Raw genomic sequence first — 55,272 nt, 5'->3', positions numbered from 1 at the left:
CGCGGTGTATCGACACGGCCTGGGTTCGGGACGCTCGTCCCGATTGTGACGTCGTTGGAGGGATTTGCGCACGTCAGGGCGAGGTGAACGGTACGCACCGGACCGGCCCGCCGGCCGCGGCGGCACGGCCCCGGCCCGGCCGAAGAGATCCATGTCACTCGACCGGAGGACCCGGGACCGGCCGCCTCCCGGGCACCGGCCGGCCCTCCGGCCCCGCCCTCCGGTTCCTCCTCCGCTTCACCCCGCCCGCCCCCTCCCCGGCGGTTCCGCTGGCCGCGCCCGGCGGCGGCGCCGAGACTGGAACGGTGCGTACCGCCACAGCGACGGCAGCGGCCGTCACCACCACGCTCACCGTCGCCGGAGCCGCCGCGGTCGCGGCCGGCCGGTACGCCGCCGACGCCGCCCTGCGGCCCCGGCCCGGACGCCCGCTGCCCGGCGGCGCCCGGCTCAGCGTGCACGGCACCGCGGGCGACCGGATCGCCCTGACCCGCACCCTGGCCTCGCTCCGACCCGGCACCTACGGGCTCACCGCCCCCGGCACCCACGCCGTGGTCGGCCCGGTCCTGCCGGACGCCCCGCACACCCCCGACACCGTGGTCAGACGCCTGCTGAAGGTCACCCACGGCAGCCTGGAGCCCGGCACCCGGATCGAGCTCACCCCCCAGACGCACCTCGGCGACCCGCGCACCGCCCTCGGCCTGGACCACGCCGACGTGGACGTCCCCGGAGAGCTGGGCGCACTGCCCGCCTGGTTCGTGCCCGCCGCCCGCGACACCTGGGTGATCACCGTGCACGGGCTGGGCACCGGCCGGGAGCACCCGATGGTGGTCATGCCCTTCCTGCACCGCCACCAGCTCCCGGTCCTCGACCTCTCCTACCGCGGGGACCTGGGCGCCCCCGCCTCCCCGGACGGCCTCGGCCACCTCGGCGTGTCGGAATGGCGGGACCTGGACGCCGCCATCCGCTACGCCCTCCGCTTCGGCGCCCGCCGGGTGGTCCTGCACGGCTGGTCCACCGGCGCCGCCATGGCCCTGTACGCCGCCGAGCGCTCCGCCCTGCGGGACCGGATCTCCGGACTGGTGCTGGACTCCCCGGTCCTCGACTGGCACGCCACCCTGCGCGCCCTCGCCACCGGCCGGGGCACCCCCGGCCCCCTGCTGCCGTTCGCCGTCCGGGCCGCCGAGAGCCGCGCCGGACTCCGGGCCGGCCACCGGCCGCCCGGCGCCGACCCGGCCGCCCTGCGGATCCCGGTCCTGCTGTTCGCCGGGCCGGACGACACCGTCGCCCCCTGGGACCCGGCCCGCCGGCTCGCCGAGGACCGTCCCCACCTGGTCACCCTGCACACCGTCCGGGACGCCCCGCACGGCGCCATGTGGAACGCGGACCCCGCCCGGTACGAGGAGGCCCTCCGCCGCTTCCTGACCCCCCTCATGTGAGCCCGCCCGGGGCACACGGGTGTGATGTCCCGGTCTGTGCTCCGCCCACCAGCGGTAACCGACGGTTCCGTTTGGGCTTTCGGGCGGTGACGGGCGAGACTGATTCCGTGACGTCCCGAAAGCCTGATGAGCAGTTGGCTCGCGACTCCAGACTCCGCCTCGTCTCCCCGCGCTCGGTCGCCACCGCCCGCAAGGCGGTGACCGACCGCCGTACCCGGCCCGCCGCCCGGCCGCCGGCGGGCACCCCGGCCGCGCCCGAACTCGCCAACCGGGCCAGGGCCTCGCTCGCCGACGCGGTCCGGCTGGCCCGCTGGGCCGAGCGCAACCTCGGCACCGGCGACGGCTCCCGCCCCGCCCGGGCCGGCGCACTGCCCGCCCCGGACGTCGAACGGGCCGCCGGGGAACTGCACCTGACGCACGGCCAGGTCCAGGCCGGCTGGGACCGCGCCCGACTGGCCGGACTGGTCGAGGTGCACGGCGGCAGCGCCCGCCCCGGCTGGCGGCTGCGCGCCTGGGACCGCGACGACACCGCCGTGCTGCGCGGCTGGGTCGCGCTCTTCGACGCCTGGTCGCTGGTGCACCCCGCCCCCGCCGACATCGCCCCCGAACTGGTGGCGGAGGTCGTCGAGGCCATGCCGCAGGTGCTGTCCCTGCTCCAGCTGTCGGCCGGCCCGGTCACCGTGCCCGCCCTGCTGGACCTGCTCGGCCAGCGGGTCGCCGAACTCCGCGAGGAGCGCTGCGAGATCCCGGACCCGGACCGGCCGGACCCCGCCCCGTCGGGCCCGTCCCGCACCTGGGCCCCCGCCGTCCCCGCCGCGCGGGTGCCCGCCGAGACCGGCGCGGAGCCCGCGGGCCGGCCCGGGGCCGAGCCCCCGGCAGGGGCGGCGCGGGCGGTCCGCGGCACCGCGCAGACCGTGGCCGAGGCCCGCCGGACCGCGCCGCTGGCCCGGCTGCTGCGCTGGGCGCTCGGCGGGCTCGCGGCCGTGGACGCGGTGGCCCTCGGCCCCGCCCAGGCCGCCCTGACCCCGCTCGGCAGCTGGGCCGTCTGGGTCAAACTGGAACAGATCTGCGTGGCCGCGCAGAGCCCCGCCGGGAACATCGAGCAGTCCGCCGCCGCCATGCTGCACGGCTGCGCCCGGCTCACCCCCGGCCCGGCCCGCGCCGAGTACCGGGCCTGGCTCGCCGCCCGCCCGGTCGGACACGCCGTCGGCGAGCTGCTCAACGCCGCCCGGGGGGAGGACGCGCTGCTCCGCGGCCTGGCCTTCGAAGCCCTCCGGGTGGTCGGCGCGCCCGCCGAACCCGAGGTCCGGGCCGCCGCCCGCGAGGCCGCCCTGCGCCCCTACGCCCTGCTCTGGCTCGCCGAGCACGACGGAGCGGACCCGGAGGACGCCCAGGACGTGCTGACCCCCGAGGAGCAGACCTGGCTCTGGGTGGACACCGCGGCCGCCATCGCCGACCACGGCGAGGCCGACCTGCTCGCCCGCCATCTGGACTCGGCGGTCCGCACCACCGTGCCCCGGCTGCTCGACGAGGTGCGCGCGGTCGGCCATCCGCGCACCGTCCAGGTGCTGGTCGCGCTGGCCGCCGCGCACCCCGACCCGGCCCTGGCCAAGGCCGTCCGCCGGGCCGCCTTCCAGGTCCACACCGGCGGCTGAGCGGGGGAGGGCTCAGACGGTCGGGGCGTAGGTGCCGAAGCTCCAGATGTTGCCCTCCGGGTCCCGGGCCATGTAGTCCCGGGACCCGTAGTCCTGGTCGGTGGGCCCCATCAGGATCTCCACCCCGTGCTCCACGGCCCGCCGGTGGTGCCCGTCCACGTCCTCGACGACCACGTACACCCCCACCGGGCCCGGCTCCGCGCCCATCGCCCGGTCGAAGGGGCTGCCCGTGCCGCGGCTGCCGAGCATCACCACCCCGTTGCCGTATCCCAGCTCGGCGTGCGCCACCTGGCCGCCGTCCCCCTCGTACACCGCGATCCGGGTGAACCCGAAGGCCTCGGTCAGCAGCTTGATCGCCGCCGCCGCGTCCCGGTACGTCAGCGTCGGACTGATCGACGGTGTCCCAGCCATGAGGACCACTCCCTCTCGCGCGTGTGACTCACGCCACAGTCTGGCAGCAGGGTCCGACAGTCAGCGGAAGGTGTTGCACTGCGCCATGTCGCCGGTCCGGAAGCCCTGGTAGAACCACTGCTGCCGCTGCTCCGCCGACCCGTGCGTCCAGGACTCCGGAGTGACCCGGCCCTGGAACTTCTCCTGGATCCGGTCGTCGCCGACCGCCGCCGCCGCGTCCAGCCCGTCCCGGATGTCCTGCTCGGTCAGCGAGGTGATCAGCGGCCGCCCGGTGGCCTCGTCCGGGGTGGTGGTGGCGTTCTTCGCCCACACCCCCGCGTAGCAGTCGGCCTGCAGCTCCACCTTGACCGCGTTGCTGTTCGCGCCCTGCCGGCCGTCCTGGGCCCGCTGGAGGGTGCCGGTCAGGTTCTGGATGTGGTGCCCGTACTCGTGCGCCACCACATAGGCCTGGGCGAACGGTCCGCCGCTCGCCCCGAACTTGGTCCGCAGCTCGTTGAAGAACCCCAGGTCCAGATAGACCTGCCGGTCGGCCGGGCAGTAGAACGGCCCGACCGCCGAGGTGGCCGCCCCGCAGGCGGTGTTCACCCGGCCGGTGAAGAACACCGTGGAGGCCGGGGTGTACCGCCCGCCCCGCTTGGTGAACTCCTGCCGCCAGAAGTCCTGGGTGCTGTTCACCACCGCCACCAGCCGGCAGTCCTCCCGGGCGTTGGCGTCCGCCCCCGTCCGGCAGCTCTGCTGCACCTGGGCGGCCGAGGAGGAGGTGGCCACCGGCTCCGGGTCCCCGCCGGACAGCCCCAGCTGGTCGGGGCCCACACCGAACAGCAGACCCATGATCAGCGCGATGAAACCGATGATGCCGCCGCCGACGGTGGCCTTCCCGCCCGGGATGCGGCTGCCGCGCACATCCTTGACCTCGGAAGTGTCCAGATCGGCGTTGTCGTCGAACTGCATCCCGCACCGCCCTCGCTGTCCACGTGTCCGCTCCTGCGGCGAGTATCAACCAGTTCATCCTGATACGCCCCCTGATCGGGCGGGGGATCACCAGGGCCGAACGGGGGACCGGCCGCGCCCCGCCGTCCGCCGCGCACCCCGGCCCGGTTCCGCCCGGCTACGCTCGCCGCCGCAAGGCCACGGTCCGGGAGGAGCGGCCTCATGAGGACCCCCAGCACCCCGAGCACCCCCAGTTCCCCCGGCGCCCCCAGCAACCCGCCGGACGCCCCCGGCCCGCCGGGCCGCCGCCCCCGGCTCCCGGTGGTGCTCGGCGCGGCCGGCGGACTGCTGCTCGCGCTGCCGCTGGCCCTGGTGCTCGGTCCCGGGCTCGGCGACCGCGCGGACGGGACCGGCCGGCACGGCGACCGGCTCACCGTCCACCCCGCCGCCGGCCCGGCCCCCGGCCCCGCCGCCGGGCCCCTGCTCCGCTTCGACCGGCTGGCCGTCAGCGCCTACCCGCCCGGCGGCGGCCGCCCCCTGTGGACGTACGCCCGCGAGCACCGGCGCCCGCTCGACGTGCACGGCACCCCCGGCCGCGCCTTCGCCCTCTGGGACGACGGGATGCTCACCGCCACCGCCGGCACGGGCACCGCCCCGGCCGTCCGCTGGCGCCGCACCCTCCCCGGCGCCCTCCCCGGGGCCCAGACCGGCGGGGTCCTGGCCCCGCTGGACCGGGCCGGCCGCACCCTGCTCGTCCTGACCCCCGGCCACGCCGCGGGCTACGGGACCGGGGGCGGCGAGCTCCGCTGGATCCTCCGGCCCCGCCGCGGCTGCGCCTTCCGGCCCGCCGGACTGGTCGGTATCCCCTCGCCGGACCGGCCGGTCACCCTGGTCCCGCAGGACTGCGCCGACCCGGAGCTCCCCTGGACCGCCCGCCTCCTCGCCCTCGACGAGCGGGGAAGGATCACCCCGTAACAAGCCCCCGCAAACCAGTTGCGCTCCACCGGTAGAATGAACCGCATGGCAAATCTCCTCGCGGATTAGCGGCGTAGAAGCTCGCGTACCGCCCCCTTCCGCCGTCCCCACCGCCCTGGAGTATTTCCGTGATCACCGCCACCGGCATCGAGCTGCGCGCCGGCGCCCGCATCCTCATCGAGAACGCGTCCTTCCGAGTGGCCAAGGGCGACCGGATCGGTCTGGTCGGCCGCAACGGCGCCGGCAAGACCACCCTCACCAAGTGCCTGGCCGGCGAGGGCCAGCCCGCCGGCGGGTCCATCGCCCGCTCCGGTGAGGTCGGCTACCTGCCGCAGGACCCCCGCACCGGCGACCTCGACGTCCTCGCCCGCGACCGGATCCTGTCCGCCCGCGGCCTGGACACCCTGCTGAAGAAGATGCGCGCCAACGAGGAGCGGATCGCCAACGGCTCCGGCGCCACCCGGGACAAGGCCCTCAAGCAGTACGAGCGCCAGGAGACCGAGTTCCTCACCAAGGGCGGGTACGCCGCCGAGGCCGAGGCCGCGACCATCTCCGCCGCCCTGGGCCTGCCCGACCGGGTCCTCGGCCAGCCGCTGCACACCCTCTCCGGCGGTCAGCGCCGCCGGGTCGAGCTGTCCCGCATCCTCTTCTCGGACGCCGACACCCTGCTCCTCGACGAGCCCACCAACCACCTGGACGCCGACTCCATCGTCTGGCTGCGCGACTACCTGAAGACCTACCGCGGCGGGTTCATCGTGATCTCCCACGATGTCGACCTGGTCGAGACCGTGGTCAACAAGGTCTTCTACCTGGACGCCAACCGCTCCGTCATCGACGTCTACAACATGGGCTGGAAGCTCTACCAGCAGCAGCGCGAGGCCGACGAGAAGCGCCGCAAGCGGGAGCGCCAGAACGCCGAGAAGAAGGCCGCGGCGCTGAACTCGCAGGCCGACAAGATGCGCGCCAAGGCGACCAAGACGGTGGCCGCCCAGAACATGGCCAAGCGCGCCGACCGGCTGCTGGCCGGCCTGGACGCGGTCCGGGTCTCCGACAAGGTCGCCAAGCTCCGCTTCCCGGACCCGGCGCCCTGCGGCAAGACCCCGCTGACCGCAGAGGGCCTCTCCAAGTCCTACGGCTCCCTGGAGATCTTCACCGACGTCGACCTGGCCATCGACAAGGGCTCCCGGGTCGTCATCCTCGGCCTCAACGGCGCCGGCAAGACCACCCTGCTGCGGCTGCTGGCCGGAGCCGAGGAGCCGGACACCGGCCAGGTCACCCCGGGCCACGGACTCAAGCTCGGCTACTACGCCCAGGAGCACGAGACCCTCGATCCGGAACGCACCGTCCTGGAGAACATGCGGTCCTCCGCCCCCGACCTCGACCTGGTCGCGGTCCGCAAGACCCTGGGCTCCTTCCTGTTCTCCGGGGACGACGTGGACAAGCCCGCCGGGGTGCTCTCCGGCGGCGAGAAGACCCGGCTGGCCCTGGCCACCCTGGTCGTCTCCTCCGCCAACGTGCTGCTCCTCGACGAGCCCACCAACAACCTGGACCCGGCCAGCCGCGAGGAGATCCTCGGCGCCCTCCGCACGTACAAGGGCGCGGTCATCCTGGTCACCCACGACGAGGGCGCGGTGGAAGCCCTGGAACCGGAGCGGATCATCCTGCTCCCGGACGGGGTGGAGGACCTCTGGGGCCCGGACTACCGGGACCTCGTCGCCCTGGCCTGACCGGGGGCCCCGGAAGCCTCCGGGATGGTGATCCAACCGGTTCTGGATCATTCGGCCCAGCGCTGATCCATCATCTGAGTGAGTCGGTCTCGTACCGCCGCCCGCCGTTCCTCCGGCCCCGGTCGCGCACCACGCGGTGTGCGGCCGGGGCCGCGCCCGTTCCACGAGGGCGTTCTGACCTGGAGATTTATTCCCGGGGCGGTGGAATGTGACGGAGGTCATGCAGCGGAAGAGGAGGTTCCGTTCCGCTTCGGTGTCCACCCGCCGGGAAATGCGCACATGCGGACCTTGCTGAATGGGTGGCCAGGAAGCCCGGGAGGGGTGATCATGAGAAGTCCAGAGCGCACTTCCCATGAGGAGGCACGGGTGGCCGAGACTCTGAAGAAGGGCAGCCGGGTGACCGGCGCCGCGCGCGACAAGCTCGCGGCAGACCTGAAGAAGAGGTACGACTCCGGTGAGAGCATCCGGGCGCTGGCCGAGTCAACGGGCCGGTCCTACGGATTCGTCCACCGGATGCTGAGTGAATCCGGAGTCACACTGCGCGGCCGCGGTGGCGCGACGCGCGGCAAGAAGGCGGCTGCCGCCTGATCGGGGCTGTCGCCGAGGACCACACCCATCGGTGACCCCCGGTCGGCCCCAGGGCCGGCTGGGTGGTTACTGTGCAGTCACTTAGTGGACGCCGCACAGGAACCACCTATCCGGAGGCCCCGATGGATCTGCTCGACAAGGATGGCGTACGGCTCACCGTCGACGAGGCGATCGCCACGGTGAAGCTGACCAATCCGGCCAAGCGAAACGCTCAATCTCCCGCGCTCTGGCGGGCGTTGGCCGAGGCCGGTCGGCTGTTGCCGGGCACCGTCCGGGTCGTCGTGCTCAGCGGCGAGGGCAAGTCCTTCTCCGCCGGACTCGACCGGCAGGCCTTCACCCCCGAAGGCTTCGAGGGAGAGCCGTCCTTCCTCGATCTGGCGCGCGGCTCCGACCAGGAGCTGGACGCCACCATCGCCGAATACCAGGAGGCTTTCACCTGGTGGCGGCGCAACGACCTCATCACCATCGCGGCCGTGCAGGGCCATGCGATCGGCGCGGGCTTCCAGCTCGCGCTCGCCTGCGACCTGCGCGTGGTCGCCGAGGACGTGCAGTTCGCCATGCGCGAGACCAGCCTCGGCCTGGTACCGGACCTCGGCGGCACCCAGCCGCTGACCGCCCTGGTCGGCTATGCCCGCGCCCTGGAGATCTGTGCCACCGGCCGGTCCGTGCACGCGGCGGAGGCCGAGCGGATCGGCCTGGCCAACCTCGTGGTGCCCGCCGGCGAGCTCGACGACGCCGCACGGGACCTCTCCGCCGCCCTGCTGGCCGCACCCCGCGACGCCGTGATCGAGACCAAGGCCCTGCTGCGGGGCGCGGCCGGCCGCACGTACGAGGAGCAGCGCACCGCGGAGCGCGCCGCCCAGGGGCGGCGGCTGCGCGATATCGCCGGGCTCTCCGACTGACCGACCCGGTCCGGCGGGCGGTGTCAGAAGCCGTGGCGGGCGCCGCCGTCCACCGGCAGCATCACTCCGGTGAGGTAGGAGGCGGCGGGGGACAGCAGGAAGGCCGCGGTGCGGCCGAACTCCTCCGGGGTGCCGTAGCGGCGCAGCGGGATCCGGGACTCGTTGCCGGCCCGGGCCGCCTCCGCGTCGCCCGACAGGGCGTCCAGCTCCCGCACCCGGTCGGTGTCGATCCGGGCCGGCAGCAGCCCCACCACCCGGATCCCGCGCGGCCCCAGCTCGTCCGACAGGGACTTCGCGAACCCGGCCAGCCCCGGCCGCAGACCGTTGGAGATGGTCAGGCCGGGGATCGGTTCGTGGACCGATCCGGAGAGCACGAAGCCGATGACCCCGCCCTCGCCCAGCTCCGCGGCGGCCGCCCGGGCCAGCCGGACCGCCCCGAGGAACACCGACTGGAAGGCGGCCGCCCACTGCTCGTCGGTGGTGTCCGCGGTGAACCCCGGGGCGGGGCCGCCGACGCTCACCAGGACGCCGTCGAACCGGCCGAAGTGCTCCCGGGCCGCGCCGATCAGACGTGCGGCGGCGGCCGGGTCGGCGTTGTCGGCGGCCAGCCCGACCGCGTTCGGGCCGAGGGCGGCCGCGGCTTCCCGGGCCCGCTCCGGGTCCCGCCCGGTCAGTACCACCCTGGCGCCGTCCGCGGTCAGCTCCCGCGCGGCGGCGAGGCCCAGTCCGCGGGTGGCTCCGGTGACGACGTAGACACGGTCCTTCAGTCCAAGATCCATGGGCACACGCTACGCGGTGGCGGGCTCGGTTTCCGGCTCACCGGCGGGATCCCCGCCCGCCCCCGCGAGCGCCGCCGCGGCCGCGGCCGCCTCGCGGTCCTTCTTCTCCCGGCGGACCAGGACCAGCCAGCCCAGGGGCACCGCCGAGGCGAACATCCACCACTGCACGGCGTACGCCATGTGCGCGCCGATCGACTCGTGGTCCGGCTCGCCCACCGGCTCGGGGCTGCCGCCCGCCGGGACCGGCCCGGTCAGTTCCAGATAGCCGCCGAGCACCGGCTTCCCCAGGAGGGCCGCCTGCTGGGTGCTGTTGATGAGCATCACCTGGCGGTCCGGCAGGCCCTTGAGGTCCTTGATGCCGCTGCCGCCGCTGGTCTCGTCCGCCTTGAGGCGGCCGGTGACGGTGACCTGCCCGGCCGGCGGGGCCGGCACCGGGGGATGGGCCCGGGCGTCCGGACCGCCCGCCACCCAGCCCCGGTTGACCAGGACCACCCGGCCGTCCGTGAGGACCAGCGGGGTCAGCACGTGGAAGCCGACCTTGTCGTCGTTGGAGGTGCGTCTGCGGACCACCACCTCGTGCTCCCGGTCGTACGTGCCGGTGGCGGTCACCGCCCGCCACCAGTCCGCGCGCGGCACGGCGTGCCCGGCGGAGGTGAGCTCGGTGACCGGTTTCGGCGGGGCCGTCAGATTGGCCTCGATCAGGGAGTTCTGGGCGACCCGGCGCTCATGGCGGTGGTACTGCCAGAAGCCCAGCTGGTACATCGCGGGGATGAGGGCGAGGGCGACGAGGGTGAGGCACACCCACTGCCGGGTCAGCACAAAGCGGTACACACCCATGACGGTACCCGGCGCCCGCCCGGCCCCGGAGCCCGGGGGCCGGTCCGCGGGACCGGTCGCGGGACGGTCCGGGGGCACGCCCGGGGGAGGGCTACTCCCCGGCCGGGGCGACGTCCCGCAGCAGCTGGGTGAAGGCCGCCTCGTCGACGACCGGGGTCCCGAAGGACTTCGCCTTGACCGTCTTGGAGGTGGCGGAGTCCGGGTCGTTGGTGACCAGCAGGCTGGTGAGCCGCGACACACTGGTCGCCACGTGCAGGCCGGCCTCCACCGCCCGGTCCTCCAACAGCTCCCGGTCCACCGAGGTGTCCCCGGAGAAGGCGACCCGCATGCCCTGCCGGAGCGGTCGGCCGTCCTCGAACCGGCCGGGGTTCGGGTGCGGGCACGGGGGCCGCTTCCGCGAGGGCCGCCAGCTGGTGGAGTGCCCGTAGGAGGACTGGTAGCCGACCCGGGGGGCGGCCGGGGAGTCCGACCATTCGGTGAGCGGCCGGCATTCGAGGAGCGGCAGCCGCACCCCGTCCCGGGCGGCCGCGTGCAGCGAGGGGCGGAAGGCCTCCGCCAGCACCCGGGCGTCGTCCAGCGCGTGGTGGGCCCGCTGCTGGACCACCCCGAAGTGCGCGGCCAGGGACTCCAGCTTGTGGTTGGGCAGCGGCAGGTTCAGTTCCTTCGACAGGGCGATGGTGCAGAGCCGCTGACGGACCGGCGGGGCCGTCTCGGCCCGCGCGTACTCCCGGGCGATCATCTGCCAGTCGAAGATGGCGTTGTGCGCGACCAGCACCCGGTCCGCGAGCCGTCCGGCGAACTCCTCGGCGATCTCGCCGAAGAGCGGGGCGCCGTCGAGGACCTCGCTGGTCAGCCCGTGGATCCAGACCGGGCCCGGGTCCCGCTGCGGGTTGACCAGGGTGTACCAGTGGTCCTCCACATTGCCCTGGGCGTCGAGCCGGTAGACGGCGGCCGAGACGATCCGGTCGTCGCGCGCGAGCCCGGTGGTCTCCACGTCGACGACCGCGTACCCCTGCGGGTACGCGGTCGGCCAGGTCGGGTCTGCGGTCGTACGGTCGGCGAGCATGGTCACAGAGGATACGGGGCCGGACCGACACCGCGGGACTGAAGCCGGTCGGGACCGCCCGGCCCCGGGCACCGGCCCGGCCGGCCTAGCGGACCGGCGGCGGCGCCAGCAGGGCGCGCACCAGGGTGCGTACGGAGAGCAGGAACAGCCGTTCCGGGTCCGCCGGCCGGGCCAGCGCGCGGGAGAGGGCGGGGTCGTCCGGGGCGGCCGCCGGATCCCAGAGGGCCCCCTCGGCCGGGGACCGGGCGGGGGACCGCTCCCGGTTCCGTTCGACCAGCACGAAGCCGACGATCTGGAACTGGACGGCGCGGACGGCGTCCGCGGCCCGCGCCCCGCGCAGCCCGGCCGCGTGCACCTCGTGCACCAGGGCCTGCTGGGCGGGCAGGAACATCCGCTCGGTCAGCCCGCGTTCGTGCACCATCGCGATCAGATGGGGGCGGTCGCGCAGCTCGCGGCGCAGGCTCCGGGCCACCGAGACGATCCGGTCGGCCGGGGTGCGGCCGGTGGGCCGGATCGCGCCCATCTCGGTGACGGTCCGCTCGACCAGGGCGTCGAGCAGGGATTCGCGGTTGCCCACGTGCCAGTAGATGGAGGTGACGGCGGTGCCCAGCTCGGCGGCCAGTTTGCGCATGGTGAGGGCGGCCGGGCCGTGCTGTCGGACCAGCGCGGAGGCCGCCTCCAGCACCTCCGCGCGCGTCAGCGAGCTCCTCGTCATCGGTCTCCGCCCCTCCTCGAAAAAATCTGTCGGTCCGTCAGCTCTGTGGGTGCAGGGGTCTTTACCCTTCATCGCCGCCGGTGTAACTGTGTTACAGAACCGACCGCCTCCTAGACGAGGGATGGTGCGATACATGGCACGCGTACGGTACGGAGCGCGCACCGAGGCCGAGATCGCCGCGTCGCGCGAGAAGAGTTCCAAACTCCCCGACATCTGGTCCACCGGGGTGGTCGCCGTCTGGGAGACCGACCCCGACGTGGTGGCCGCCGTCCTGCCCCCACCGCTCAAGCCGGCCGAACGGCCCCTCGTCCGGGCCAACATCAGCAAGGTCGACCTGCCCGGCTATCCGCTCGGCGCCGGATCGGTGGCCGTCGCCGCCCGGCACGGGGGCGTCGAGGGCTGGTACCCCCTGGTCATGCCGATGACCCACGAGCGGGCCCTGATCGGCGGCCGCGAGGTCTTCGGCGAACCGAAGAAGCTCGGCGAGGTCACCGTCGGCCGCGACGGACTGGTCGTCAACGCCTCCCTCGCCCGGCACGGCATCGCCTTCGTCGAGGTCCGCGGCGCCGTGGACCGGCCGCTGCCGCTCCCCGAACCCACCCGCAAGACCGACTTCTACTTCAAGTTCCTTCCCGCGGTCGACGGCTCGGGCTTCGACGCCGACCCGGTGCTCGTCCACGTGGTCCGCAACGAGAAGGTCCGCAGGCTGGAGCACATCACCGGGGACATCGTCCTCCGCGAGTCCATGTACGACCCGGTGGCCGACCTGCCGGTCCGCCGGATCGTGGAGATCACCATCGGCGAGAAGACCACCGACCAGACCGGCCGGGTCGCCGAACGGGTCAGCGCCCAGGCCCTGGAGCCGTACATCCACCAGCGCTACGACGACCCCGCGCAGATCCTCGACGGACCGCCCGAGGGGAGTGCCTGATGGACCTGCAACCCGGACAGGTGGCCGTGGTCACCGGGGCCGCGAGCGGCATCGGACTCGCCATGGCCCGCCGCTTCGCCGCCGAAGGACTGAAGGTGGTCCTCGCCGACGTCGAGGAGGGCGCCCTCCACAAGGCCGCCGCCGACCTCACCGCCGAAGGGGCGGAGGTCCTCGCCCGCGTGGTCGACGTCAGCGACCGCGACTCCGTGACCGCCCTCGCCGACGCCGCCTACCAGGCCTTCGGCGCGGTCCACGTGCTCTGCAACAACGCGGGCGTCGGCTCGGGCGCCGAGGGCCGCATGTGGGAGCACGAACCCAACGACTGGAAATGGGCCTTCTCCGTCAACGTCTGGGGGGTCTTCCACGGCATCCAGGCCTTCGTCCCCCGCATGATCGCCGGCGGACAGCCCGGCCACGTGGTCAACACCTCCTCCGGGGACGGCGGGATCGCCCCGCTGCCCACCGCCTCCGTCTACGCGGTCACCAAGGCCGCCGTGGTCACCATGACCGAGTCCCTCTACGCCCACCTCCGGGCCGAGGGCACCGCCATCGGCGCCTCCGTCCTCTTCCCCGGCCCGCACATGCTGCGCACCGGGCTGTGGGAGTCGCACCGCAACCGGCCCGCGCGGTACGCCAAGGAGCGCCCGCGCAAGTCCCCGTACCGCAGCATCGACCAGTTCGAGGCCGCCATGCGGGAAGCCGGCCACGAGGTGGCCTTCACCCCGGTCGAGGAGGTCGCCGAGCACGTGGTGGACGGCCTGCGCGCGGACCGCTTCTGGATGCTGCCGGCCGGCGAGCACAGCGACCGCCAGATCAGGGCCCGGTCGCAGTCCATGCTCGACCGCTCCAACCCCGCCTATCTGGAAAGCTTCATCCTCGACTGAGGGGCCCGACGTGCCTGACGAGACGTACGAAGACCCGTACCTGATCATCTCCTCCGACTGCCACGCGGGCCTGCCCACCGAGCAGTACCGCCCCTACCTCGACTCCCGCTTCCACCGCGCCTTCGACGAGTTCCTCGGCCAGCGGGACGCCCGCCGCGAGGAGGCCACCCGGCTCGGCATCCGCAACGAGGCCTTCGCCGAGAAGTGGTTCCACGACCACGAGGAGGGCCTCCGGGGCGGCTGGGACACCGCCCAGCGGCTCAAGGAACTCGACGGGGACGGGGTGGCCGCCGAGGTGGTCTTCCCCGACGCGGACGCCGTGGACAGCCAGACCGCCGCCCCCTTCGGCGTGGGCCTGGGCCTCTCCGGCGACCAGGACCCGGAGCTCGGCATGGCCGGGGCACAGGCCCACAACCGCTGGCTGGCCGAGTTCGTCGGCCAGAACCCCGAACGGCACTGCGGGGTGGCCCTGCTGCCCGTCACCGCCGAGCCCGCCAAGGTGGTCGCCGAGATCCACCGGGCCAAGGAGTCCGGGCTGGGCGCGCTGATGATCCCCTCCATGTGGGTGGACAAGGCGCCCTACCACGACCGCCGCTACGACCCGGTCTGGGCGGCGGCGGCCGAGACGGCCATGCCGATCGTCACCCACTCCGGGGCGGCCCCCCGCCACGAGTACGGCGACCACCTCGGCATCTACGTCTCCGAGGTCACCTGGTGGCCGGCCCGCCCCCTCTGGTTCCTGCTCTGGTCCGGGGCCTTCGAGCGGCACCCCGGCCTGAAGTTCGGGGTCGCCGAGTCCGGCTGCTGGTGGCTGCCCAACCAGCTGTGGTTCATGGACCGCCTCTACCTCGGCGCGCACGGCGGCAAGAAGCTGTCGCCGTTCGCCGAGCTGAAGCGGCCGCCCAGCGAGTACCTGGACCGCCAGGTGTTCGTCTGCGCCACCAACACCAAGCGGCGCGAACTGGCCCAGCGGTACGAGATCGGCGTGGACAACATCCTGTGGGGATCGGACTTCCCGCACCCCGAGGGCACCTGGCCCGACACCCGCGGCTGGCTCGCCAGGACCTTCCACGACATCCCGGTGGCGGAGACCCGCCGGATGCTGGGACTGGCCGCCGCCGAGGTCTTCGGCTTCGACACCGCGAAACTCGCCCCGACCGCCCGCCGGATCGGCCCCACCCCCGCCGAACTCGGCCAGTCCCCGGACCAGGCCGCCGTCGAGGCCTCCTGGGCCCGCTCCCGGGAGGTCGGCCGGCACTGGCTCACCGACCACGAGTTCCCGGTCCTGGGGACGGAGCTCCCGTCATGACGGAGAACCGCACCGAGGACCGCTACACGGTGATCTCGGCGGACTGCCACGCGGGCGCCGACCTGCTGGACTACCGGCCCTACCTGGAGCGCAGGCACCACGAGGCCTTCGACGCCTGGGCCGCAGGCTACGTCAACCCGTACGAGGACCTGCTCGCCGACACCGCCGACCGGAACTGGAACTCCCAGCGCCGGCTGGCCGAACTCGAAGCGGACGGCATCGTCGCGGAGGTCCTCTTCCCCAACACCATCCCGCCGTTCTTCCCCAAGGCCTCGCTGATGGCACAGCCGCCCACCGCCGAGGAGTACGAGCTCCGGTGGGCCGGGCTCCAGGCCCACAACCGCTGGCTGGCCGACTTCTGCGCGGACGCCCCGGGCCGCCGGGCGGGCGTGGCACAGATCCTCCTCAACGACGTCGACGCCGCCGTCGCCGAGATCCGGCGCACCCGGGAGGCCGGACTCACCGGCGGGATCCTGCTCCCCGGGGTGCCGCCCGGCTCGCCCGTCCCCGAGCTGTACTCGGCCGCCTACGACCCGATCTGGGCCGTCTGCGCGGAACTCGACGTCCCGGTGAACCACCACGGGGGCTCCGCCTCCCCGCCGCTCGGTGACGAACCGGCGGCCCGCGCCGTGTTCATGGTGGAGACCACCTGGTTCTCCCACCGCGCCCTCTGGCACCTGGTCTTCGGCGGGGCCTTCCACCGGCACCCCGGCCTGAAACTGGTCCTCACCGAACAGGGCTCCGGCTGGATCCCGGGCGTCCTGGAGATGCTGGACTACTACCACGGCCGGCTGGTCGCGGCCTCGGCCACGGCGGAGGCCAAGTTCGGCGCGGGCCTGGCCGAGTCGATGGGGCGGGGCCCCAGCGAGGTGTGGCGGGACAACTGCTTCGTGGGCGCCAGCTTCATGCGCCCCCACGAGGTCCCGCTGCGGGACCGGATCGGCCTCGACAAGATCATGTGGGGCAGCGACTACCCGCACGACGAGGGCACCACCCCCTTCTCCCGGGAAGGCCTGCGGATCGCCTACGCGGGCCTGCCGCGCGAGGAGGTCGCGGCCATGGTCGGCGGCAACGCCGCCCGCGTCTACGGCTTCGACCTCCCCCTGCTGGACGCGCTCGCGGCCAAGCACGGGCCGCTGGTGTCGGAGATCGCGGAACCCCTGACCGAGGTCCCCCCGGCAGCCACCAGCCCGGCCTTCGCCCGGGGCGGCTCGGTCCGCGTCTGGTGACATCCGGCCGCGCCTGGCGGATCACGTGACGTACGTGATCCGCCCGGTCGGGAAGGCCTCGGCGCCATGCACCTCCGTGCCACCGAACACCCGGATGTCCAGCTCGGGCCGGTCGGCCAGCGGGGCGAGGTCTACGGGACCGCAGGCGCTGAGGGACAGCGCCTTCAGCTCCGGAAGCTCGGCCAGGGAGCCGCCGAAGTCGGCCGGAAGCGTGCAGCCGGAGAGATAGAGGCTTCTCAGCTCGGGGAATCGGAGGAACTCCCCGGAGGTGACAACGGTGTTGTCGATCACCTGAAGCACTGTGAGGTGCGGGACCTCTTCCATTGACCGCAGCCTGGCGGCTTGCCGGTCGCCGGTGATAGCGAGCGAGATCAGGTCAGGCCAGCGCTCCAGGCCGTCCAGGGACATACTCCGAGCATCGTCGTACAGCCACAGGGCGGTCAGCGGCGTATCCCCTGGTAGCGCGCCTACGGAGCGGAAGCCACCGGTGGAACTGAGCCCCAGCGCGGTCAGCTTCGTGAGCCGGGCCAGCACCTCCAGCCCGGCGGCGGGGCTGCCGTAGAGGAAAAGGCCCTTGAGCGGCAGGTCGCCGAGCGGAGCCAGATCCCGGATCCCGGGGCATCCGCTGAGACAGAGGGTCTCCAATCCGGTCATCGCGGCGACAGGGCCGATGTTCGTCAGGCCGGGGGACTCCGCCAGGTACAGCAACTGGAGGTCCGTGCGCGAGGACACCTCGGGAGGCACCCGCGCGAGGTCGAACAGCCTCAGTTGACGGAACCGGCGGAGCCGGTCCAGGCAGCCGAGCTGCTCGGGCGTGCGCACGGACAGGGTCACTCTCCCGTCGGAGACGTCCCGCAGGACCCGGTCGGCATAGTCCGCCGCGTCGAACCGGCCCCAGGACTCGTCGAGTTCCGTCCATGCCTCGGGCCGCGCGTCCGCACGGAACCGGCGGATCACCGCCATCCCCTGGTCGCCGCCCACCAGCGCGGCCGTGCGGATGGTGGCCGCGGCCTCGGTGGGGCTCAGGTCCTCGGCCCGCTCGGGGAGGAGTTCCAGGACCAGGGGGCCGGCCTTGGCCAGCTCCGCGGCCTGGGCCATGTCGCGCGGCGGCAGCAGGTCCGCGGTCCGGGAGCGGATCTCCGCGCGGAGGGCCGGGTCCAGTTCCGGGGCGTGTTCCAGGCAGGCGGCGGCCAGCAGGACCAGCCGGTTGCGGGCGCCCTTGACCCGGTCCGCGCGGCGCAGCAGTCCGCGCAGGATGCGGGTCCGCTCGTCGGGGCGGGCGTGGCCCACGGCCATCCGGACCACGTCGTCCCAGGTGTCGTCGTGCGCGTTCCTCACCAGCGCGCCGAAGTCCCGGGACTCCACCGCCGCCTTGGCGCCCAGGTAGTCCCGGAAGGTGCGGTGGACGAAGTCCACCGAGCCGGGGGCGGGTTCGCGGAGCAGGCCGCTGCGGATCAGCAGATGGCGGAACACCAGCTCGGCCCCGCCCTGCTCGCGCACCTGCGGCATCGCGTCGAGCCAGCCGTCCACCAGGGTGACCGCCTCCTCCCGGGGGGCCTCCACCTGGTCGTTGCGGATCAGCCAGTACGCGAACCGCTGGAGCAGCAGGATCTGTTCGTCCCGGGTGAGCCGGACCCCCTCCACCCCGTCGATCTCCCGTTCGGTGTCCCGCCGGACCAGCAGCATGTCCAGGGCGGCGTCGTAGAGCTCCTTGCGGGCCCGGGGGAGCCGCATCCGGCGGTCCCGGTTCAGGGCGCACAGCAGGGCGCACATCAGGGGGTTGGTCGCCAGCCGGCCCAGGTCCCGGCGGGCCGCGACGGCCTCGGTGAGGGAGGTCTCGTACGCGTCCAGGGACTCTCCGGCCGGTCCCGTCCCGGCGCGGGCCGCCCGGTGCCAGTGCGCGATGAACGCCCGGACGTCCTCGCGTTCCATCGGCAGCAGGGTGTGCGGGGCGAAGCCCTCGCGGGCGAGCCAGTCCTCGGGGACGGCCGAGGGCCGGGTGGTGACCACGTAGCGGGCCCGGGGGAACGCCGAGACCAGGGAGCGCAGCCAGGCCTCGGTGCGGGTGCGCAGCCGGGGCGGGACCTCGTCGACCCCGTCGACCAGGACCAGGGCCCGGCCCTCGTGCAGCAGGCCCTCCACCCAGCCGGGCGGGGCCGACAGCGGGACCCCGGCGGCCGCCAGGAACTCCTCGGGCAGCGGCAGCGCCTCCCGGGTGGTGAACGACCGCAGCCGCAGGACGAACGGCACGCCGGTGCTCCACGGGCCGGCCTCCTGCCGGGCGGAGTGCACCGCGAGCCACTGGAGCAGGGTGCTCTTGCCGGAGCCGGCCGGGCCGCGCAGCAGGACCCGGTCGGAGGCGGCCAGGGCCTGTTCGGCCTTCACCGTGGTGCGGCGGGCCACCGGTTCCTCGGGCAGCAGCGGGGCCCGTTCGCCGCTCACGGCCAGGCTGATGTAGGCGAGGTCCAGCGGCCATTCCTCGCGGGTCCGGCCGGTGGTCAGCCCGAACAGCTGCAGGCTGCCGTGGGCCTCGGCGACGTAGCGGGCGTAGCGCTCCTCGAAGGCGTACGCCGGGCCGTCCGCGCGGTCCGGGCGGTCCGCGAGGCGTGCCACCGTCCGGGTCAGCTCGCCGGTGCGGCGGACCAGTTCCACGTCCGTGCGGGCGGCGAACCCGGGGTGGGTGGTCAGGTACTCGACCAGGTGCCGGCAGCAGGCCCGGACCAGCTCCGCGCAGGCGGCCCCGGTCCGTTCGCCGAGGTCCGGCGGGCCGTGCCGGAGGACCTCGGCGGCCAGCCGGGCGGGGTCCAGGTCCCGGGCGAACAGGTCGTCGGCGTCCAGCGGGCCGAGGGCGGCGAAGGCCGCGTCGACCGCGTCCAGGGCCGCCAGCCGCTCGTGCTCCGGGAGGTCCGTGAGGAGCGGGCCCATCCGGTCCGCCAGGCCCTCCGACAGCCGGCGCACCTGGGCCGGGCCCAGCTCGGCCGGCCGCCGGAAGCGGGGCGCCGGGCGGACCGGGGAGGGGACCTCGCCCGCCCCGGGCCGCTTCGCCAGCAGGGCGCGGGCGGCCGTTCCCGCGACCGTTGCGGCCACCCGTAAGAGGACCGTCTCGAAGCCGGTCATGACCCTCCCCTTGTACCGCGGGTAACCCCGTCGGATACTGATCGGTAACAACCCCTAGCGGCACCCCGGACCCCGCCCCTAAGGTGCGCCCATGCCAAACCTGCCCGATGTCGTGCTGTGGTCCATACCTGCGTTCGTGCTGCTCACCGTCCTGGAGGTGGTGAGCTACCGGCTGCGCCCGGACGAGGACGCCACCGGATACGACACCAAGGACGCCGTCACCAGCGTCACCATGGGTCTGGGCAGCATCGGCTTCGATCTGCTCTGGAAGATCCCGGTCGTCGCCGTCTTCACGGCAGTCTACGAACTGACCCCGCTGCGCGTCCCGTTCACCTGGTGGACGGCCGTGCTGATGGTGTTCGTGCTGGACTTCTTCTACTACTGGCAGCACCGCGGCCACCATGTGATCCGGATCCTGTGGGCCTGCCACGTGGTCCACCACAGCAGCCGGCGGTTCAACTTCACCACCGCCCTGCGCCAGCCCTGGACCAGCGCCACCACCTGGTGGTTCTACCTCCCGATGATCGCCGTCGGAGTGCATCCCGCGGTCATCCCCTTCTGCTACGGGATCAACCTGCTGTACCAGTTCTGGGTGCACACCGAGCGGATCGGGAAGCTGCCCCGGGCCTACGAGTACCTGTTCAACACCCCGTCCCACCACCGGGTCCACCACGCCTCCCAGGGCGGCTACCTGGACCGGAACTTCGGCGGGATCCTGATCGTCTGGGACCGGATGTTCGGCACCTGGGTGGGGGAGACGGAACGGCCGGTCTACGGCCTCACCAAGAACATCGGCACCCACAACCCGCTCCGGGTGGCCACCCACGAGTACGCGGCCATCGCCCGGGACGTCCGGGCCGCCGGCAGCTGGAGGGAACGGGCCGGGCGGGTCTTCCGCGGCCCCGGCTGGCAACCGGCCCCGCCGGCGCCGGCCACGGTCCCGCCGGCCCCCGTCCCGCCGGTCGCGGACCGGTCGGAACCCGTTCGGCCGGAACCCGCCGCGCAGCCGGCCCCCGCCCGGTCCGCCGAGTCCGCCGAGGCCGGCGCGTGAGCGCCGTCGAGCGGCGTACGCCCTCCTGGGCGGCCGGCCGCACCCACCCCGCCGACGGGCGCCGGGAGCGGCTCGGCCGGCTGGCGCTCGGCGGGTTCGCGGCGGCCACCGCCGCCGACCTCGGCTCGCTGCTGGCCGGCTGGGACCCCGGACACTTCCTCTTCAAGCCGCTGCTGATGCCGCTGCTCATCGGCTACGTGCTGACCCGGGGCGCCCCCCGGCTGCTGGTGGCCGCCCTCCTCTTCGGCTGGGGCGGCGACGTCACCCTGCTCTCCGACGCCGAACCCGCCTTCCTGATCGGCATGTCCTCCTTCGCCGTCGGCCACGTCTGCTACCTGGTGCTGTTCGGCCGCCGCCGGACCAGCCCGCTGCTCGGCGCCGGATACCTGCTGGCGCTGACCGGGACGACCGTGCTGCTGTGGCCGGACCTCCCGGCCGACCTCCGGATCCCCGTGGTCGGCTACAGCCTGCTGCTGACCGCCATGGCGTACCGCTCCTCCGCCCTCGGCGGGCTCACCGGTCTGGGCGGGGCGCTGTTCCTGCTCTCCGACACGCTGATCGCCACCGGGGTGGCCGAGTGGCCCCAGCTGCCCCGCCCCGACTTCTGGATCATGGCCACCTATGTCGCGGCCCAGTTCCTGCTGGCCCGGGGCGTGACCGCCTCCGCACAGGCGTCCGCACAGACGTCCGCACAGGCGTACCGTGGGGAGGTCATACAGGACACCACCCCCTAGCCGGAGGACTGCACCACCATGCGCGCCACCGTCATCCACGCCCCGCACGACATCCGCGTGGAGGAGGTGCCCGACGCTGCGATCCAGCACCCCGAGGACGCCGTCGTCCGCGTGCTGCGCGCCTGCATCTGCGGCAGCGACCTCTGGGCCTACCGGGGCGAGGCCGAACGGCAGCCCGGCCAGCGGATCGGCCACGAGTTCCTCGGCATCGTCGAGGAGACCGGCTCCGCCGTCTCCGGGCTGCGCGCCGGGGACCTGGTCGTCGCCCCCTTCATGTGGTCGGACGGCACCTGCGACTACTGCTCCGAGGGCCTGTACACCTCCTGCGTGCACGGCGGTTTCTGGGGTTCGGTCGGCCACGACGGCGGCCAGGGCGAGGCCGTCCGCGTCCCGCACGCCGACGGCACCCTGGTGAAGCTGCCCGCCGAGGCGGTCTCCGACGACCACCTGCTGACCGGGCTGCTGGCGCTCTCCGACGTCATGGGCACCGGCCACCACGCGGCCCTCGGCGCCGGGGTCCGCGCGGGCTCCACGGTGGCCGTGGTCGGCGACGGCGCGGTCGGGCTCTGCGGGGTGCTGGCCGCCAGGCGGCTCGGGGCCGAGCGGATCATCGCCCTGGGCCGGCACTCCGCCCGTACCGACATCGCCAGGCTGTTCGGCGCCACCGACGTGGTCGCCGAGCGCGGGGAGGCCGCCGAGGCGGCCGTCCGCGAGCTCACCGGCGGGCAGGGCGCGCACTCCGTCATCGAGGCGGTCGGCACCGAGATGTCCATGCGGACCGCGGTGAACATCACCCGGGACGGCGGGGCCATCGGCTACGTGGGCGTGCCGCACGGCAGCGGCACCGGCCTCGACCTCGGGGTCATGTTCGACCGCAACATCACCCTGCGCGGCGGGGTGGCCCCGGTCCGCGCCTACATCCCGGAGCTCCTCGCCGACGTGCTGAGCGGGGCGATCGACCCGGCGCCGGTGTTCGACCGGACGGTTTCCCTGGAAGAGGTGCCGGACGGCTACCGGGCCATGGACGACCGCAGCGCCCTGAAGGTGCTCATCGCCCCGTGAGCCCCACCTGAGCCTCCGGTGAACGCGGTGCGGGGCCGGACGAGGAAGCCCCCCTCGTCCGGCCCCGCACGCATGAGCGCTAGCGCTTGACGGCCTTCAGCGCGTCGACCACGCCCGCGCCGTAGTAGCCGGTCCGGCCCCACTTGCTCGCGCAGGTGGTGGCGTCGATCAGCTGGCCCTTGCCGTCCGGGCCGGGGGCCGCGGCGTAGATCTTCTCCGGGCACACGGTCGGGGTGGCCTGGGCCTTCAGCATCCGCTGGAGCTCCGCCGGGCTCGCCCACGGGTGGGCGCTCTTGAGCAGCGCCGCGACGCCCGCCACGTGCGGGGCGGCCATTGAGGTGCCCTGCTTGTAGCCGTAGCCGCCGGGGACGGTGGACAGCACCCGGCCGTTGGCGTCCGGGGTGGCCGGCACCTGCCACTTGTCGCCGCCGGGGGCGGCCACGTCCACGACCCCGAGGCCGTAGCTGGAGTAGTAGGAGCGCAGGCCCTCGGTGCCGGTCGCCGAGACGGTGACCACACCCGGGAGCTGGGTGGGCAGGTCCAGGCAGACGCTCGGGTCGATGGTCCGCGGGACCGGGGTGCCGTCGTCCGGGCTGGTCTCGTCGAGGATCGAGTCCCCGGCCAGGTCGTGGTTGGAGTTGCCGGCCGAGGCCACGGACAGGGTGCCCTTGCGCTCGGCGTACTTGGTGGCCCGGGCGATGGCCTCCACCAGGGCCTTCTGGTCCTCGTCGGTCTTGCAGTTGTAGAGCCAGGGGTCGACGTAGTAGCTGTTGTTCGTCACCTCGATCCCCTTCTCGGCGGCGAACATGAACCCGCAGACCACGGCCTCGGTGAAGAACAGGCCGTTGCCGGGCTCGGCCACCTTGATGCCGGCGACCTTGACCCCCGGCGCGACCCCGCTGATGCCGATGCCGTTGCGGGCGGCCGCGATGGTGCCCGCCACATGGGTGCCGTGGTCGCTGCCGTCGGCGTACGGACGCCAGGCGCCCTCGGAGGTGTCCGCGACCCCGCCGACGCAGTTGGCGGACTGGGCGGCCGAGAAGTTCGGGGCGAGATCCGGGTGCGTGTCGTCCACACCCGTGTCGATGACGCCCACCGTGACGCTCCGGCTGCCATCGTTGATCTTGTGAGCCTTGTCGGCCTTGATCGTCCGCAGGTCCCACTGGTTGGGCTCCAGCGGCTCCTCGCCCGTCTTCGCGGCCGCGGCCGCCTTGGCGGCGTCCGCCGCGCTCAGCTTCTGGGTGGCGCCCTCGTCGGTGGTCTGCACCGGCGTCAGCGGGGTCGTCCGGGTGGCGCCCACCGACACGAACAGCTGCCGCTGGCCGCGCAGCTCCTGGGCGAACCCCGGGTTCTGGGAGTGCGCGACGACGACACCGATCCGCTCATAGGCGATCACCACCGTGCCGCCGGCCCGGGCGATCGCCTTCCTGGCCTGCTTGACCGAGCCGTAGGCGGTCAGGTTCGCCACGTACGACAGCTTCGGTCCGTCGGCCGGGGCGGCGCTGACGCCGCCGGCCACGGCGGCCGGGGCGGCCGAGGCCGTCACCGCGGGGAGCAGTGCGAGCGAGGCCGTCAGGGCCAGACCGACCGGTACGGCCAGGACGCGCCGGCGGCCGGATCCCAGATGAGCCATGGGTTCTCCACATCATCCGTAAAAAGCCGTCCGGACGCGGGTCGCGTCGGACGGGTTCATGACAGCAGAACCTAGTGCTCGTGTTCCCTTCTGCGCCATCAGTTCGAGAAATCAGACACCGAAGAATCCACGGGCGTTGAACCGTCGCGCCGCGAAATCCGTGCCGTTGACAGGGGGGATCAGCGCCACCAGCCCCTCCGGAGGTTGCTTTGTCCTTCGTCCCCACCGCACCCGCGCCACAAGGAGAGCCCCCCGTGACCACCGACGCAGCACCGCCGCCGGGCGGTCCGCAGACCGAACCGGCCCAGCCCTCCACGGAGGAGTTCCTCGCCGTCCAGGCGAGCCCCGAGTTCGGTGAACTGCGCAGCGCCTACCGCTCGTTCGCCTTCCCGCTGACCGTGGCCTTCATCGCCTGGTACCTGCTCTACGTGCTGCTGTCCAACTACGCGGGCGGCTTCATGGGGACCACCCTCTTCGGCAACGTCAACGTCGCCCTGGTGCTCGGCCTCGCCCAGTTCGCCACCACCTTCCTGATCGCCTGGTGGTACTCCCGGCATGCCGCGGCCCAGCTCGACCCCCGCTCCGAGGCCATCAAGTCCCGTATGGAGGCCGGAGAATGAGCACCCAGCACTTCGCCGGGATCCAGCTGGCGGCCACCGGGGCCTCCGAGCACCGCCCGCTGATCATCACCCTGTTCGGACTGTTCGTCCTCGCCACCCTGGGCATCACCGTCTGGGCCGGACGGCAGACCAAGGGCGCCGCCGACTTCTACGCCGGCGGCCGCCAGTTCACCGGCTTCCAGAACGGCCTGGCCATCTCCGGCGACTACATGTCCGCCGCGTCCTTCCTCGGCATCGCCGGAGCCATCGCCCTCTTCGGCTACGACGGCTTCCTCTACTCCATCGGCTTCCTGGTCGCCTGGCTGGTCGCCCTGCTGCTGGTCGCCGAACCGCTGCGCAACTCCGGCCGCTACACCATGGGCGACGTCCTGGCCTACCGGATGCGCCAGCGCCCGGTCCGGACCGCCGCCGGCACCTCCACCATCGTGGTCTCGATCTTCTACCTGCTCGCCCAGATGGCCGGCGCCGGAGTCCTGGTCTCCCTGCTGCTCGGCATCACCAGCGACGGCGGCAAGCTCGCGATCGTCGCCCTGGTCGGCGTCCTGATGATCGTCTACGTCTCCATCGGCGGGATGAAGGGCACCACCTGGGTCCAGATGGTCAAGGCGGTGCTGCTCATCGCGGGCGCCCTGCTGATCACCTTCATGGTGCTGTGGAAGTTCAACTTCAACATCTCCTCGCTGCTCGGCCAGGCCGCCGAGAACAGCGGCAAGGGCACCGCCTTCCTGGAGCCCGGCCAGAAGTACGGCGCCACCGGCACCTCCAAGCTGGACTTCATCTCCCTCGGCCTCGCCCTGGTCCTGGGCACCGCCGGGCTCCCGCACATCCTGATCCGCTTCTACACGGTTCCCACCGCCAAGGCCGCCCGCAAGTCGGTGAACTGGGCCATCGGCATCATCGGCGCCTTCTACCTGATGACCATCGCCCTCGGCTTCGGCGCCGCGGCCCTGCTGAACCGGGCCGACATCATCGCCTCCAACCCGGCCGGGAACACAGCCGCCCCGCTGCTCGCCCAGGAGGTCGGCGGCGGCGCCGGCTCCACCGGCGGCGCCATCCTGCTCGCGGTGATCTCCGCGGTGGCCTTCGCCACCATCCTCGCCGTGGTGGCCGGCCTCACCCTGGCCTCCTCCTCGTCCTTCGCGCACGACATCTACGTCAACGTGATCCGCAAGGGGAAGACCACCGACGCCGAGGAGGTCCGGGCCGCCCGCTGGTCCACCGTGGTCATCGGCGCGGTCGCCATCGGCCTCGGCGCCCTGGCCCGCGACATCAACGTGGCCGGACTGGTCGCCCTGGCCTTCGCCGTCGCCGCCTCCGCCAACCTGCCGACCATCCTCTACAGCCTCTTCTGGAAGCGGTTCACCACCCGCGGCGCCCTCTGGTCCATCTACGGCGGACTGATCTCCTCGGTGGTGCTGGTGCTGTTCTCCCCGGTGGTCTCCGGCAACCCCAAGACCTCGATGTTCAAGGGCATGGACTTCCACTGGTTCCCGCTGGAGAACCCCGGGATCATCTCCATCCCGCTGGGCTTCCTGCTGGGCTGGCTGGGAACCGTCCTGTCCAAGGAGAAGGCCGACACCGGCAAGTACGCGGAGCTGGAGGTCCGCTCCCTCACCGGAACCGGCGCTCACTGACATCCTCCGAACACCCAGCGTGGCCGCGTCGTACTTCCGTACGACGCGGCCACGCCGTGTCTCGTTCCTTCGGGGACATCTGTCCGACACAGCCGTCACGTAGGCTCGAATACAACGCACGCTTTCCACCCAAGGCGTCGCGCGTCTCTACGAACCGGACAGGGGAGGGGGCCCACAGTGCTTCTCGACACCTATGGCCGCGTGGCCACTGACCTGCGCGTCTCGCTCACCGACCGGTGCAACCTGCGCTGTACGTACTGCATGCCCGAGGAAGGGCTGCAGTGGCTGGCCAAGCCCGATCTGCTGACCGACGACGAGATCGTCCGGCTGATCCGGATCGCGGTCACCGAGCTCGGCGTCACCGAGGTCCGCTTCACCGGCGGCGAGCCGCTGCTCCGCCCCGGACTGGTCGGGATCGTCGAGCGCTGCGCCGCCCTGGAGCCGCGCCCCAAGATGTCCCTCACCACCAACGGCATCGGGCTCAAGCGCACCGCCGCCGCCCTGAAGGCCGCCGGCCTGGACCGGGTCAACGTCTCCCTGGACACCCTGCGCCCCGAGGTCTTCAAGACCCTCACCCGCCGGGACCGCCACAAGGACGTGGTCGAGGGCATGGCCGCGGCCCAGGAGGCCGGCCTCACCCCGGTGAAGATCAACGCCGTGCTGATGCCCGGACTCAACGACGACGAGGCCCCCGACCTGCTCGCCTGGGCGGTGGAGCGCGGGTACGAGCTCCGCTTCATCGAGCAGATGCCGCTGGACGCCCAGCACGGCTGGAAGCGGGACGGGATGATCACCGCCGGGGACATCCTGGAGTCCCTGCGGACCCGCTTCGAGCTGACCGAGGAGGGCCAGGAGGCCCGCGGAGCCGCTCCCGCCGAGCGCTGGCTGGTGGACGGCGGCCCGGCCACCGTCGGGGTCATCGCCTCGGTCACCCGCCCGTTCTGCCGGGCCTGCGACCGGACCCGGCTCACCGCCGACGGCCAGGTCCGCACCTGTCTGTTCGCCACCGAGGAGTCCGACCTGCGGGCCGCCCTCCGCTCGGGCGCCCCGGACGAGGAGGTCGCCCGGCTCTGGAAGGTCGCGATGTGGGGGAAGAAGGCCGGATCCGGTCTGGACGACCCGTCGTTCCTCCAGCCCGACCGCCCGATGTCCGCCATCGGAGGCTGACCACCCGCCCCGGACCGCTACCGGGTAGAACCGTCCCGATCCGCCCGAACCCGCCTCAACGGCGGGTTTCCGGTGTTCCGGGGTCTTCCGGCTCCACCCAGTCCGCCAGCGCCACCACGTCCTTGAGGAACCCGCGCACGCCCAGGAACTGGGAGAGGTGCTCCCGGTGGTCCGGGCAGGCCACCCAGGTCTTGCGCCGCTCCGGGGTGTGCAGCTTGGGATTGTTCCAGGCCAGCACCCATGCGGCGGGCTCGCGGCAGCCCTTGGCGGAGCAGACGGGGGCCGGTTCGGACGCGGGGTGCGCGGTGTCAGGGGAGTTCACGCCTCAACCCTAAAGGGCGACGCCGAGCAGCCACGGGGGGAGCTGCCCGGCGTCGGTCCGTCGCTCCGACGGGGGATGCGGAGCGCGTAGGCAGTATGTCACGCAGGACCCGGTGCGGTGCACCGGAACTTCATGATTGATCTGAGCTTTTATTGAGGTTCAGGGTCCCCGCTTCCAGCGCCGGACGCACCGGTGGCGGGATGAACTGCGACGGCAGCGCGGGGGTGTTCTCCCGCCCCGCGTTGGCGATCACCACGGCCACGTACGGGAGGAGCGCGCCGGCGATCAGCGTCACCACCGCCACGTGCCGTTCCACGTCCCACAGGACCACGGTGAGGATCACCGACACGGTCCTGACCGCCATCGAGATCACATAGCGGCGCTGCCGCCCCCGCACGTCTTCGTCGAGCCCCATCCGGGCCCCGGTGATCCGGAAGACCTGGGCTCCGTTCCGCTTCTTCACGGTCCTCACCGTACTCCCGGCCCCCGCGGCCGGGGAGAGGGGGTGTGCTCCGAATGCCGACCCCATGGCGACCCCGGGTGCACCCGCTCGAAATGCGCCTTTCGCCGGAGTGATCGACACTGGGCGCACATGCGCACCACGCGCCATGAGGAGGCGACATGAGTTGGTTGTGGGCGATCATCGTCGGTTTCGTGCTGGGCCTCATCGCCCGCGCCATCCTGCCCGGCAAGCAGCACCAGCCGCTCTGGCTGACCACGCTCTTCGGCATCGTCGGCGCCATCGTCGGCAACGCCGTCGCGGGCTGGATCGGGGTGGCCGACACCCGGGGCGTCGACTGGATCCGGCACCTGCTGCAACTGGTCGGAGCGGTCGTGATCGTCGGCCTCGGCGACATGGTCTACATGGCCCTGCGCGGCAACCGCCAGCGGACCTGACCCCCGGCGGGCCCCGGCAGGCCGAAGGGGCCGGCGCGGACCTCCCGGTCCGCACCGGCCCCTTCGCCGTGCCGTACTGCCCCGCGCCCGGTCAGGCGCCGGTGACCTCCACCGCGGCCAGGTTCTTCTTGCCGCGCCGCAGCACCAGCCAGCGCCCGTGCAGCAGGTCCGCCGCGACGGGCACCGCGTCCTCGGCGGTGACCTTCACGTTGTTCACGTAGGCCCCGCCCTCCTTCACGGTGCGCCGGGCCGCCGACTTGCTGGCGACCAGCCCGGTCTCCGCGAGCAGGTCCACCACCAGGCCCGGCTCGGCCACCTTCGCGTGCGGCAGCTCGGACAGGGCCGCGGCCAGCGTGGCCTCGTCCAGTTCCGTCAGGTCGCCCTGGCCGAACAGCGCCTTCGAGGCGGCGATCACGGCCGCGGCCTGTGCCGGGCCGTGCACCAGGGCGGTCAGTTCCTCCGCCAGCGCCCGCTGCGCGGCACGCGCCTGCGGCCGCTCGGCGGTCTGCGCCTCCAGCTCCTCCAGCTCCGCCATGGACCTGAAGGACAGGATCCGCATGTAGGTGGAGATATCGCGGTCGTCCACGTTCAGCCAGAACTGGTAGAACGCGTACGGGGTGGTCATCTCCGGGTCCAGCCAGACGGCCCCGCCCTCGGTCTTGCCGAACTTGGTGCCGTCCGCCTTGACCATCAGCGGGGTGGCCATCGCGTGCACGTGCGCGCCCGGCTCCACCCGGTGGATCAGGTCGAGACCGGCCGTCAGGTTGCCCCACTGGTCGGACCCGCCCTGCTGCAGGACGCAGCCGTGCCGGCGGTACAGCTCCAGGAAGTCCATGCCCTGGAGCAGCTGGTAGCTGAACTCGGTGTAGCTGATGCCCTGGTCGGACTCCAGCCGCTTGGCCACCGAGTCCTTGGTCAGCATCTTGTTGACCCGGAAGTGCTTGCCGATGTCCCGGAGGAACTCGATGGCGGACATGCCCGCCGTCCAGTCCAGGTTGTTCACCAGGGTCGCGGCGTGCTCCCCCTCGAAGGACAGGAACGGCTCGATCTGGGCCCGCAGCCGGTTCACCCACTCTGCGATCACGGCCGGGTCGTTCAGGGTGCGCTCGGCGGTCGGCCGGGGGTCCCCGATCTGGCCGGTGGCCCCGCCGACCAGCGCCAGCGGCCGGTTCCCGGCCTGCTGGAGCCGGCGCATGGTCAGCACCTGCACCAGGTGTCCGACGTGCAGGCTGGCCGCTGTGGGGTCGAATCCGCAATAGAAGGTGACCGGACCGTCCGCGAAGGCCTTGCGCAGCGCTTCTTCGTCGGTGGACTGGGCGAACAGCCCGCGCCACTTCAGTTCGTCGACGATGTCCGTCACGGTCGTGACTCTCCTTGGAGGATGCAGTAGATGGGATGCGGATGAGGGGGTCCGCACATTCTAGGTGGTCAGACGCCCTGGCTGACCGAACTCATGTTGAAGTCCGGGATCCGCAGGGCCGGCATCGCGGCCCGGGTGAACCAGTCGCTCCACTCGCGCGGCAGGGTCTGCTCGGTCCGCCCGGCCTCGGTGGCCCGGGACAGCAGGTCCACCGGGGACTCGTTGAACCGGAAGTTGTTCACCGCGCCGACCACCTCGCCCTTCTCCACCAGGTACACCCCGTCCCGGGTGAGACCGGTGAGCAGCAGGGTCGCCGGGTCCACCTCGCGGATGTACCAGAGGCAGGTGAGCAGCAGTCCCCGCTCGGTCCCGGCGATCATCTCGTCCAGGGTCTTCTCGCCGCCCGCGTCCAGGATCAGGTTCCCGAAGCCGGGGGAGAGCGGCTGGCCCGTGAGGGCGGCGCTGTGCCGGGTGGTGGTCAGCCGGGCCAGCTCCCCGTCGCGGATCCAGTCGGTGGCCGGGACCGGCAGCCCGTTGTCGAAGACCGAGGCGTCGTCCCCGGAGCTGTGCGCGATCACGAACGGGGCCGACTCCAGGCCCGGCGCCGCCGGGTCGCTGCGCAGGTTCAGCGGGAGCCCGGACAGCTTCTCGCCCAGCCGGGTGCCGCCGCCCGGCTTGGAGAACACCGTCCGGCCCTCCACCGCGTCCCGGGCGGCCGCCGACCACATCTGGTAGATCAGCAGGTCGGCCACCGCGGTCGGCGGCAGCAGGGTCTCGTACCGTCCGGCGGGCAGTTCGATCCGCCGCTCGGCCCAGCCGAGGCGGACCGCCAGCTCGGCGTCCATGGCCCGCGGGTCCACATCGGCGAAGTCGCGGGTGGAGCGGCCGGCCCAGGCGGAGCGCTGCATGTCCGGGGACTTGGCGTTGAGCTCCAGGGTGCCGTTGGGCTGGTCGTGCCGCAGCCGCAGCCCGGTGGAGGTGCCGATGTAGCTGGACACCAGCTCGTGGTTGGCGAAGCCGTACAGCTCCCGGCCGCCGGCCCGGGCGGCCGCGAAGGCCTCGCCCAGCGCCGGGGCGAACGCGGCGAACACCGCCGAGGAGGTCTCGGCGGGAGCCTCGGTGAACCCGGGGGAGACCGGGGTCCCGGTCACCAGCGGCTGGGCGTCCTCGGCCGGGCCGGCCCCGCGGGCGGCCGCCTCGGCGGCCCGCACCAGCGGCTCCAGGTCCTCGGCGGTCACGGCGGCCCGGGAGACCACCCCGGAGGCGGTGCCCTCCTTGCCGTCCACGGTCGCGATGACGGTGAGGGTGCGGCCGCGGGTGACCCCGTTGGTGGTGAGCGCGTTGCCGGCCCAGCGGAGGTTGGCGCTGGACTCCTCGTCGGCGATGACCACGCAGCCATCGGCCGTGGACAGCTCCAGGGCCCGTTCGACGATCTCGTGCGGCTTGCTGCGAAGAGTCGACATCAGCGACCGGCCTCCTGCGTGGTGTTCAAGATGTTGACGCCGCGGAACAGCGCGGACGGGCAGCCGTGCGAGACCGCCGCGACCTGGCCCGGCTGGGCCTTGCCGCAGTTGAAGGCACCGCCCAGGACATAGGTCTGCGGGCCGCCCACGGCCTCCATCGACCCCCAGAAGTCGGTGGTGGTGGCCTGGTACGCGACATCGCGCAGCTGGCCGGCCAGCCGGCCGTTCTCGATGCGGTAGAACCGCTGCCCGGTGAACTGGAAGTTGTAGCGCTGCATGTCGATGGACCAGGAGCGGTCCCCGACCACGTAGATCCCGCGCTCCACCCCGCCGATCAGGTCCTCGGTGGACAGCCCGCCCGGGTCCGGGGCCAGCGAGACGTTCGCCATCCGCTGCACCGGCACATGGCCGGGGGAGTCCGCGTACGCGCAGCCGTTGGAGCGGCCCAGCCCCGTCAGCTTCGCGATCCGCCGGTCCGTCTGGTAGCCGACCAGGGTGCCGTCCTTGACCAGGTCCCAGCTCTGCGCCTGCACGCCCTCGTCGTCGTAGCCGATGGTGGCCAGACCGTGCTCGGCGGTCCGGTCGCCGGTCACGTTCATGACCGAGGAGCCGTAGCGCAGCTTGCCCAGCTGGTCGAAGGTGGCGAACGAGGTGCCCGCGTACGCCGCCTCGTAGCCCAGCGCCCGGTCCAGCTCGGTGGCGTGGCCGATGGACTCGTGGATGGTGAGCCACAGGTTGGAGGGGTCCACGACCAGGTCGTAGCGGCCGGCCTCGACGGCCGGCGCCCGCATCTTCTCGGCCAGCAGCCCGGGGATCCGCTCCAGCTCGCCGTCCCAGTCCCAGCCGGTGCCGGTCAGGTACTCCCAGCCGCGGCCGGCCGGCGGGGCGATCGTCCGCATCGAGTCGAACTCGCCGGTCTGGCCGTCCACGGCCACCGCGGTGAGCTGCGGGTGCACCCGCACCCGCTGCTGGGTGGTGACGGTGCCCGCCGTGTCGGCGTAGAACTTGTTCTCGTGCACCGCGAGCAGCGAGGCGTCCACATGGGCCACCCCGTCTGCCCGCAGCAGCCGGGAGCTCCAGTCGGCGAGCAGGGCCGCCTTCTCGGCGTCCGGCACCTGGAACGGGTCCAGCTCGTACGCCGAGATCCAGGTGCGGTCGGCGTGCACCGGCTCGGCGGCCAGCTCCACCCGCTCGTCGGAACCCGCCGCCTTGATCACCTGGGCGGACAGCTTCGCCATGGCCACCGCCTGGGAGGCCACCTTGGCGGCCCCGTCCATGGTGAGGTCCACACCGGAGGCGAACCCCCAGCTGCCCCCGTGCACCACCCGGACCGCATAGCCGAGGTCGGTGGTGTCGGAGCCGCCCGAGGGCCGGGCGTCCCGCAGGCGCCAGGAGGCGCTGCGGATCCGCTCCAGCCGGAAGTCGGCGTGCTCGGCGCCGAGCGCGCGGGCCCGGGCGAGCGCCGCGTCGGCGAGCGCCCGCAGCGGCAGCGCGGTGAAGGCCGCGTCGATGGAATGGGGCACGGAAGTCCTCCCGTGGTCGTGACCGGTCGCTCCGATCATGTCGCGCCCGGAGCCGAAGTGCACACCTCTTTCTGTAGGGATTCGACAGCGCGGGTCCCGTGGCCCTGTCGGGGCCCGATTCCCCGTACGGGTCCGGGTACCGATAGGTTTTGCGGTATATACAGACCGCTAGCGAAAGGGTGATCCGTTGAGCCGCTCGGTTCTCGTCACCGGAGGAAACCGGGGCATCGGCCTCGCCATCGCCCGCGCCTTCGCCGACACCGGCGACAAGGTCGCGATCACGTACCGTTCGGGCGAGCCGCCGGCCGAGCTCGCGGAGCTGGGTGTGCTGGCGGTCCGCTGCGACATCACCGACTCCGAGCAGGTGGAGCAGGCCTACAAGGAGATCGAGGAGAAGCACGGCGCGGTCGAGGTGCTGGTGGCCAACGCCGGCATCACCAAGGACCAGCTGCTGATGCGCATGTCCGAGGACGACTTCACCACCGTCCTGGACACCAACCTCACCGGCACCTTCCGGGTCGTCAAGCGCGCCAACCGCGGCATGCTGCGGGCCAAGAAGGGCCGCGTGGTCCTGATCTCCTCCGTGGTCGGCCTGCTCGGCTCCGCGGGCCAGGCGAACTACGCCGCCTCCAAGGCCGGGCTGGTCGGGTTCGCCCGCTCCCTCGCCCGGGAGCTGGGCTCCCGCAACATCACCTTCAACGTCGTGGCGCCCGGTTTCGTGGACACCGACATGACGGCGGTGCTCACCGACGAGCAGCGCGCCGGCATCGTCTCCCAGGTCCCGCTCGGCCGCTACGCGCGGCCGGAGGAGATCGCCTCTGCGGTCCGCTTCCTCGCGTCGGACGAGGCCTCGTACATCACAGGAGCCGTCATTCCCGTTGACGGCGGATTGGGCATGGGTCACTGATCACATGAGCGGAATCCTCGAAGGCAAGCGGATCCTCATCACCGGTGTGCTGATGGAGTCCTCCATCGCCTTCCACACCGCGAAGCTGGCGCAGGAACAGGGCGCCGAGGTCATCCTCACCGCCTTCCCGCGGCCCACGCTGACCGAGCGCATCGCCAAGAAGCTGCCCAAGCCGGTCAAGGTGATCGAGCTCGACGTCACCAACCAGGAGCACCTGGACCGGCTGGAGGGCCTGGTCCGGGAGGAGCTCGGCGGTCTGGACGGAGTCGTCCACTCCATCGGCTTCGCCCCGCAGGACGCCCTCGGCGGCAACTTCCTGAACACCCCCTTCGAGTCGGTGGCCACGGCCATGCACGTCTCGGCGTTCTCCCTGAAGTCGCTGACCATGGCCTGCAAGCCGCTGTTCCCGGCGGAGGGTGCGGCCGTGGTCGGCCTCACCTTCGACGCGCAGTACGCCTGGCCGCAGTACGACTGGATGGGCCCGGCCAAGGCGGCCCTGGAGGCCACCAGCCGCTACCTCGCCCGTGACCTGGGCAAGGAGGGCATCCGCTGCAACCTGGTCTCGGCCGGCCCGATCGGCTCGATGGCCGCCAAGTCCATCCCCGGCTTCTCCGAGCTCGCCGACGTCTGGAACGGCCGCTCCCCGATGGCCTGGGACATGAGCGACCCGGAGCCGGCCGGCAAGGGCGTCGTCGCCCTGCTGTCGGACTGGTTCCCGCAGACCACCGGCGAGATCGTCCACGTGGACGGCGGTCTGCACGCGATGGGTGCCTGACCCCTCGCGGCCTCCCGCGCACGGCCGAGGGCCGCGCTCCCCTTGCGGGGGCGCGGCCCTCGTGCTGTCCGCCGCCGGGTGCGACCGGCCGGATCTTCCGAGTCGAGAAAAGGGGCAGATGCCTGCAAACTGACCGGGCCGGGATCTTCCCGGCCCATGGCGGGGAGGAGGCACCGGTTGCGCGCCAGGCGGAGCGGAGCGGTATCGCTGCTGGTCACCTCGGTCGTCCTGAGCGGACTGCTGATCCCCGGCGCGGCCGCACACCCCACCGGAGCACGCTCGGCGCCCGGCACCGGAGCGCGGCCCGCCCCCGCGGCCGCCCCGCCGGCCGCGGAGCCCTTCGGAGCGGACTGCCGGACCCGGATCGAGGGCTCCACCGTCACCGCCACCTGCCACAACCCCTACCCGGTCACCGACCGGGTGCGGCTGCACCTGGAGTGCGACCGCTGGTGGGACGTGGACGGGGACGGGGCCGCGGTGGCCGTGGAACCGGCCGGCCGGGTGCGGCTGACCGCCCGCTGCTGGAAGGAGGTCCGGGCCGCCTGGACCAGCCACCACCGGGGCTGACCGGCCGCGCACCCCGCCGGGTGGCGCGGCGGACCGCTCAGGCCCCGCGGAGGACCGCTCAGGCCCCGCGGAGGCAGACGAACGGGTACCCGGCCGCCTCCGACCCGGCGGTGTCGGCGTCGCCCCGCCGGATCGCCTCGATCAGCCGGGCGTGGTCCAGATGGGACTCCGGGGTGAGCTCGGTGCCCACGTCCGCCCGCAGCCAGTCCCGGATCAGATCGCCGAGGTCGGCGTACAGCTCGATCAGCACCTCGTTGTGCGAGGCGGTGACCACCGCCATGTGCAGGGCCACGTCGGCCGCGACGAACACCTCCGCGTCCCCGGACTCCCAGGCCCGCTCGCGCCGTGCCAGCAGGGCGTCCAGCTGGGCCAGGTCCCGCCCGGTGCGCCGCTCCGCCGCCAGCCGGGCGGCCGAGGCCTCCAGGGTGGAGCGCAGCTCGGCGATGTGCCGGGGATCCGCCCCGGCGAACCGCCGGTGCATCACCCCGGCCAGCTCGCTGGTCGCCAGTACGTAGGTGCCCGAGCCCTGCCGGATGTCCAGCAGGCCGTTGTGGGCCAGCGCCCGGACCGCCTCGCGGACCGTGTTGCGGGCCACGCCCAGCAGGTCCACCAGCTCCGGTTCGGTCGGGATCCTTGAGCCGACCGGCCATTCCCCCGAGGTGATCTGGTTCCGGATCTGGGTGATCACCTGGTCGACGAGCGCGGAGCGCCTGGGTGAGGTCAGTGGCATGGAGCAATCATCCCATGATTCTATGATGGTGTGATGCAGGACGAAGAGATACAGACCCTGAACCGGCCCGCCCCGCTCCGGCAGCAGCGCGCGGAACCGGGCGAGGCCGCCCCGCCCGGCTGGCTCGGCCCGGTGCTCGTCGTCGGCATCGTGCTGGCCGCCCTCAACCTGCGGCCCGCCATCACCAGCCTCGGCGCCCTCTTCGAGGAGGTCCGCACCGGCCTCGGGATGAGCGGCACCGTCGCCGGACTGATCACCTCGGTACCGGCCCTCTGCTTCGCCGTCTTCGGGGTCACCGCCCCCCGGCTCTCCCGCCGCTTCGGCCCGGCGGCCGTGGTCTGCGCGGGCATGGGCATGGTGGCCGCCGGACTGCTGATCCGCCCGTTCACCCACAACGCGGTCGGCTTCCTGGCCGCCAGCGGCCTCACCCTCGCCGGCATCGCCCTCACCAACGTGCTGCTGCCGGTGATCGTCAAGCGCTGGTTCCCGGACCGGGTCGGCACCATGACCGGCCTCTACTCCATGGCCCTGGCCGCCGGCACCTCCCTCGCGGCCGCCGCCACCGTCCCCATGACCGAGGCCCTCGGCGGCAGTTGGCGCACCGGCCTGCTGGTCTGGGCCGCCCTCGCGGTCATCGCCGTACTGCCCTGGCTGCCGATCGCCCGCCAGGTCCGTCGGGACCGCGCCGCCGCCCGCAGTTCCGAGGCGCGCACCGAACCGGCCGGCCCCAACGTGGTCCGCAGCCGCACCGCCTGGGCCCTGGCCTGCTACTTCGGTCTCCAGGCCACCGGCGCCTACATCACCATGGGCTGGCTCCCGCAGATCTTCCGCGACGCCGGGGTCTCGGCCGGCACCGCCGGCCTGCTGCTCGCCGTCACCATGGTGATGGGCGTCCCGCTGGCCTTCGTGATCCCGGGCCTGGCCGGCCGGATGCGCCACCAGGGCCCGATCGCCGTCACCCTCGGCCTCTTCGGGCTCGCCGGATACCTGGGGCTCTACTTCGCCCCGGCCGCCGGAGCCTGGGCCTGGGCCCTGCTGCTGGGCGTCTCCAACTGTGCGTTCCCGCTGGTCATCACCATGATCGGACTGCGCGCCAAGTCCCCGGCCGGAGTCGTCAAGCTCTCCGCCTTCGCCCAGTCCACCGGCTATCTGATCTCCATCCCGGGCCCGCTGCTGATCGGCACCCTCTACCAGCACAGCGGCGGCTGGGACCTCCCGCTGGCCCTGATGGCCGGACTGCTGGTGCCGCAGATCGCGCTGGGCGTGCTCGCCGGACGGGACCGCACGATCGAGGACGAGTGCGGCGTGCGAGACTGACCGCATGCCCGTCCTCGAACCGAACCCCCAGAACGGCCGCAAGAAGCTGGGCCTCGTGCTCGGCGCGATGCTCGGCGTGACCGTGATCATCGCCATCATCGCGACCTTCGCCTCCCCCTGACCCCGGCCCGGCCGGCCCCGGGGTGGGGATAACCCCACCACCCCTAGGGGGTCGGGCTCAGGGTCGAATGGGGTGCGCCCCCGATGGGAACCCGCCGCGCGGATCCGTAGCGTGACGAGGGAAGACGCGCCGTGCGCGTACGGCCCCAGCGGAACCCCCAGGAGACGGCGATGCCGGTACCCACCCAGCCCCGCGCCATCCGCGGACACGGCGCCCACGCCCGGCTGACCTGGTGGGCGCTGGCCCTGCCGGCGCTCGCCTTCGGCTGCCTCTTCGCGCTGCTCCTGGTGGCGGTGCCCGCCGAGGCCCCGGCCGGCACCGACGGCTCCGCCCTCGGCCATCTCGTCGAGCGGGTCCTGCACTCCCTCGGCTGACCGCCGGCCCGGCACGGGCCCCGTACCGCCCCGACGCGGCCCGGGTGCGGCCCCGGGGTGAGCTGCCCCAACACCCTGCGCTCCATGGCCGGTTTCATGCGAAGCTGGGACTCATGAGCGCCGATACACCCCGCAGGATCGTCCTCCTCCGGCACGCCAAGGCCGACTGGCCCCAGGTCTCGGACCACGAGCGCCCGCTGGCCGAACGCGGCCGCAAGGACGCCCCGGCCGTCGGACTGAAGCTGGCCGAGACCGGCATCGCCTTCGACCTGGCCCTCTGCTCCACCGCCGCCCGGACCCGGGAGACCTGGAAGCTCGCCGTCCAGGAACTGGGGCACCGGCCCAGGACGGTCTACGAGGAGCGGCTCTACGAGGCCTCGCTGGGCGAGCTCATCGCCCTGCTGAACGAGACCCCCGAGGAGGTGGCCGACCTCCTGGTGATCGGCCACAACCCGGGGATGCACGCCCTGGCCGACGCCCTGTCGGGCCGGGCCGAGGGGGACACCCTCCGGCGGATGGGCCGGACCGGCTTCCCGACCTCGGCGCTGGCCGTGGTCTCCTTCACCGGCACCTGGAAGTCGGTGGAGCACGGTGTCGGCACCCTGCTGGACTTCTGGACCCCCAAGGAGCACTGAGCCCCACGGGCACCGGTACGGCCGCTGCCTCAGCCGAGGTCGGCGGCCTCGACCTCTTCCCGGGTGATCCCCAGCAGGTACAGCACCGCGTCCAGGAACGGCACGTTCACCGCCGTGTGCGCGGCCTCCCGCACCACCGGCTTGGCGTTGAACGCCACCCCGAGCCCGGCCGCGTTCAGCATGTCCAGGTCGTTGGCGCCGTCCCCGATGGCCACCGTCTGGGCCAGCGGCACCCCGGCCTCGGAGGCGAACCGGCGCAGCAGCCGGGCCTTCCCGGCCCGGTCCACGATCTCGCCGGTGACCCGGCCGGTCAGCTTGCCGTCGACGATCTCCAGGGTGTTCGCCGAGGCGAAGTCCAGCCCCAGCCGCTCCTGGAGGTCGTCGGTGACCTGGGTGAACCCGCCGGAGACCACGCCGACCTGGTAGCCGAGCCGCTTCAGGGTCCGGATCAGGGTCCGGGCCCCCGGGGTCAGCCGCACCTCGGCCCGTACCTTGTCGACCACCGAGGCGTCCAGCCCGGCCAGCAGCTCCACCCGGGCATGCAGGGACTGCTCGAAGTCGAGCTCCCCGCGCATCGCCCGGGCGGTCACCTCGGCCACCTGCTCCTCGCAGCCGGCGTGCGCGGCGAACAGCTCGATGACCTCGTCCTGGATCAGGGTCGAGTCCACGTCCATCACCACCAGCCGCTGGGCCCGCCGGTGCAGCCCGGAGGAGACCACGGCCACGTCCACGCCGATCTCGGCGGCCGCGGTGGCCAGGGCCGTCCGCAGCGGCTCGGTCTCCACACCGGAGACGGCGAACTCCACGGCCGTCACCGGATACTTGGCGAGCCGGAAGATGCGGTCGATGTTGCCGCCGGTGCCGGTGATCCGGGCCGCGATCACCGCGGTGGACTCGGCGGTCAGCGGATGCCCGAGCACGGTCACATGGGAACGCCCGCTGCCGCGCGGACGGTTGTCACCGGTACCGGAGATGATCTCGGCCTGGAGCTTCATGGACTCGGCCCAGCTGTGCACCGTGGCCCGGAGGTCGCCCTCGCTCCCGGCGGTGGGCTTGGTGACCAGGGCGCACAGGACGATGCGGCCCCGGGTGACCACCTGCTCGATGTCGACCACGTCGACGGAGTAGGCGGCGAGGGTGTCGAACAGCCCGGCGGTGATCCCGGGTCGGTCCTTGCCGTAGATCTTGACGAGGAGGGTGGGGACGTCGGAGGTCTGCGAAGCACTCATGGTGGCCACACCGTATCCTCCCGGCCCCCGGTCCGGGCGCACCGTCTCACCGGTCGAACGGGGGCGAGAAGTCCTGAATCACACCGTCCGGGAGCCTTTCGGAACCGGTGGGAGAACCGGTGGGACGGCCTGGATTCCCCTTGTGGCCGCGAGCCTGGAATAGTTCCCCCGGATGTTCGCCATCCCTAGACTCCCTGACGTCAGGGGGATCCTCGGGGGACAACAAGTGGGGCTGGAGTGCCGGAACTCGTACTGGAATTGAACGGAAGGACCTGGACGCTCGATCCGTCCAGGTCGTACACGCTGGGGCGCGACCCCCAGGGCGACATGGTGATCGACGACGCCCGGGTCTCGTGGCGGCACGCCACCCTCAGCTGGAACGGCCGGGGCTGGGTGATCGAGGACCACGGCAGCACCAACGGCACGTACGTCCGGGGGGCCCGGGTCCAGCAGGCCGAACTGGCCCCCGGCACCCCGGTGCACCTGGGCAACGCCCAGGACGGTCCGCGGCTGAATCCCACCGCCGCCGCTCCGGCCGCCGCGGCCGCCGCGCCGGCCGGCCAGCAGCAGGGCGGGGCCTGGTCCCCGGAGCAACAGGCCTACGCCGCGCACCAGCAACAGCAACACCAGCAGCCGCAGCACCAGCAACAGCAGCACCAACACCAGCAGCCGCAGCACCAGCAGCCGCAGCAGCAGGGGCACTTCCCGCAGCAGCAGGGCGGGGCCCGTCCCGCCCAGGGCCAGGCCGCCGGCACCCCCGGCTACGCCGACCGCAGCCCGACCACCTTCCACCAGCTGGCCCTCGGCCATGTGATGCGGATCGGCCGTGCGCTCGACAACGAGCTGGTGGTCTCCGACCTCCAGGTCTCGCGCCACCACGCCGAGTTCCGGTCCATGCCGGGCGGCCGCTTCGAGATCCACGATCTCGGCAGCCACAACGGCACGTACGTCAACGGCCAGCCGCTCGCCAAGTCCGGCACCGCGCTGCTCGGCCCGCAGGACATCGTGGGCGTCGGCCACTCCACCTTCCGGATCGTGGGGGACCGGCTGGAGGAGTTCGTCGACACCGGCGAGGTCTCCTTCTCGGCCCGCCACCTCACGGTCACCGTGGACGGCGGCAAGCAGATCCTCAAGGACGTCTCCTTCGGCGTCCCGGAGAAGTCGCTGATCGCGGTCATCGGCCCGTCCGGGTCCGGCAAGTCCACCCTGCTCAAGGCGCTCACCGGCTACCGGCCCGCCAACCAGGGCGACGTGCTCTACGACAACCGCAACCTGTACAAGCAGTTCGCCGAGCTCCGCCAGCGCATCGGGCTGGTCCCGCAGGACGACATCCTGCACAAGGAGCTCACGGTCCGCACCGCGCTGAAGTACGCGGCCAAGCTCCGCTTCCCCGGCGACACCGCCGAGTCCGAGCGCGCCGCCCGCATCGACGAGGTGCTGCGCGAGCTCAAGCTCGACATCCACAAGGACAAGAAGATCACCTCGCTCTCGGGTGGTCAGCGCAAGCGCGTGTCCGTGGCCCTGGAGCTGCTCACCAAGCCCTCGCTGATCTTCCTGGACGAGCCGACCTCCGGCCTGGACCCGGGCATGGACCGCGACGTGATGCAGCTGCTGCGCGGCCTGGCCGACGACGGCCGCACCGTGCTGGTGGTCACCCACTCGGTGGCCGAGCTCGCCATCTGCGACAAGCTGCTGGTGATGGCCCCGGGCGGCTCCGTCGCGTACTTCGGTCCGCCGGACGAGGCGCTGAACTTCTTCGGCTACCAGACCTGGGCGGACGTGTTCTCGGCCTTCGAGAACTACCGCGACTACGACTGGGCCGGCCGCTGGAAGGGCTCGCAGCACTACCAGCTGTACGCCGCCGACATCGACGCGGTCGCCCCGCAGTCGGTCAGCATGCCGCCCGCCCAGCAGATGCGCCCGCCCAAGCCGCAGGGCTGGGGCTCGCAGCTGTTCACCCTGATGCGCCGCTATGTCTCGGTGATCGCCTCGGACAAGGGCTTCATGGGGCTGATGCTGATCCTGCCCGCCGTCCTCGGCGTGGTCTCGGTGGTCATCCCCGCCGACTTCGGCCTGGGCAAGCCCACCGGCAAGGCGATCTACAACGGGGACGCCGGAACGATCATGCTGATCCTCGCGGTCGGCATGTGCTTCTCCGGCGCCGCCAACTCGGTCCGCGAACTGATCAAGGAACGGGTCATCTACGAGCGGGAGCGCGCCACCGGCCTGTCCCGCTCGGCGTACCTGATGTCGAAGGTGATCGTCCTCGGCCTGATCACCGCCCTCCAGGGCGTGATCATCTGCGGGATCGGCTTCGCCCCCCGGGCGCTGCCCGAGGAGGGGCTGCTGATGCCCCCGGCCGTGGAGCTCTGCCTCTCGGTGATCGCCCTCGGCTTCACCTCGATGATGTTCGGGCTGGTGATCTCCTCGCTGGTGAAGACCGCCGAGAAGACCATGCCGCTGCTGGTGATGTTCGCGATCGTCCAGGTCGTGTTCACCGGCATCCTGTTCCAGGTGTACGACTCCCCGGGCCTGGAGCAGTTCGCCTGGCTGATGCCGTCCCGCTGGGCGATCGCCGCCGCCGGCACCACCCTGGACCTCGGTCACCTGATGCCGCCGTGGGACCGCGACGACCCCACCAACCTGGACCCGCTCTGGGAGGCCACGGTCGGCCAGTGGACGTTGGACATCACCGTCCTGCTGCTGCTCGGCATCGCCTGCGGCTTCGCGGTGGCGCGCCTGCTGCGCCGCCACGAGCCCGAGGTCATGCGCAAGTGAGGCGGGCGGCCGGCGGGACCGGTCGCGCACACGCCAGAACGCCGCGGGGCGGCACCCGGAATCCGGGTGCCGCCCCGCGGCGCATGGGGGAGCGGTGGCAACAGGCTCAGTAGGCGCTGTTGACGTTGTCCATCGAGCCGTAGCGGTCGGCCGCGTAGTTGCAGGCGGCGACGATGTTGGCGACCGGGTCGTACTGGTCGAACTTGGTGCCGGGCACGTGGTAGGCCTTGAAGGTCGGGTAGATCACCTGGAGCAGGCCCTTGCTGGGGATGCCGTTCCGGGCGTTGATGTCCCAGTTGTTGATCGCGAGCGGGTTGCCGCTGGACTCGCGCATCACATTGCGGTGGATACCGGCGTAGCTGCCCGGAATGCCCTCCTTCTTCATGATGAAGAGAGCTTCCTTGATCCAGCCGTCCAGGTTGTTGGCGAAGACCGGGGTGCGGGCGGCGGAGCGGCTGGCCGCGGCCTTCTGCGCGCGGGCCTTCTTCGCGGCGGCCTCGGCCTTGGCCTTGGCGTCGGCGTCCGCCTTGGCCTTGGCGGCCTTGGCCTTCGCCTTGGCGGCGGCCACCGCCTTGGCCTCGACCACGGCCTGCTGGCCGGCGACGATCTGCTGCGCGGCGACCTGGTCGGCGACCTGGGTGGTGTGGGCGACGGAGACGATCCGCTCCAGGGAGACCGGGGCCGCGCTGACCGGCTGGGCCTCGGCGGAACCGCCGGGCACCAGGGAGAAGGCGAGGGCGGCGGCACCGAGGGTGGCGACACCGGCGATCGACATCTTGTGGGTCTTGGTCAGACGGCTATGACCGGCAGAGCTGGGAGCAGACATGGAGGTCACCTTTACGAAGAGCGGGGGCCGCAGGAAAACGCCGCCGGGATCCCGGGGATCCAGCGGCGCCGTGCGACGGAGGCCATTCTTAGCGGCGGCAAAATCCCGTGGCAAAGGTGTGACGTACGAAGCCGGATAGTGGATCAGGGCGCCGCGTCGGGCCCCTGATTTCGCCGTCAGAGCCGCTCCCAGCAGCCCTGACGGCGCCTTTACTTCTCCACTACGCGACTTCGTAAGTGATGTGCGTCCTATGCCCGGGCTCACACCGGACCCCGCTCCCGCTCACCATCTGTTGCGATGGCAACGCAATCAGTGAGCCGTCTCCTCCTTGAGTAGCAGATGGACGTCCCCGAACTCGTGCCAAAGGCAGAGACGGGCCGCCGCCTCGGCATACCCGCGGCGTACGGCCTCCCGCCCGGCCACCGCCTCCAGCATCAGCAGGTGCGAGGCCGCCGGCTCGTGCAGCCCGGTCAGCAGCCCGTCCACCGCCCGCACCCCGCGCCGCGGGGTCACCACCAGATCCGTCCACCCGGCGGCCGGCCGGACCACCCCGCGCCCGTCGGCCGCCGACTCCAGGGCCCGGACCGCGGTGGTCCCCACCCCGATCACCCGCCCGCCCCCGGCCCGGGCCGCGTTCACCAGCCGGGCCGTAGCCTCCGGCACCTCGAACCGCTCCGGATACGGCGGCTCGTGCGCCTCGGCCGAGGCCACCCCGGTGTGCAGGGTCAGCGGAACCACCTGGACCCCCCGGCTCACCAGCCGCGCCACCAGCTCCCCGGTGAAGGGCCGGGCCGCGCTCGGCATCTCCGCCGAACCCGCCCCGTCCGGCCCCGGCCGCGCGAACACCGTCTGGTACGCGGCCAGCGGCTGGTCCCGCTCCGTGTACGCGTACCGGATGGGCCGCCCGTGCTCCCGCATCACCCCGTACACCACGGCGCCGTCCGCCTGGGCGCCCGCGCGCCCGGTCGGCCGCGCCCACCACAACCGGTCCGACCCGGCCGACAGGGGCTCCTCCCAGACCAGGCCCAGCCCGCCCGGCAGCTCCGCCACCGTCCCCGCCGGACCGCCGCCGCGCGGCCGGGTCGTCCCCCGCCCGTCCCGCTCGCGCAGCTCCACCGCCCAGCGCCCGTCGTCCCCCCGGGTGGAGAGGTGCACCACCACCGCCTCCCGGTCCGCCCCCAGCCGGGCGTCCACCGCCGCCGGCAGGGTCGCCGAGGTGTTCACCACCAGGACGTCCCCGGCCCGCAGCAGCTCCGGCAGCTCCCGGAACCCGTGCAGGGACACCTCCGTCCCCCGGGACACCAGCAGCCGCACCGCGTCGCGTCCCAGTCCCGGCCCCCGCTGCTCGGCCGGAACCCGAGCCGAAAGCCCCGGAGGAATGTCCGTTATATAGGGGGACGTAATGCTCTGTGCCGTGCCCGGCGTCCAACCCCGCCCCGATGAGCCGCTCATCGCACACCCTCCAGGGCCAGACCCTCCGCCGTGTACCGACCGCTCGGCAGCCGCTCCACCACCAGCCGCAGCAGCACCGGAGCCACCTCCCCTGGCCCCGGCAGCGAGGCCGTGTCCTCCGCCGGATCGGCCGCCGCCATCATCCGCGTCGCCATCGACCCCGGATCCGCCCACCACACCCGCAGCCCGGGCTCCTCCACCGCCAGCACCGCCGACAGCAGGTCCACCGCCGCCTTCGTGCCCCCGTACGCCCCCCACGTCCGGTACGGCACCACCGCCGCGTCCGAACTCAGATTGAGCACCGCACCCCGCCCCGAGGCCCGCAGCAGCCCCGCCGCCTCCTGCACCAGCCCCAGCGGCGCCACCACATTGGTCTCCAGCGCCGCCCGGAACGCCTCCAGCGGCTGCTCCGCCAGCGACACCAGCGGCTCGGCCGGCAGCACCGCCGCGTTGTTCACCAGCAGCTCCAGACCCCCCAGCCCGACCGCCGCCGCCACCAGCTCCGCCCGGTGCCCGGCATCGGCCACGTCCCCCACCACCGGCACCACCCGCACCCCGCCCCCGCCGAGCTCCGCCGCCAGCTCCGCCAGCGGCCCCGCGCTCCGCGCCCCCAGCACCAGGTCCCAGCCGCGCCCCGCCAGCTCCCCGGCCAGCGCCCGGCCCAACCCCCGCGAAGCCCCCGTCACCAATGCCACGGCCATGACCGCACCCCTTCCTCACCCGTTCCTCACGCACCGGAGTCCCCGGCCGTCCTGCGAACACCTTCAAGCTAGGAACCCGGGCCCCCGCCCCGCCTCGGCCGCCGGCCCCACCCGCACCCCTCCCTTGGAAGTAGGCCGACCCCACCTCGCCCCGGGCCCCCGCCCTAGGTCCCCGGCCTCGGTCCGATGGCCGATCCCGCAGGTCAGAGCCCCGGGTACGGTGATCCCATGCACAACGGACCGGAACGCACGGGCCTGGCCGCGGTGAGCACCGCGCTGCTCGCCATGAACCGGCAGCTGGAGGTCCACGACGTCCTCAAGACGATCGTCGTCTCGGCCCGCACCCTCCTCGACGCCGAATACGCCGCCCTCGGCGTCCCCGACGACCACGGAGGCTTCGCCCAGTTCGTGGTCGACGGCATCAGCGACGAGCAGTGGCGCCGCATCGGCCCGCTGCCCCGCCAGCACGGCATCCTCGCCGCGATGCTCCACTCCTCGGCCCCCGAACGGCTCGCCGACCTCCGCCAGGACCCCCGCTTCGGCGGCTGGCCCGCCGCGCACCCCGAGCTCTCCGACTTCCTCGGCCTGCCCATCCGCGACGGCGAGGAGGTCCTCGGCGCCCTCTTCCTCGCCAACAAGCGCTGCCCGCGCCCCGGCGGCGGCTGCGGGTTCACCGAGGCCGACGAGGACCTCCTCGGCCTCCTCGCCCAGCACGCCGCGATCGCCCTCACCAACGCCCGGCTCCACGAACGCAGCCGCGAACTGACCATCGCCGAGGAACGCTCCCGGCTGGCCCACGAACTCCACGACGCGGTGGCCCAGAAACTGTTCTCGCTGCGCCTCACCGCCCAGGCCGCCACCGCCCTCGTCGACCGGGACCCGGCCCGCGCCAAACAGGAACTCCACCAGGTCGCCCTGCTGGCCGCCGAGGCCGCCGACGAACTGCGCGCCGCCGTGGTCGAGCTCCGCCCGGCCGCCCTCGACGAGGACGGCCTGGTCGCCACCCTCCGCACCCAGGTCCAGGTCCTGGACCGGGCCCACACCGCCACCGTCACCTTCACCAGCGAAGGGGTGAAGGCCCTCCCGGCCGCCCACGAGGAGGCCCTGCTGCGGGTCGCCCAGGAGGCCCTGCACAACGCCCTGCGGCACTCCGGCGCCGAACGGGTCACCGTCACCCTCACCCGGGACCCCCAGGGGGTCACCCTCCGGGTCGGCGACGACGGCTCCGGCTTCGACCCCAGAACGGTCCGGCGGGCCGGCCGCCACCTCGGCCTGGTCTCCATGCGGGACCGGGCGAGCGGCGCCGGCGGCCGCCTCACCGTTCAATCGGTGCCCGGCGAGGGCACCACGATCGAGATGGAGATCCCCGGTGGCTGACCCGCTGGCCGACCCCCTGGCCGACCCCCGCATCCAGGTCCTGCTCGTCGACGACCACCAGGTGGTCCGCCGCGGCCTGCGCACCTTCCTGGAGATCCAGGAGGACATCGAGGTCGTCGGGGAGGCCGCCGACGGCGGGACCGGCTGCGCCCTCGCCGAGGAACTCCGCCCCGACGTCATCCTGATGGACGTCAAGATGCCCGGCATGGACGGGATCGAGGCCCTGAAACGGCTCAGGGAGCTCGCCAACCCGGCCCGGGTCCTGATCGTCACCAGCTTCACCGAACAGCGCACGGTGCTCCCCGCACTCCGCGCGGGCGCCGCCGGATACCTCTACAAGGACATCGACCCCGAGGCGCTCGCCGCCGCCATCCGCTCCGTGCACGCCGGCCACGTCCTGCTCCAGCCGGAGCTGGCGCTGCTCCTCCTCACCCCCGAGGACCAGCCGCCCGCCCCGACCCGCGGCTCCACCCTCACCGACCGCGAGGGCGAGGTCCTCACCCTGATCGCGGACGGCCGCTCCAACCGGGAGATCGCCCGCGCCCTGGTCCTCTCCGAGAAGACGGTCAAGACCCACGTCTCCAACATCCTGATGAAGCTGGACCTGGCCGACCGCACCCAGGCGGCCCTGTGGGCGGTGCGCACCGGACACGCACCGGACTGAGATTCATAGATTCATACCGTCGTGTGTATGTAGCCCACATGGCGTATCCCCGGGGAGCGCCGCCCGTTCTCCATGACGTGCCGCGGCGACCTGCCGCGGCGAACGCTCATGGAGGCTGTGAAAGTGAAGAAGCTCAACAAGGCCGCTGCCGTCACCGCGATCGCCGGCGGCCTGGTCGCCGCCGCGGCGGGTGTATCCGCGGCCCACGGCGGATCCCACGCCGAGGGCGAGGCCATCGGCTCGCCCGGCGTCGCCGCCGGCAACCTCGCCCAGCTCCCCGTGCACGTCCCGGTCAACTCGGTCGGCAACACCGTGAACGTCATCGGCCTCCTCAACGGAGCCTTCGGCAACACCGGTCTCAACAACTGACCCACCGCGGCCCCGCCTCCCCCCACCTCCCCCGGGAAGCGGGGCCACCCCGAGCCGGCCCGGCGCCCAAGCCCCGGCCCCGGGTCGCACCCGGGCCGTCTTCGCGCCGGGCCGCGCCCGGCCGTGGTTCAGCCGCGGCCGTGGCCCCGTTCGCGTTCGCGTTCCTCCACGTACGCGTTGTACGCCGCCACCTGCGCCCGCCGGGCCACCCGCTCCACCGGCCGGAGCGCCACCGTGCGCGCCTCGATCTCGCCGGCCGTGACCGCCCCGCCGGGCCCGTGCTCGTACGCCATGCCCACCAGCAGCCCGACCCGCTGCGCCAGCTCCAGCACCCGCACCGCCCGCGGCGGATATCCCGGGGCCAGCACCTCCCGGCCGGCCTCGGCCCTGGCCCGGTACGCCGAGACCACGGCCTCGGAGGCCGGGCCCGAACCGGCCACGTCCAGCCGGGTCAGCACCACCGTCGCCTCCCGCAGCGCCTCCGCCAGTTCCCGCTCCGCCTCGCCGAGCGACGGCACGTCGGCCGGCGGGGCCTCCCGTACCGGCAGGCAGTGCCAGAGCACCGACACGTGCAGATCGCCGGCCGGCCCGGCCTCGGTCACCTCCGGCACCAGACCCAGTGCCGCCCCCGTGCACACCACGGCCTCCGCCGCCTCCAGCGCCCGCGCGTTGAACTCCGCGGGACCGCTCAGCCCCAGCGGATGCCCCGGGGCCGGCAGGGCCACCCGCAACCCCGTGACCCCCAGTGCCCGCAGCCGCCCCAACGCGAGCGTCAGCCCCACCGGCCCCGTCTCTCCCGGCAACCCCGTCACCCGGTGCACGTGGTCCTCGCCCACCGCCGAGGACACCGCCTCGTCGGGCGACACCAGACCGGCCAGCAGCGCGTTCCCCCAGGCGGCCAGCCGCCCTGAACGTGGTTCGATCAGCATCCCCCCACCTTACGGACCCGCCGAGTGGCGTAGGTTTTCCCTGGGGCTGCGCCCACCGGCGCACTACGGACCGACATGCAAGGGGAGACAACCGCTGATGAGCGACGTTCTGGATCTGGTGGACGTATCCGTGGTCCGCGAGGGCCGGGCTCTGGTGGACCAGGTCTCCTGGTCGGTCAAGGAGGGGGAGCGCTGGGTGATCCTCGGCCCCAACGGCGCCGGGAAGACCACCCTGCTCAACCTCGCCTCCAGCTACCTCTTCCCCACCAAGGGCCAGGCCACCATCCTCGGTTCCACCCTCGGCCGGGTCGACGTCTTCGAGCTCCGCCCGCGGATCGGCATGGCCGGCATCGCGATGGCCGACAAGCTCCCCAAGCGGCAGACCGTCCTGCAGACCGTCCTCACCGCCGCCTACGGCATGACGGCCAGCTGGCATGAGGAGTACGAGGAGATCGACGAGCAGCGCGCCCGCGCCTTCCTCGACCGCCTCGGCATGACCGCCTACCTCGACCGGAAGTTCGGCACCCTCTCCGAGGGCGAGCGCAAGCGCACCCTGATCGCCCGCGCCCTGATGACCGACCCGGAGCTGCTGCTCCTCGACGAGCCGGCCGCCGGACTCGACCTCGGTGGCCGCGAGGACCTGGTCCGCCGCCTCGGCCGACTGGCCCGCGACCCGCTCGCCCCCTCCATGGTGATGGTCACCCACCACGTCGAGGAGATCGCTCCCGGATTCACCCACGTCCTGATGATCCGTCAGGGCAAGGTGGTCGCCGCCGGCCCCATCGACCTCGAACTCACCTCCCGCAACCTGTCGTTGTGCTTCGGCCTGCCGCTGGTGGTCCAGCGCAACGAGAGCGACCGCTGGACGGCCCAGGGCCTCCCGCTCCGCTAGGGACGCTCCCGGGCACCTCCTCGCCCGTACCCTGTCCCGACCGCGCCCGGCCCACCTACCATGACCACGTGGACATCGACGCGTGGGTGTGGTGGCTCATCGGCGCGGTCGGACTGGGCATACCCCTGGTCCTGACCGCGATGCCGGAATTCGGCATGTTCGCCGCCGGAGCGGTCGCGGCCGCGATCACGGCGGCCCTCGGCGGCGGTGTCGTCGCCCAAGTCCTGGTCTTCGTGGTGGTCTCGGTCGCGCTGCTCGCCGTGGTCCGGCCGATCGCCAACCGGCACCGCGACCAGCGCCCCCAACACCGCAGCGGCATCGAGGCGTTGAAGGGCAGATCCGCGGTCGTCACCGAACGCGTGGACGGCAGCGGCGGCCGGATCAAACTCGCCGGCGAGATCTGGTCCGCGCGTACCCTCGACGCGGGCATCAGCTTCGAAGTGGGCCAGCAGGTCGACGTGGTCGAGATCGACGGCGCCACCGCCGTCGTCATGTGAGCCGGCCCGCCGGGTGAGCCGCCACCTCCTGTGAACCGGCCCGCCAGGTCGGCCGGAACGCCATCTGAGTCGACGAACCCGACTCCGCACAGACAGACAGCCAGAAGGGCACGGGGAACCGCATGCAACCGATCATCATCGTCCTGATCATTCTGGTGGTGCTGGTCTTCATCGCGCTGGTCAAGACGATCCAGGTGATCCCGCAGGCCAGCGCCGCCATCGTCGAACGGTTCGGGCGCTACACCCGCACCCTCAACGCGGGCCTCAACATCGTCGTCCCGTTCATCGACTCGATCCGCAACCGGATCGACCTCCGTGAGCAGGTCGTCCCGTTCCCGCCGCAGCCGGTCATCACCCAGGACAACCTGGTCGTCAACATCGACACCGTCATCTACTACCAGGTGACCGACGCCCGGGCCGCGACCTACGAGGTGGCCAGCTACATCCAGGCCATCGAGCAGCTCACCGTCACCACCCTCCGCAACATCATCGGCGGAATGGACCTGGAGCGGACCCTCACCTCCCGCGAGGAGATCAACGCCGCCCTCCGCGGGGTCCTCGACGAGGCCACCGGCAAGTGGGGCATCCGCGTCAACCGCGTCGAGCTCAAGGCCATCGAGCCGCCGACCTCCATCCAGGACTCGATGGAGAAGCAGATGCGCGCCGACCGCGACAAGCGCGCCGCCATCCTCCAGGCCGAGGGTGTCCGGCAGTCCGAGATCCTGCGCGCCGAGGGCGAGAAGCAGTCCTCGATCCTGCGCGCCGAGGGTGACGCCAAGGCGGCCGCCCTGCGCGCCGAGGGCGAGGCCCAGGCCATCCGTACCGTCTTCGAGTCCATCCACGCCGGCGACGCCGACCAGAAGCTGCTCGCCTACCAGTACCTCCAGATGCTCCCCAAGATCGCCGAGGGTGACGCCAACAAGCTCTGGATCGTGCCCAGCGAGATCGGCGACGCCCTCAAGGGCCTCTCCGGTGCCATGGGCAACTTCGGCCCCATGGGCGGCGGTTCGGTGCCCCGACAGGCACCTCCGGCCGACGAGCCGACGGCCCGTCGGGAGAAGCCCCCCATCGACTGAACCGGCCAGGCCGTCCGGCATGATCAGTGAGGCCCCTCGACCCTCACGGCGGGGAGGCGACTCACTGATCCGAAGGAGATGGCCTTGTCCATCCACGACTCCCTCTGGGAATCGCTCGCGGTCTTCGCTGCCGGCATCGGAGCCGGCACCATCAACACCATCGTCGGCTCCGGGACGCTGATCACGTTCCCGGTGCTGCTGGCCACCGGCCTGCCCCCGGTCACCGCCAACGTCTCCAACACCCTCGGCCTGGTCCCCGGCTCCATCAGCGGGGCCATCGGCTACCGCAAGGAACTCCGCGGACAGGGCCCCCGGGTGCTCCGTCTCGGCGCCGTCAGCCTGGTCGGCGGCCTGGCGGGCGCCATCCTGCTCCTCACGCTGCCCTCCGACTCCTTCGACACCATCGTGCCGATCCTCATCGGGCTCGCCCTGGTCCTGGTCGTCCTCCAGCCCCGGCTGGCGGCCGCCCTCAGGGCCCGGCAGGAGAAGGCCGGCGGCGAACCGAACCCCGGCGGGGGCCCGGCCCTGCACACCGGCATATTGCTCTCCAGCGCCTACGGAGGCTACTTCGGCGCCGCCCAGGGAGTCCTCTACCTCGGGCTGATGGGCCTCTTCCTCAACGAGGACCTCCAGCGCGTCAACGCCGTCAAGAACGTCATCGCGGCGATGGTCAACGGCATCGCCGCGCTCTTCTTCCTGTTCGTCGCCGACTTCGACTGGACGGCCGTGCTGCTGATCGCCGTCGGCTCCACCATCGGCGGCCAGCTCGGCGCCAAGGTGGGCCGCCGCCTCCCGCCGACCGCGCTCCGCGCGGTCATCGTGCTGGTCGGCACCGTGGCGATCATCCAGCTGCTCCTCCGCTAGCCACCGGCCACGCGCCACCGGCCACCGGCGTCAGCCGCGAGCCGGGGCGCCCGGCCCGGAGGCCAGGGGGCGTCCGGCTAGGCGCTCCGCTCCAGCCACTCCGGCAGCGCCCCCCGCCCGCCCGACCCCAGGGCCAGCAGCATGGCGTCCGCCGGGGACGGCACGAACGGCCGCCGCAGCAGCGGCATCCCGGCCTCCTCCGGAGTCCGCGCCGCCTTGCGGTGGTTGTCCTCCGCGCAGGAGGCCACCGTGTTCAGCCAGGTGTCCCCGCCGCCCTGCGCCCTCGGCAGCACGTGGTCCACCGTGGTGGCGCGCTTCCCGCAGTACGCGCACCTGTGCTGGTCCCGGGCCAGCACCCCCCGCCGCGACCACGGGGCGTGTCTTCGGAAGGGCACCCGTACATAGCGGCACAGCCGGATCACCCGGGGCATCGGAAGGTCCACCGCCGCCGCCCGCACCCGGAGTTCGGGGTGCGAGGCCTCCACGACGGCCTTGTCCTGGAGCACCAGGACCACCGCACGGTTCAGAGTCACCGTCGACAGCGGCTCGAAGCTCGCATTCAGCACCAGCGTGTCCCGCATCTCGCCCACCTCCCGTGTGCAGGCCCGCACCCCTGTGGCGGCAAGGCCCGGCACCACTCTGGACGCGCGGACCAACGCGGGACAACGCAATAAAAATGCCCGGTCCTGGTCGTCTTTAGACCAGGACCGGGCAAACGCTCGGCGAACGATCAGTCCGAGGCCTCCGCCTGGTACTCACCGATCAGCTGCGCACGTCCCAGGGCGTGGAACCGCAGATGGAACCCGACCACCGCCGGCGAGGCCTCCGCGTCGGGCCCCAGCTTCGCCCGGTCCACCGCGTACACGGTGAACACGTACCGGTGACGCTCCCCGGCGGGCGGCGCGGCCCCACCGAAGTCCCGGGTCCCGTAGTCGTTGCGGACCTGCACCGCCCCGGCCGGCAGCCCCTCGAACTTCCCGCTGCCCGCCCCGGCCGGCAGCTCCGTCACGGAGACCGGCAGGTCGAACAGCACCCAGTGCCAGAACCCGCTGCCGGTGGGAGCGTCCGGGTCGAAACAGGTCACCGCGAAACTCTCGGTGCCCTCCGGGAAACCCTCCCACCGCAGCTGCGGCGACAGGTTCCCACCCGCCAGCACCTGCGCCTCGCCCAGCTCCGCACCCGGTGCCAGATCGGCACTGGTCACGGTGAAAGCGTGCACCGGCGGATGGAAATCGTGCGGGAGCGGCGCCCTGCCCTGCTCAGTCACAACCGAACCTCCAGATCGCGGACCTGTCCGGCAGGAGCCTAGATCCCTAGAACCAGTTGCGCTGGGAACCGACCGAAGCGATCCACTGGTTCAGGTACGCAGCCCAGTCCGTGCTCTGGTACGACTGCAGCCCCACCTGGAAGCAGCGGTAGGTGTCGCTGCCCTCGGTGAACAGACCCGGCTTCTTGTCCATCTCCAGGACCACGTCCATCTCACGGCCGTCCGAGACGAAGGTGAGCTCGACCTGGTTCAGCCCCCGGTACTGCTGCGGCGGCACGAACTCGATCTCCTGGTAGAACGGCAGCGTCTGCCGGGTGCCCCGGATGTGCCCGCGCTCCATGTCCGCGCTGCGGAACTGGAAGCCCAGCTGGGCGAAGGCGTCCAGGATGGCCTGCTGAGCCGGCACCGGGTGCACGTTGATCGGGTCGAGGTCACCGGCGTCCACCGCGCGGGCGATCTCCAGCTCGGTGCTCACACCGATGTTCATCCCGTGCAGGTGCCGGCCCGCGAAGTGGGTGACCGGGGTCTCCCACGGGATCTCCAGACCGAACGGCACCACGTGCACCGCCCCGGCCTGGACGGTGAACGCCCCGCCGAGCCGCTGCTTGGTGAAGACGATGTCCTGCTTGACCTCCTGGTCACCGCTCTCCACCTCCACCCGGGCCTGGAGACCGACGGACAGCCCCTCGATCTGCTGGTCCACCGATCCGCCCTGGATCCGCACCTCACCCTGGACGATCCCGCCCGGCACCACGTTCGGCTCGGTGATGACCGTGTCCACCGAGGCCCCGCCCGCACCCAGACTCGCCAGCAGCTTCCTGAAGCCCATCGTCTACTCCCCTTGCTTCTCCGTACGACTACCTCTTGATAACGCGGAACCTTAGAGCCCGGTTGCAGCTCCATCGACTCCACTACGCTCGACCGGATGAGCGCGCGTCCCGACCGTACGCCCCTGCCCCGGGCCTTCTTCGACCGCCCGGTCCTCACGGTGGCCCCCGACCTGCTCGGCCGCACCCTGGTCCGCCGCACCGCGGACGGCCCGATCGAGCTGCGCATCACGGAGGTGGAGGCCTACGAGGGCCGGGCCGACCCGGGCTCGCACGCCTACCGGGGGCGCACTCCCCGCAACGCATCGATGTTCGGACCGCCCGGACACGCGTACGTCTACTTCATCTACGGCATGTGGTTCAGCCTCAACCTGGTGTGCGGACCGCCGGGGGAGGCCTCGGGGGTGCTGCTCCGGGCCGGCGAGATCACAGTGGGTGCGGATCTCGCGGCCAAACGTCGACTTTCCGCCAAGAACCCCAGAGAACTGGCCAAAGGCCCGGCCCGTCTGGCGACGGCCCTGGACGTGGACCGGAGCCTGGACGGTGCGGACCTCTGCTCGGGTTCGGAGGCCCCCCTGTATGTAAGGACGGGCACCCCCACCACACCCGACCTGGTGAGCAACGGACCCCGCACCGGGGTGGGCGGGCACGGAGCCCACCACCCCTACCGCTTCTGGATCACCGGCGACCCCACCGTGAGCCCCTACCGGGCCCACGCGCCACGCCGCCGCTCAACTTGACTCGCCCCTGGCCGCCGCCTAACGTAGCCCGAGCCGCTTGAAACGGGGCACTGCTGTCAGCAGCCCGGAGCGGCCAACCACTACCTACGATTCACCCTGGCGGGGATGAATTCGGCATGCCCGAATTCCGAACCGGCGGCCCGATTATGAGCCGCAAGGGAAATCCGCTAACGTAGTGACCACGCCGAAAGGGAAACGCGAAAGCGAGAACCTGGAAAGCACCGAGGAAATCGGGTCCGAAAAGATCTGATAGAGTCGGAAACGCAAGAACGAAGGAAGCGCCCGGAGGAAAGCCCGCGAGGGTCAGTACAAAGGAAGCGTCCGCACCTTGAGAACTCAACAGCGTGCCAAAAATCAACGCCAGAAGTTGATACCCCGTCCACCTCGGTGGATGAGGTTCC

General features: G+C 72.6%; 55 protein-coding genes. 33 read left to right on the top strand and 22 right to left on the bottom strand.

Annotation, left to right across the window (positions count from 1 at the left end; genetic code table 11):
- The first annotated feature begins 305 nt into the window (after window positions 1-305).
- Both ACZ50K_RS00275 and ACZ50K_RS00270 read left to right on the top strand, forming a co-directional pair.
- Entirely contained in the window at window positions 306-1,436 is a 1,131-nt protein-coding gene (locus ACZ50K_RS00275) for an alpha/beta hydrolase family protein (RefSeq protein WP_468895355.1), read from the top strand.
- Window positions 1,437-1,543: 107 nt separating this feature from the next.
- Window positions 1,544-3,091 carry a hypothetical protein gene (locus ACZ50K_RS00270; protein WP_468895353.1) on the top strand — a complete coding sequence of 516 codons (1,548 nt, stop codon included), beginning with the start codon at window positions 1,544-1,546 and terminating at the stop codon, window positions 3,089-3,091.
- Between the two features lie 12 nt (window positions 3,092-3,103).
- Here ACZ50K_RS00270 and ACZ50K_RS00265 read toward each other — a convergent pair whose 3' ends face one another.
- Together ACZ50K_RS00265 and ypfJ are read right to left on the bottom strand one after the other, a co-directional pair.
- A complete protein-coding gene (locus tag ACZ50K_RS00265; protein ID WP_468895350.1) occupies window positions 3,104-3,502 on the bottom strand; it encodes a VOC family protein in 399 nt (132 codons plus the stop codon).
- 60 nt (window positions 3,503-3,562) lie between these two features.
- Window positions 3,563-4,453: a KPN_02809 family neutral zinc metallopeptidase gene (gene ypfJ / locus ACZ50K_RS00260; protein WP_468895347.1), complete on the bottom strand. Its 891-nt coding sequence runs from the start codon at window positions 4,451-4,453 to the stop codon at window positions 3,563-3,565.
- A 201-nt stretch (window positions 4,454-4,654) separates the two neighbouring features.
- Between ypfJ and ACZ50K_RS00255 the strand changes: the two genes are divergently transcribed.
- The 4 genes from ACZ50K_RS00255 (at window position 4,655) to ACZ50K_RS00240 (ending at window position 8,624) form a co-directional block, all read left to right on the top strand.
- Entirely contained in the window at window positions 4,655-5,407 is a 753-nt protein-coding gene (locus ACZ50K_RS00255) for a hypothetical protein (RefSeq protein ID WP_468895344.1), read from the top strand.
- Window positions 5,408-5,535: 128 nt separating this feature from the next.
- Window positions 5,536-7,134: an ABC-F family ATP-binding cassette domain-containing protein gene (locus ACZ50K_RS00250; protein ID WP_468895341.1), complete on the top strand. Its 1,599-nt coding sequence runs from the start codon at window positions 5,536-5,538 to the stop codon at window positions 7,132-7,134.
- A gap of 366 nt (window positions 7,135-7,500) precedes the next feature.
- Window positions 7,501-7,722, top strand: a complete 222-nt coding sequence (locus ACZ50K_RS00245; RefSeq protein ID WP_468895338.1) for a helix-turn-helix domain-containing protein — start codon at window positions 7,501-7,503, stop codon at window positions 7,720-7,722.
- A 122-nt stretch (window positions 7,723-7,844) separates the two neighbouring features.
- Window positions 7,845-8,624: an enoyl-CoA hydratase/isomerase family protein gene (locus ACZ50K_RS00240; protein ID WP_468895335.1), complete on the top strand. Its 780-nt coding sequence runs from the start codon at window positions 7,845-7,847 to the stop codon at window positions 8,622-8,624.
- 23 nt (window positions 8,625-8,647) lie between these two features.
- On the opposite strand, the gene ACZ50K_RS00235 is transcribed toward ACZ50K_RS00240, so the two are convergent.
- From ACZ50K_RS00235 to ACZ50K_RS00220, 4 genes are all read right to left on the bottom strand, one after another.
- A complete protein-coding gene (locus tag ACZ50K_RS00235; RefSeq protein ID WP_468895332.1) occupies window positions 8,648-9,403 on the bottom strand; it encodes an SDR family oxidoreductase in 756 nt (251 codons plus the stop codon).
- A gap of 9 nt (window positions 9,404-9,412) precedes the next feature.
- Window positions 9,413-10,234 carry an SURF1 family cytochrome oxidase biogenesis protein gene (locus ACZ50K_RS00230; protein ID WP_468895329.1) on the bottom strand — a complete coding sequence of 274 codons (822 nt, stop codon included), beginning with the start codon at window positions 10,232-10,234 and terminating at the stop codon, window positions 9,413-9,415.
- A 97-nt stretch (window positions 10,235-10,331) separates the two neighbouring features.
- Window positions 10,332-11,312, bottom strand: a complete 981-nt coding sequence (locus ACZ50K_RS00225) for a DEDDh family exonuclease (protein WP_468895326.1) — start codon at window positions 11,310-11,312, stop codon at window positions 10,332-10,334.
- A 79-nt stretch (window positions 11,313-11,391) separates the two neighbouring features.
- Window positions 11,392-12,021, bottom strand: coding sequence for a TetR/AcrR family transcriptional regulator (locus ACZ50K_RS00220; protein ID WP_468895323.1), 630 nt, complete (start codon window positions 12,019-12,021; stop codon window positions 11,392-11,394).
- 133 nt (window positions 12,022-12,154) lie between these two features.
- On the opposite strand from ACZ50K_RS00220, the gene ACZ50K_RS00215 reads away from it, so the two are divergent.
- Genes ACZ50K_RS00215 through ACZ50K_RS00200 form a run of 4 tightly spaced genes read left to right on the top strand, consistent with a single transcriptional unit; the run spans window position 12,155 to window position 16,374 of the window.
- Window positions 12,155-12,952 (top strand): acetoacetate decarboxylase family protein, encoded by a 798-nt coding sequence (locus ACZ50K_RS00215; protein WP_468895320.1) that lies wholly within the window; start codon window positions 12,155-12,157, stop codon window positions 12,950-12,952.
- Window positions 12,952-13,836 (top strand): SDR family NAD(P)-dependent oxidoreductase, encoded by an 885-nt coding sequence (locus ACZ50K_RS00210; protein WP_468895317.1) that lies wholly within the window; start codon window positions 12,952-12,954, stop codon window positions 13,834-13,836. Before ACZ50K_RS00215 ends, ACZ50K_RS00210 begins: the two co-directional genes overlap by 1 nt.
- A 10-nt stretch (window positions 13,837-13,846) precedes the next feature.
- Entirely contained in the window at window positions 13,847-15,145 is a 1,299-nt protein-coding gene (locus ACZ50K_RS00205; RefSeq protein WP_468895315.1) for an amidohydrolase family protein, read from the top strand.
- Window positions 15,142-16,374 carry an amidohydrolase family protein gene (locus tag ACZ50K_RS00200; protein WP_468895313.1) on the top strand — a complete coding sequence of 411 codons (1,233 nt, stop codon included), beginning with the start codon at window positions 15,142-15,144 and terminating at the stop codon, window positions 16,372-16,374. The genes ACZ50K_RS00205 and ACZ50K_RS00200 overlap by 4 nt, the downstream gene beginning before the upstream one ends.
- Before the next feature lie 21 nt (window positions 16,375-16,395).
- On the opposite strand, the gene ACZ50K_RS00195 is transcribed toward ACZ50K_RS00200, so the two are convergent.
- On the bottom strand, window positions 16,396-19,491 hold the full coding sequence (locus ACZ50K_RS00195) for an NACHT domain-containing protein (protein ID WP_468895310.1): 3,096 nt from the start codon (window positions 19,489-19,491) through the stop codon (window positions 16,396-16,398).
- 91 nt (window positions 19,492-19,582) lie between these two features.
- Between ACZ50K_RS00195 and ACZ50K_RS00190 the strand changes: the two genes are divergently transcribed.
- The 3 genes from ACZ50K_RS00190 to ACZ50K_RS00180 are packed head-to-tail and all read left to right on the top strand — an operon-like array spanning window position 19,583 to window position 22,338.
- Window positions 19,583-20,542 carry a sterol desaturase family protein gene (locus ACZ50K_RS00190; protein ID WP_468895307.1) on the top strand — a complete coding sequence of 320 codons (960 nt, stop codon included), beginning with the start codon at window positions 19,583-19,585 and terminating at the stop codon, window positions 20,540-20,542.
- Entirely contained in the window at window positions 20,539-21,276 is a 738-nt protein-coding gene (locus ACZ50K_RS00185; RefSeq protein WP_468895304.1) for a lysoplasmalogenase, read from the top strand. The genes ACZ50K_RS00190 and ACZ50K_RS00185 overlap by 4 nt, the downstream gene beginning before the upstream one ends.
- A gap of 18 nt (window positions 21,277-21,294) precedes the next feature.
- Window positions 21,295-22,338, top strand: coding sequence for a zinc-dependent alcohol dehydrogenase family protein (locus tag ACZ50K_RS00180; protein ID WP_468895301.1), 1,044 nt, complete (start codon window positions 21,295-21,297; stop codon window positions 22,336-22,338).
- A gap of 79 nt (window positions 22,339-22,417) precedes the next feature.
- On the opposite strand, the gene ACZ50K_RS00175 is transcribed toward ACZ50K_RS00180, so the two are convergent.
- Window positions 22,418-23,971: a S8 family peptidase gene (locus ACZ50K_RS00175; protein ID WP_468895298.1), complete on the bottom strand. Its 1,554-nt coding sequence runs from the start codon at window positions 23,969-23,971 to the stop codon at window positions 22,418-22,420.
- 254 nt (window positions 23,972-24,225) lie between these two features.
- On the opposite strand from ACZ50K_RS00175, the gene ACZ50K_RS00170 reads away from it, so the two are divergent.
- From ACZ50K_RS00170 to moaA, 3 genes are all read left to right on the top strand, one after another.
- On the top strand, window positions 24,226-24,591 hold the full coding sequence (locus tag ACZ50K_RS00170; protein ID WP_468895295.1) for a DUF485 domain-containing protein: 366 nt from the start codon (window positions 24,226-24,228) through the stop codon (window positions 24,589-24,591).
- A complete protein-coding gene (locus tag ACZ50K_RS00165) occupies window positions 24,588-26,225 on the top strand; it encodes a solute symporter family protein (protein ID WP_468895292.1) in 1,638 nt (545 codons plus the stop codon). Before ACZ50K_RS00170 ends, ACZ50K_RS00165 begins: the two co-directional genes overlap by 4 nt.
- A gap of 177 nt (window positions 26,226-26,402) precedes the next feature.
- Complete coding sequence (gene moaA / locus ACZ50K_RS00160) at window positions 26,403-27,392, top strand: GTP 3',8-cyclase MoaA (RefSeq protein ID WP_468895289.1); 990 nt, start codon at window positions 26,403-26,405, stop codon at window positions 27,390-27,392.
- 55 nt (window positions 27,393-27,447) lie between these two features.
- Here moaA and ACZ50K_RS00155 read toward each other — a convergent pair whose 3' ends face one another.
- Window positions 27,448-27,714, bottom strand: a complete 267-nt coding sequence (locus tag ACZ50K_RS00155; RefSeq protein WP_468895286.1) for a hypothetical protein — start codon at window positions 27,712-27,714, stop codon at window positions 27,448-27,450.
- 130 nt (window positions 27,715-27,844) lie between these two features.
- Window positions 27,845-28,177, bottom strand: a complete 333-nt coding sequence (locus ACZ50K_RS00150) for a DUF3099 domain-containing protein (RefSeq protein ID WP_468895283.1) — start codon at window positions 28,175-28,177, stop codon at window positions 27,845-27,847.
- Window positions 28,178-28,335: 158 nt separating this feature from the next.
- Here ACZ50K_RS00150 and ACZ50K_RS00145 point away from each other — a divergent pair, with 158 nt between their 5' ends.
- Window positions 28,336-28,611: a GlsB/YeaQ/YmgE family stress response membrane protein gene (locus ACZ50K_RS00145; protein ID WP_468895281.1), complete on the top strand. Its 276-nt coding sequence runs from the start codon at window positions 28,336-28,338 to the stop codon at window positions 28,609-28,611.
- A gap of 91 nt (window positions 28,612-28,702) precedes the next feature.
- On the opposite strand, the gene tyrS is transcribed toward ACZ50K_RS00145, so the two are convergent.
- From tyrS to ACZ50K_RS00130, 3 genes are all read right to left on the bottom strand, one after another.
- Entirely contained in the window at window positions 28,703-29,971 is a 1,269-nt protein-coding gene (gene tyrS / locus ACZ50K_RS00140; protein ID WP_468895278.1) for a tyrosine--tRNA ligase, read from the bottom strand.
- A gap of 68 nt (window positions 29,972-30,039) precedes the next feature.
- Window positions 30,040-31,434 (bottom strand): metallopeptidase TldD-related protein, encoded by a 1,395-nt coding sequence (locus ACZ50K_RS00135; RefSeq protein WP_468895275.1) that lies wholly within the window; start codon window positions 31,432-31,434, stop codon window positions 30,040-30,042.
- Window positions 31,434-32,996: a TldD/PmbA family protein gene (locus ACZ50K_RS00130; protein WP_468897121.1), complete on the bottom strand. Its 1,563-nt coding sequence runs from the start codon at window positions 32,994-32,996 to the stop codon at window positions 31,434-31,436. The genes ACZ50K_RS00135 and ACZ50K_RS00130 overlap by 1 nt, the downstream gene beginning before the upstream one ends.
- A 148-nt stretch (window positions 32,997-33,144) precedes the next feature.
- Between ACZ50K_RS00130 and fabG the strand changes: the two genes are divergently transcribed.
- The 3 genes from fabG to ACZ50K_RS00115 all read left to right on the top strand — a co-directional run bounded on the left by fabG (window position 33,145) and on the right by ACZ50K_RS00115 (window position 35,206).
- Window positions 33,145-33,864, top strand: coding sequence for a 3-oxoacyl-[acyl-carrier-protein] reductase (gene fabG / locus ACZ50K_RS00125; protein ID WP_468895272.1), 720 nt, complete (start codon window positions 33,145-33,147; stop codon window positions 33,862-33,864).
- A 4-nt stretch (window positions 33,865-33,868) separates the two neighbouring features.
- Window positions 33,869-34,639 (top strand): enoyl-ACP reductase FabI, encoded by a 771-nt coding sequence (gene fabI, locus ACZ50K_RS00120; protein WP_468895269.1) that lies wholly within the window; start codon window positions 33,869-33,871, stop codon window positions 34,637-34,639.
- A gap of 177 nt (window positions 34,640-34,816) precedes the next feature.
- Window positions 34,817-35,206, top strand: a complete 390-nt coding sequence (locus ACZ50K_RS00115) for a hypothetical protein (protein ID WP_468895266.1) — start codon at window positions 34,817-34,819, stop codon at window positions 35,204-35,206.
- A 58-nt stretch (window positions 35,207-35,264) separates the two neighbouring features.
- Here ACZ50K_RS00115 and ACZ50K_RS00110 read toward each other — a convergent pair whose 3' ends face one another.
- Window positions 35,265-35,936: a FadR/GntR family transcriptional regulator gene (locus tag ACZ50K_RS00110; RefSeq protein ID WP_468895263.1), complete on the bottom strand. Its 672-nt coding sequence runs from the start codon at window positions 35,934-35,936 to the stop codon at window positions 35,265-35,267.
- Between the two features lie 33 nt (window positions 35,937-35,969).
- Here ACZ50K_RS00110 and ACZ50K_RS00105 point away from each other — a divergent pair, with 33 nt between their 5' ends.
- The 4 genes from ACZ50K_RS00105 (at window position 35,970) to ACZ50K_RS00090 (ending at window position 38,383) form a co-directional block, all read left to right on the top strand.
- Window positions 35,970-37,253, top strand: coding sequence for a CynX/NimT family MFS transporter (locus ACZ50K_RS00105; RefSeq protein ID WP_468895260.1), 1,284 nt, complete (start codon window positions 35,970-35,972; stop codon window positions 37,251-37,253).
- Window positions 37,254-37,257: 4 nt separating this feature from the next.
- Window positions 37,258-37,374 carry an SGM_5486 family transporter-associated protein gene (locus ACZ50K_RS00100; RefSeq protein WP_468895257.1) on the top strand — a complete coding sequence of 39 codons (117 nt, stop codon included), beginning with the start codon at window positions 37,258-37,260 and terminating at the stop codon, window positions 37,372-37,374.
- A 170-nt stretch (window positions 37,375-37,544) separates the two neighbouring features.
- Complete coding sequence (locus tag ACZ50K_RS00095; RefSeq protein WP_468895254.1) at window positions 37,545-37,748, top strand: hypothetical protein; 204 nt, start codon at window positions 37,545-37,547, stop codon at window positions 37,746-37,748.
- 113 nt (window positions 37,749-37,861) lie between these two features.
- On the top strand, window positions 37,862-38,383 hold the full coding sequence (locus ACZ50K_RS00090) for a SixA phosphatase family protein (protein WP_468895251.1): 522 nt from the start codon (window positions 37,862-37,864) through the stop codon (window positions 38,381-38,383).
- A 29-nt stretch (window positions 38,384-38,412) separates the two neighbouring features.
- Here the strand turns inward: ACZ50K_RS00090 and serB are convergent, their stop codons facing one another.
- Window positions 38,413-39,612 (bottom strand): phosphoserine phosphatase SerB, encoded by a 1,200-nt coding sequence (gene serB / locus ACZ50K_RS00085; protein ID WP_468895248.1) that lies wholly within the window; start codon window positions 39,610-39,612, stop codon window positions 38,413-38,415.
- 237 nt (window positions 39,613-39,849) lie between these two features.
- On the opposite strand from serB, the gene ACZ50K_RS00080 reads away from it, so the two are divergent.
- Window positions 39,850-42,390, top strand: a complete 2,541-nt coding sequence (locus tag ACZ50K_RS00080; RefSeq protein WP_468895245.1) for an ABC transporter ATP-binding protein/permease — start codon at window positions 39,850-39,852, stop codon at window positions 42,388-42,390.
- Window positions 42,391-42,496: 106 nt separating this feature from the next.
- Here ACZ50K_RS00080 and ACZ50K_RS00075 read toward each other — a convergent pair whose 3' ends face one another.
- The 3 genes from ACZ50K_RS00075 to ACZ50K_RS00065 form a co-directional block, all read right to left on the bottom strand.
- Window positions 42,497-43,216, bottom strand: coding sequence for a transglycosylase SLT domain-containing protein (locus ACZ50K_RS00075; protein ID WP_468895242.1), 720 nt, complete (start codon window positions 43,214-43,216; stop codon window positions 42,497-42,499).
- 309 nt (window positions 43,217-43,525) lie between these two features.
- Complete coding sequence (locus ACZ50K_RS00070) at window positions 43,526-44,668, bottom strand: S-adenosylmethionine:tRNA ribosyltransferase-isomerase (protein WP_468895239.1); 1,143 nt, start codon at window positions 44,666-44,668, stop codon at window positions 43,526-43,528.
- Window positions 44,665-45,369, bottom strand: coding sequence for an SDR family NAD(P)-dependent oxidoreductase (locus ACZ50K_RS00065; RefSeq protein ID WP_468895236.1), 705 nt, complete (start codon window positions 45,367-45,369; stop codon window positions 44,665-44,667). Before ACZ50K_RS00065 ends, ACZ50K_RS00070 begins: the two co-directional genes overlap by 4 nt.
- Window positions 45,370-45,597: 228 nt before the next feature.
- On the opposite strand from ACZ50K_RS00065, the gene ACZ50K_RS00060 reads away from it, so the two are divergent.
- From ACZ50K_RS00060 to ACZ50K_RS00050, 3 genes are all read left to right on the top strand, one after another.
- Window positions 45,598-46,746, top strand: coding sequence for a GAF domain-containing sensor histidine kinase (locus tag ACZ50K_RS00060; protein WP_468895233.1), 1,149 nt, complete (start codon window positions 45,598-45,600; stop codon window positions 46,744-46,746).
- Between the two features lie 16 nt (window positions 46,747-46,762).
- Complete coding sequence (locus ACZ50K_RS00055) at window positions 46,763-47,410, top strand: response regulator (RefSeq protein WP_468897119.1); 648 nt, start codon at window positions 46,763-46,765, stop codon at window positions 47,408-47,410.
- A gap of 123 nt (window positions 47,411-47,533) precedes the next feature.
- On the top strand, window positions 47,534-47,779 hold the full coding sequence (locus ACZ50K_RS00050; protein ID WP_468895230.1) for a chaplin: 246 nt from the start codon (window positions 47,534-47,536) through the stop codon (window positions 47,777-47,779).
- A gap of 128 nt (window positions 47,780-47,907) precedes the next feature.
- Here ACZ50K_RS00050 and ACZ50K_RS00045 read toward each other — a convergent pair whose 3' ends face one another.
- Window positions 47,908-48,708 (bottom strand): hypothetical protein, encoded by an 801-nt coding sequence (locus ACZ50K_RS00045; RefSeq protein WP_468895227.1) that lies wholly within the window; start codon window positions 48,706-48,708, stop codon window positions 47,908-47,910.
- Between the two features lie 97 nt (window positions 48,709-48,805).
- On the opposite strand from ACZ50K_RS00045, the gene ACZ50K_RS00040 reads away from it, so the two are divergent.
- The 4 genes from ACZ50K_RS00040 to ACZ50K_RS00025 all read left to right on the top strand — a co-directional run bounded on the left by ACZ50K_RS00040 (window position 48,806) and on the right by ACZ50K_RS00025 (window position 52,037).
- A complete protein-coding gene (locus ACZ50K_RS00040; RefSeq protein ID WP_468895224.1) occupies window positions 48,806-49,600 on the top strand; it encodes an ABC transporter ATP-binding protein in 795 nt (264 codons plus the stop codon).
- A gap of 68 nt (window positions 49,601-49,668) precedes the next feature.
- Window positions 49,669-50,097 carry an NfeD family protein gene (locus ACZ50K_RS00035; RefSeq protein WP_468895221.1) on the top strand — a complete coding sequence of 143 codons (429 nt, stop codon included), beginning with the start codon at window positions 49,669-49,671 and terminating at the stop codon, window positions 50,095-50,097.
- A gap of 122 nt (window positions 50,098-50,219) precedes the next feature.
- Window positions 50,220-51,173 carry an SPFH domain-containing protein gene (locus tag ACZ50K_RS00030; protein ID WP_468895217.1) on the top strand — a complete coding sequence of 318 codons (954 nt, stop codon included), beginning with the start codon at window positions 50,220-50,222 and terminating at the stop codon, window positions 51,171-51,173.
- Window positions 51,174-51,251: 78 nt separating this feature from the next.
- Window positions 51,252-52,037 carry a sulfite exporter TauE/SafE family protein gene (locus ACZ50K_RS00025; protein WP_468895214.1) on the top strand — a complete coding sequence of 262 codons (786 nt, stop codon included), beginning with the start codon at window positions 51,252-51,254 and terminating at the stop codon, window positions 52,035-52,037.
- 77 nt (window positions 52,038-52,114) lie between these two features.
- Here ACZ50K_RS00025 and ACZ50K_RS00020 read toward each other — a convergent pair whose 3' ends face one another.
- From ACZ50K_RS00020 to ACZ50K_RS00010, 3 genes are all read right to left on the bottom strand, one after another.
- Window positions 52,115-52,618 carry an HNH endonuclease gene (locus ACZ50K_RS00020; RefSeq protein ID WP_468895211.1) on the bottom strand — a complete coding sequence of 168 codons (504 nt, stop codon included), beginning with the start codon at window positions 52,616-52,618 and terminating at the stop codon, window positions 52,115-52,117.
- A 149-nt stretch (window positions 52,619-52,767) separates the two neighbouring features.
- Complete coding sequence (locus ACZ50K_RS00015) at window positions 52,768-53,304, bottom strand: YbhB/YbcL family Raf kinase inhibitor-like protein (protein WP_468895208.1); 537 nt, start codon at window positions 53,302-53,304, stop codon at window positions 52,768-52,770.
- A 46-nt stretch (window positions 53,305-53,350) separates the two neighbouring features.
- Window positions 53,351-54,133 (bottom strand): sporulation protein, encoded by a 783-nt coding sequence (locus tag ACZ50K_RS00010; RefSeq protein ID WP_468895205.1) that lies wholly within the window; start codon window positions 54,131-54,133, stop codon window positions 53,351-53,353.
- 96 nt (window positions 54,134-54,229) lie between these two features.
- Between ACZ50K_RS00010 and ACZ50K_RS00005 the strand changes: the two genes are divergently transcribed.
- Window positions 54,230-54,871, top strand: coding sequence for a DNA-3-methyladenine glycosylase (locus ACZ50K_RS00005; RefSeq protein ID WP_468895202.1), 642 nt, complete (start codon window positions 54,230-54,232; stop codon window positions 54,869-54,871).
- Window positions 54,872-55,272: the final 401 nt, after the last annotated feature.

The sequence above is a fragment of the Streptomyces sp. NPDC033845 genome, from assembly GCF_055576225.1.
Note: the sequence above shows the minus strand (reverse complement) of the source record. Positions and strands in the feature narration are given on the sequence as shown.

Bases quoted from the DNA above. Each gene is read 5' to 3' on its own strand.
- ACZ50K_RS00010 (WP_468895205.1), bottom strand. From the start codon at position 54,133: ATGGGCTTCAGGAAGCTGCTGGCGAGTCTGGGTGCGGGCGGGGCCTCG.
- ACZ50K_RS00175 (WP_468895298.1), bottom strand. From the start codon at position 23,971: ATGGCTCATCTGGGATCCGGCCGCCGGCGCGTCCTGGCCGTACCGGTC.
- ACZ50K_RS00200 (WP_468895313.1), top strand. From the start codon at position 15,142: ATGACGGAGAACCGCACCGAGGACCGCTACACGGTGATCTCGGCGGAC.
- ACZ50K_RS00240 (WP_468895335.1), top strand. From the start codon at position 7,845: ATGGATCTGCTCGACAAGGATGGCGTACGGCTCACCGTCGACGAGGCG.
- ACZ50K_RS00045 (WP_468895227.1), bottom strand. From the start codon at position 48,708: ATGCTGATCGAACCACGTTCAGGGCGGCTGGCCGCCTGGGGGAACGCG.
- ACZ50K_RS00090 (WP_468895251.1), top strand. From the start codon at position 37,862: ATGAGCGCCGATACACCCCGCAGGATCGTCCTCCTCCGGCACGCCAAG.
- ACZ50K_RS00135 (WP_468895275.1), bottom strand. From the start codon at position 31,434: ATGTCGACTCTTCGCAGCAAGCCGCACGAGATCGTCGAACGGGCCCTG.
- ACZ50K_RS00165 (WP_468895292.1), top strand. From the start codon at position 24,588: ATGAGCACCCAGCACTTCGCCGGGATCCAGCTGGCGGCCACCGGGGCC.
- ACZ50K_RS00025 (WP_468895214.1), top strand. From the start codon at position 51,252: ATGGCCTTGTCCATCCACGACTCCCTCTGGGAATCGCTCGCGGTCTTC.
- ACZ50K_RS00130 (WP_468897121.1), bottom strand. From the start codon at position 32,996: ATGATCGGAGCGACCGGTCACGACCACGGGAGGACTTCCGTGCCCCAT.
- ypfJ (WP_468895347.1), bottom strand. From the start codon at position 4,453: ATGCAGTTCGACGACAACGCCGATCTGGACACTTCCGAGGTCAAGGAT.
- ACZ50K_RS00255 (WP_468895344.1), top strand. From the start codon at position 4,655: ATGAGGACCCCCAGCACCCCGAGCACCCCCAGTTCCCCCGGCGCCCCC.
- ACZ50K_RS00105 (WP_468895260.1), top strand. From the start codon at position 35,970: ATGCAGGACGAAGAGATACAGACCCTGAACCGGCCCGCCCCGCTCCGG.
- ACZ50K_RS00005 (WP_468895202.1), top strand. From the start codon at position 54,230: ATGAGCGCGCGTCCCGACCGTACGCCCCTGCCCCGGGCCTTCTTCGAC.
- ACZ50K_RS00100 (WP_468895257.1), top strand. From the start codon at position 37,258: ATGCCCGTCCTCGAACCGAACCCCCAGAACGGCCGCAAGAAGCTGGGC.
- ACZ50K_RS00065 (WP_468895236.1), bottom strand. From the start codon at position 45,369: ATGGCCGTGGCATTGGTGACGGGGGCTTCGCGGGGGTTGGGCCGGGCG.
- ACZ50K_RS00215 (WP_468895320.1), top strand. From the start codon at position 12,155: ATGGCACGCGTACGGTACGGAGCGCGCACCGAGGCCGAGATCGCCGCG.
- ACZ50K_RS00095 (WP_468895254.1), top strand. From the start codon at position 37,545: ATGCCGGTACCCACCCAGCCCCGCGCCATCCGCGGACACGGCGCCCAC.
- ACZ50K_RS00180 (WP_468895301.1), top strand. From the start codon at position 21,295: ATGCGCGCCACCGTCATCCACGCCCCGCACGACATCCGCGTGGAGGAG.
- ACZ50K_RS00220 (WP_468895323.1), bottom strand. From the start codon at position 12,021: ATGACGAGGAGCTCGCTGACGCGCGCGGAGGTGCTGGAGGCGGCCTCC.
- ACZ50K_RS00075 (WP_468895242.1), bottom strand. From the start codon at position 43,216: ATGTCTGCTCCCAGCTCTGCCGGTCATAGCCGTCTGACCAAGACCCAC.
- fabI (WP_468895269.1), top strand. From the start codon at position 33,869: ATGAGCGGAATCCTCGAAGGCAAGCGGATCCTCATCACCGGTGTGCTG.
- ACZ50K_RS00110 (WP_468895263.1), bottom strand. From the start codon at position 35,936: ATGCCACTGACCTCACCCAGGCGCTCCGCGCTCGTCGACCAGGTGATC.
- serB (WP_468895248.1), bottom strand. From the start codon at position 39,612: ATGAGTGCTTCGCAGACCTCCGACGTCCCCACCCTCCTCGTCAAGATC.
- ACZ50K_RS00145 (WP_468895281.1), top strand. From the start codon at position 28,336: ATGAGTTGGTTGTGGGCGATCATCGTCGGTTTCGTGCTGGGCCTCATC.
- ACZ50K_RS00070 (WP_468895239.1), bottom strand. From the start codon at position 44,668: ATGAGCGGCTCATCGGGGCGGGGTTGGACGCCGGGCACGGCACAGAGC.
- ACZ50K_RS00190 (WP_468895307.1), top strand. From the start codon at position 19,583: ATGCCAAACCTGCCCGATGTCGTGCTGTGGTCCATACCTGCGTTCGTG.
- ACZ50K_RS00235 (WP_468895332.1), bottom strand. From the start codon at position 9,403: ATGGATCTTGGACTGAAGGACCGTGTCTACGTCGTCACCGGAGCCACC.
- ACZ50K_RS00265 (WP_468895350.1), bottom strand. From the start codon at position 3,502: ATGGCTGGGACACCGTCGATCAGTCCGACGCTGACGTACCGGGACGCG.
- ACZ50K_RS00210 (WP_468895317.1), top strand. From the start codon at position 12,952: ATGGACCTGCAACCCGGACAGGTGGCCGTGGTCACCGGGGCCGCGAGC.
- ACZ50K_RS00040 (WP_468895224.1), top strand. From the start codon at position 48,806: ATGAGCGACGTTCTGGATCTGGTGGACGTATCCGTGGTCCGCGAGGGC.
- ACZ50K_RS00195 (WP_468895310.1), bottom strand. From the start codon at position 19,491: ATGACCGGCTTCGAGACGGTCCTCTTACGGGTGGCCGCAACGGTCGCG.
- ACZ50K_RS00030 (WP_468895217.1), top strand. From the start codon at position 50,220: ATGCAACCGATCATCATCGTCCTGATCATTCTGGTGGTGCTGGTCTTC.
- ACZ50K_RS00060 (WP_468895233.1), top strand. From the start codon at position 45,598: ATGCACAACGGACCGGAACGCACGGGCCTGGCCGCGGTGAGCACCGCG.
- ACZ50K_RS00020 (WP_468895211.1), bottom strand. From the start codon at position 52,618: ATGCGGGACACGCTGGTGCTGAATGCGAGCTTCGAGCCGCTGTCGACG.